Source organism: Bacillus sp. 22475 (assembly GCF_052044835.1).
Taxonomy (GTDB): Bacteria; Bacillota; Bacilli; order Bacillales; family Bacillaceae_G; genus Bacillus_A; species Bacillus_A cereus.
The window spans coordinates 1-49,136 of record NZ_JBQENW010000033.1 but is presented as its reverse complement, the minus strand read 5'-3'; the positions used below and the strand labels follow the sequence as shown (position 1 = coordinate 49,136).

The window sequence follows — 49,136 nt, the reverse complement described above, 5'->3', positions numbered from 1 at the left end:
CAAGGACTGCGGGGTTAGCCTAATCAATTAGAGTTCGATAGAACTCTTTACTTAGGAATCCCTCACTTCTAAACGAAGTGAAAGTGGGGGTAGTTCAAAAGTTAGTGAGCAGTTAGCTTTGGCTAGCTGCTTTTTTGTATATATTGGAATCGATTCTACATTTTACTGCTTTTTGATGATTCATATATAGATTTTATGGCTTTTAAAAACTCTGTAAGTGTTTTGTAATATTTACGAGAGACTTTTTTAACAGTTATGAGAGAGAAAAGAAAGATTTGTTATATATGATGAAATTAATCTTACTAGTAGGTGTTCTAATTGACCTAGAAACCAAGGAGGAAAAATAACAATGAAACAATTAAAGCCAGCAATTAGTGTATTAGGTAGTGTATCGATGGCACTGACTCTAGCATCTCCAGCTTTAGCAGATGTAAAACAACCGAATCCAGGAGGTACAGTTGAAATATTCAAAGAGAATGCAAATGCAAAAAAAGAAGATAAGAATTTCACGCTCGGATCCGATGGGGAGATAGGCTCGCTCATTACACAAAACATTGAAATGGCAAACAATGATTGGGATAAAGATGGTATTTCTAACGACTTAGAAATTAATGGATATAAAATTGAATTCAATTCACAAACTGGAAAAAATGAAGCGAAAGCATGGGATCCTGAGAAGGATAAAGGAAAACCAAAATTTATATCGAATCCTATGAATGCAAATACGGATGGTGATCCTTTTACCGATATGTATGAGGTTGAGAATTATAACAACGATTCTGATACTAATTTCAATCCGATAATTGCCAACATACCGAATTTGCAAATTGGTGTCAAACGTATTGAAGTAATTCCTATTGCAACCATTACGGATAATAATGGCGGATCCGTTAGCAGAGGATGGGAAAAAAGCGTATCCACACAACATTCATTTAATGTAGGTCTAAGTGGTTCAGGTGGTGTAGAAGGCTCAGCAGCCGGTCCTGTTCCTTCCGGAAGTGTTTCAGCAAATGTGGGATACGGATATTCAAAAACAACTACGGAAACGGAGAGTTATACAAATAATTTTGATTGGTCTACTGCAACAACTGTGGACACAGCGAACGCAGCAAAATTACGGGTACATTTGGAATATAAGAATGTAGGAACAGCATCCGCTGAAAATGTTTCGCCACATTTTAATATTCGTTTAGGAAACAAAATTATTAATACTGTAAAGGCAACACAAGATCGTTATAAAGCAAACTATTTAAGTACAGAAAAAGGTGGACGCAATAAAACAGAAGTAGTTATTGACAGTTTAGAAGGACAAGCAGATGCAAATATTGTCTTATCTTTGGATGAATTGAAAGCTGTTGAACAAGGGGAACTTCTTTCGATTGAAGTTTTACCTACAAGTACAATGGATTTATCTATTGAAAAAGGTGAAGAAATTATGCATTTGGGGGATTCAGGAAGATATGAGTCTAGAGTGCATGCAGCTACTGAACAATTAGAAACAGATATAGGAAATATACCAAAGTTTAGAGTATATACTCCTAAAGACAAATCCCTTGCTGATAAGCCAGTTTTATCCTATAACGAAGTTTTTCAACATGTAAATATAGATACGAAAAAAGTAAATCATATTGTAAACAAGGCTAAAAGTACTAATAACGTATCAGTGGTTTCAGCTAATAATGGAACTGATGCATTAAACGATTTAAAAGCGGGACAGGGAGATCGCGGTTATTTACATAAAGACTCTGTACACGGTGCTTTTGCAAAACTACAGCAACCAACATTAGTAGAAGGTAGTTATGATTCTGTGACGCAAAAGATTAGGGCAACAATTTTACCTGGTTTATTTGGGGTGAGTAAAGAGATTCCTACTACTTATAGCAAGAAATGGAATGCTCCGTCACAAACAGTAAAACTAGTTAAACGTGAGAATGGATTTACATATGAATCTAGAGAAAATATACACCCTATTAAATCTGAAATTGCTGCGCACAGAAAAGTTACATTTGAAATCAATGACGCACACAATCTAACGCCTACACAAAAGATTGATACTGAAGTTAAAGCTAATAAAGAATTTGAAGATTATGTAGTAGATAATTCAGGTGAATTTGTTACAGAAGGAGTTCCTTATACTGTGGCCTCATATGGAAATACAGCTTATTGGGGAAGTCATCATGCCGGGAATAAATGGGAGTATCTTTGGTCTGAAAAATCTAGTGATGAAAAAGCGAATGTAATTATTGAAAGAGTAGGTCAACCTAAACCTGGAAAACCAATTAAAAAGGATGAAGAGGTATTAATTAAATTTCAAAATCCTATTTATTCAGATTATGCATATTTAAAACTTCAAGATAGTTATATCCATTTAGATCAAAAACAGAACGCAAGTACTTTTAAATTTAATCATGCATATCCAAAGAATTTCACTGGACACCATAAGCAATGGAACATACTATCTAATGGTAACAAGTTAAAGGTAGGATATTTAATCGATTATATGAAATATGGTAATGGAGAGAATGGGACTGATACTATAGCATGGAATCTATCAAGAGTTCAGTAATAGGTAATAGTTCTGTTGCTAAGTTTGGAAAGAGAAACGGAAATGAATTGAATCCGAAAAGTTAGATACAATAATTTAGGTTACTAATAAGGAATGAGTTCGATGTTGAATCGGACTCATTTCTTTTAATTTATATGATTTAGTAACTACTATTTTAAATGCTTATCTAGTCATATAAGTAATCAAATGTTAAGATTACTATCTAAATTACATAATTTATTTTCCGAATTTTTATTTGTTTCGAGTCTGAAATGTGGAATTCTGATTTATTTATGTGATTAGTTTCTATATCTTTACCTATAAAGATATTTTTATTGGATAATAGAAAAAATAAATTTTGTGTTATTGATGAAAAAGAAGTGAGGATAGTATATGAAGAAAAGAATTTTAATCGTAGAAGATGAAGAAAATATTCGAGAAGTATGCAAACGGTATTTAGAAAGAGAAGAATATGAAGTTTATACAGCTGTAAATGGTAAAGAAGGTTGGGATTTATTTCTTACACATCAACCAGATTTAATTATATTAGATTTGATGATGCCAAAAAAAGATGGATGGGAATTATGTGAGGAAATTCGTCAACAGTCAAATGTCCCTATTATTATGTTAACTGCTAAGGGAGAGGAAAGGGATCGAATTTTAGGCTTAACAATGGGGGCAGATGATTATTTAACAAAGCCATTTTCCCCTCGTGAATTAGTATTAAGGGTTCAAATTATACTAAGAAGAGGAAGTCATGTACCAATACAAGCGAAAGAATCCCTATTGGAAGTGATAGAGTTTCCAGATTTAAAAATATATCCAAAGACAAGATATGTACTTGTTTGTGATAAGGAAGTGGAGTTAACGGTGAAAGAGTTTGAGGTACTTTATCTCATGGCAAAGCATCCAAAACAGGTATTTTCTCGCTCGCAGCTTCTTGAATTAATTTGGGATTTTGGACATGAAGGGGCATCAAACACAGTTACCGTATTAGTGAGTCGTTTACGTGAAAAGCTCGAGAAGCATACGATAAAGAATCGTTGGATTCATACGGTTTGGGGTATAGGATATCGCTTTGAGCCAAATGGAGGAAATGAAACATGAGATTACGTATTCAATTGTTACTCATGAATCTATTAAGTACCAGTATTATGGTAATTGCTATATGGTATAGTGAGACCAAAATGTTACTTGAACCGGAACAAACGCGGTTATTAACAGTAATTGCATTTGTGGCATTCATTATTTCAACGTTTATTTATTGGTTAATGACACGTCCTATCATGAGATCTATACAAAATTTAATAAAATTGACGAAACAATTTAGTGATAGACACTTTGAAACAATGTATATAATTGGGCAAGAACCACGTGAGTTTAAAGAATTAGCAACAGCCTTTCAACAGATGGCAAAAAAATTAGAAGAAGGGTTTACTAAGTTAGAGGAACAGGAAAACTCTCGTAAGGAGCTAATTACCAATATCTCACACGACTTACGAACACCTATGGCTAGCATGCAAATGATGATAGAAGCATTACAAGATAACCTGATTGAAGATCCTGAAATGAAAAAGCAATACTTAGCAACGGTTTTAAAAGAAATAGAAAGATTAAATGGATTAATTAACGACTTATTTGATCTTTCAAAGTTAGAGTTTGAGCAAGTAGATTTTCACCCAAGTTTCACACATTTAGATAAAGTTCTATTAGATGTATTAGAGTCACATTCTGTCTTATTAGGGGACAAACAAATCCATGTGCAATTGGATGTCCCTGATACATTACCTCGACTTTTGATTATGCCTTGTAAAATAGAAAGGGTCATAGGTAATTTATTACATAATGCAATTCGATATTCTCCTATCTCTGGAACAATTGAGTTGACTGTAGTGGAAAATAAACTAACTCAAAAGGTCCAATTCACTTTGCGGGATGAAGGAATAGGAATTTCTCCAAATGATCAATTACGTGTATTTGAACGTTTTTTTAGAACAGACCGATCAAGAAGTTCACAATCTGGAGGTTCCGGACTTGGATTAGCCATTGCAAAATCATTAATTGAAATGCACAAAGGGGAAATTGGTGTAAGGAATCGCGCAGATGGTAAGCAGGGAAGTGAATTTTGGTTCACTCTTCCCATCACATCAGTAAAAAAATAAGATGGCTGAAAGACTTTTGTAACATTTACGTTAGAAAAATGAAAGACCTTCTTGTTAACATACTACTACACAGTATGTTACAGGAGGTTTTTTACTTTATGAAAAGAAGATATGTATGGCTTATAGGTGGTTTGATAATTGTATTGGGGATTTTATGGTCATTGTTCCGACCAGAGAAATTATTTATTGATAAGCACGTAAATGAATCATTGCCACAAGCAGAGATACAATCAACTGAAGTAAAGCAGCAAAGTGATCGAGTAATAAGGGAAGGTCAGTTTCAAAAAGGTGTCCATGAAACAGCCGGAATGGCAAAAATTCACCAATTAGCGGATGGAAAACGTGTTTTACGACTTTCTAATTTTGCAACATCTAATGGGCCAGATGTACGAGTTGTATTAGTTCCTACAAATCGTTTGAAAAATAATGAAGACGTGAAAAACTATCAGTATATTGAATTGGGAAAATTAAAGGGAAATAAAGGAGACCAAAACTACGAAATTCCTGAAGGGATAGATGTAAATGAATATGGGTCGGTTTCTGTTTGGTGTAAAAGATTTAATGAAAACTTTGGTGCGGCTTATTTTAATAATTAAATATGAACTTAAAATATCCTCTTACAGGAGAAATTCATATGGGTTATGGTAGTAGCTGCAACGGACTTAGTTGCTAATAAGGGCACTCATAAGAGTGTGTTTTTCATATTTCTTAATTTTTGTATATTTTAGAGCTATTGGACGTTTACGGGGTACCGCCACATCACTATCAAGCTACCAAAATAAAATCCTAGATAGAAAAAACGGTATTTTTTCTATCTAGGATTTAGATGTATCTTTTGAATAAAGTTTGATAAAAATGCTTTTTCTCCCATCCATAAGGAATAGTTTATTGTGAATGGAGAAAAAATGATTACAGAAGGAGACGGTGGTTGGAGTTCGGCTCCACGAAGTATTATGACCCAAAAAGAAGACGGCACAATAATGTTTCTAGAGATAGATGGTAGGCAAACACATAGCATAGGGGCTACGTTAAAAGAGTGTCAAGATATCCTATATGAAAAAGGAGCTATAAATGCGTTGGCAATGGATGGAGGTTCTTCTGCTACGCTATATTTAGGGGGAAAGGTTATAAATTCGCCTTCCACATTATCTCATGAAGATCGTTATTTACCGAATGCTTGGGTGGTAACAGCAAATTCTAAGCAAAAAATACAGATGACAATAGATGAGGAAAAGGTAAATCCAAAAAGATTAGATGAAATTGATACAAAAATTTAAGCCCATGTATGAATTACTTATATAGATCAAAATTATGGTTAAAACCGTAGAATGTATAATGCATAAAATCCGTGAAATGAAATCCTTACACAACAAAGAGAAATGAAAATAACACTAAACTTTTTGATGAAATTCACAAAAAGTTTAGTGTTATATTTAATACAGTTACACTTTCAAGGTCTATTAACTTGTAAGGTCATCTAACTTTAACCATTGAGATTTTCAAGAGCGTTCAATAAATTAGTTCCATCCGGACTACCTAATCCTGTACAAGCATCCCATCCGGAAGATGCTTTATAAGCACCATTTCCATTATTTACATTATTATTTCCGACTGTAATATCATGAAATATACCAGTTTGAGTCGATAACTTATATAAAACTGGATTGATAAATCCGATTGAGTGACCCAATTGTTGATTGATATTTGCAATTAAACCAGCCCAAAGAGGAGCTACAGCGCTAGTTCCACCAGTAACAGTTTGTTGCCCATTTACTTCAATTTGATACCCTGTTTCTGGATCAGCATTACCTGCCACGTCTGGAACACCACGCCCACTTTTTCCCCCTGGATTAGCTGAAGACGGAACATGTGCATTTATCTGCCAGCTTGGAAGAGGGAATACATCACTCACTCCGCCACCAGTAGCAATTTGCCTTGCAGGACTATTGTTCCAAACAACCTCATTAGTTATTATGTGATCGTTCCCTTCTAAACGTGTACCACCACATGCTAAAGCAAAAGGACTAGATGCAGGGAAATCAGTGTGAAGTAATTGGTCTGGTGCAGAACCATCTTGGTTAAAATCTGATGAACCATTATCCCCCGCGGCACAACATACTGTTATGCCAAGTGTTGCAGCATCTTGGAAAGCTCGATCTAAAGCTATTCTAGCTTGATTTGTCCAGCTATCTTCAGATGCACCCCAACTTATAGAAATTACAGAAGGTTTGTTAATTTGATCATGGATGGCTTTATTGATACTATGAAGAAATCCAGCGTCCGTATTTGGTGCAAAATACATAGCAATTTTCACCCCAGGAGCAACTGCAGCGGCTACCTCAATGTCTAACTGTACTTCACCATCTGCAGCATCCCCTGTTTGATTATGTGCTCCATCTACAAGTACATCAACTAGTTTTGGTTGAGAAACTCCTAAGCGATTAAAGTATTGTACCATATCATTAGGATTGTATCCCCCGCCAAATTCTGCAATAGCGATGCATTGGTCCTTACAATTTAAAGATGGAAAATTATAAAGCTTTGCTACTTCGGGTGGTGTAAATGTTTTTCTTGCAGCTGCACTTACAACCTTATCTTCTTCCAACATACAAATATGTGGAGACACTTGTGGCCTGTTATCTAATCCTAAAACGGCTTCAACAATATCAGAAATTTCTTCTGGAACATGTACATGCCCTGTACGTCCGCGATATGTAAAGTCAGGATGCTCATATTGAGCAAGCTCCACACCAAATGCTGTACTGAATCTATCTACAGTTCCCGCTAACCTAACTGTTCCAGCAGCAACATTTATGTCTTTTACCTCTAGCCCTTGTTCATTTGCAAATGCTTCTATCTTTTTCAAATCATTAGGATTAGCGCCATGCTTGGACTCAAACTCTTCATGGCTAAGGTGACCACGTTCTGAAAGCGGACTAGTAGTTGCCTTTTCAATCATAGATTTCAACTTTTCAGTATTAGAAGGACGTTTAACAACAATGGTTACTAACATCTTTTCATTTGGGTCAGCTGGAGCCACCTTCTTTGCGTTAGATGGGACATTACGTTCACTACCTGAAACCCTAACCAGATTCTTGTTCATTTTTTTACACCTTACTTTCATTATTTTTAATATTGTTAATTTGCTATATTATATTGCTACTAAAAAATTAAAAGCAAACATAGCAACCTTATTATGTACTTATTAAATATTTTTATACTCTATTAAAGAAACATGCATTTAACATATATATTGATTTAAAAAGATAGATAGGGAAAATATATTATATCTATATGTTTATAAAGTGTTTTTGAATTTATAAAACTCATATTAATATATGGAATTATAATATTTACTAGTTGTTATAATGTAAATAATCCAGTTCTATTCCTACAAATTCCAGCTGTTAAAGCAGAGTTTGCTAGTGAGAATACAGAATTTATAAAAAAGTTATGGTTATAGTAGAAGGTAAATAGTCTGTTTAATTTTAAAGGAAACATTATAGGTACGTTTTATTTTTTAGAGCAAGGAAAATATTGCTTACTTGATCGTTACGCATAAAGCAGGATCTCCTTAAAGATATTACCATTTTAAACCTGGTGTTTTTCTTAAGCAGAATTAGTGTTTATTCATTATTTCATATTATTTTTGTCTGGAATTTTTCATTTGGATTAGCTAGGGATGATATATTTGGATTTTTTGATGTTAATTATGTAATTAGTTCGCTCACTTTGTAGACTGGACAATTCAAGCATCCAGGTGGATGATTCTTTCTTTAGGAATAAAAAATTCTTGAAGTGATTTAGGTTTTATGAAAAGCTAAATCACTTCAAGAGGAGGAGTAATACCGTTAAGGAGATCCCAAGTACTTAATCCAAAAGAATACTCGAAATGCGGATAATCAACTAGGGTAGTAAAACGCCCACCCCAATTTAAACCAAGTTTTTCTCCTATATACCCCATTTGCTTGAATTTTTTGATGTTACCCCAAGGTATAGAGTTATTTTCGTAAGGTGCAGCATCAAATGCCAATCCCCAATTGTGATATGATTCCCCGCCCCGAGCATTTGTAACCTTTTTACCTGGTTGCCATCTTCCTAAAGAAAATAAACGGTCTTGTTCACTCCAGCTCCTAAATGCGGAATATATTCGAACATCTAAGCCATTAGCTTTTGTTACTTGAAGAAACTCTTTAGCCAACATCTCAACATATGGGTGTAAGGAGTGTAAGTGATTAGAGCTAGTATAAAATTCAGATTGAGAATTGGGATTAAACAATTTGTGGCGTGTTCTAGGTGTAATATCTCCAGAAGGGTATAAATTTTGATTTTTTTGGTATTCTTGTATGGCTTGGGTAGTCGATACATTGAATAGCCCATCAAGTTCTCCAAAATAAGTCCCCATAGATTGCAGCTTCTTTTGTATTAATATTCCGTTCTCAAACAATGATCTCCATGTGTTAACTTCTACTATTCCATTTGAATTTAATTTATTTTTTTCTTGAAAAATTTTTGTGCATTTATTTGTTTTTTCGTCAAAAAAACCGGTAATAGCAAGCTTCTCGTAGTTTACTCCCAAACCGTTTAAATTTAATTGGAGGACTGTTACATAATATCCTGTAGAGCCTAATTTTAAAGTGGGTAAATTATCCATATTTCACCCCTTGATTTTAGAATACTGTTATTTATTATAGCTGAATTGAACTTTAATATGACCGGTATTAATCGTAGAAGAAATAGCGGTTAATATATTCAGTTTTATTCACTCAACTTGCTAAAAGTAAAGTTACTTTATTTAAATATTTGTAAGTATTTTTTCTATTCCTTAAATATAGATTTTAAAGAAGTAATTTAAAACAAGTGCTTTATAAATCAACTGAAATCTTTAATTCATAACTTTCTTTGTTATAAGCAAGTATAAATTTGAATTACTTAAAATTATCTTTGTAAATAAGGTTATTTAACTTTTATAGTATGTAACAAAAGTGTAACTAGATTAACCTTTTGGATTGAAGAGTTATTTCGGTTAGATTAACAGAAGATAGTGAAAAAATAGAGTTGTTCAAACGTGTGTTACGATGATTTTAGAGAGGATTTGAGCAAGTATAAAATTGAGTTATATAAAATTATCTTTGTAAATAAGGTTATTTAACTTTTATAGTATGTAACAAAAGTGTAACTAGATTAACCTTTTGGATTGAAGGAGTTTTTCGGATAGATTAGCAGGAAGTGGTCAAGTATTAATAGAGTAGTCCATACTTATTTTTTTAAAAATCTATAGAATCTTTAAAGAAAATAGGCAATTATATGATTTCAAAAAAATAGAGTTGAGCATAATATCATGGATAAAGGGCCTTTTTATTTTGTTTATATACGAGAGTTTTAATATAAATAGGATTTGATGAGAGGAGAGATGAATTTGTATAATTATCCACCATATTCTTCAGGAAATTCTAAACCACCACATTCTATAGCAGGAGTGAGTGATGAAGGTCAGGAAGCTTTTTATCGGCAACCAAGTGGCAAGATATTTGCAAAAATATATGAAATAGGTACAGAAAGACCGATTAAGGGTGTCAAATTATCAATTTATAAAATGACAAATGAAGGGCGTATTTTAGCTTCCCGACAAAGTGAGGTTATTACTTTATATACGAATGAATTCGGTGAAACAAATACAGTTGCCTTACCTACGCCTCCTAAAGAAAATGCGGCCGATCCATTAGGGCCTAAACCATATTCAGAGTATGCAATTTCCATTGAAGCTACAGGTTATGCACCTGTAGTACTACGTGGTACACAAATTTTTGAAGGTGTTACTGCAGTTCAAAAAATGGAACTTATACCTATTAGTGGCGCGGAAGGACGGGATTCTGTTGAAATAATTGATATTCCGGAACATACATTAATCGGACAATATCCTCAGCAGGAATCGCAGCAGGAACTACAAAAAGAAATCAAGACACAACAAGAGACAAGAGAAGATAGCGATAGAGATATTGTGATACCTGAATTTGTTATCGTTCACGATGGTCATCCAAATACGCCCGCACGAAATTATAAGTTAAGATTTAAAGATTATATAAAAAATGTGGCCGCTTCCGAGGTTTATCCGACTTGGAAAAAAGAAGCATTGTTAGCCAATGCTCTTTGCATATTGACTTTTACATTAAACCGCATTTATGTAAATCCTTATAAAGGAAAAGGATTCACCATCACAAGTAGTACACAGTTTGATCAACAGTATGTTCATGGGAGAAATACCTTTGAATCTACTGATGATGCAGTGGAGGAGGTATTTAAGCAATATCTTGCAAAGCATGGAGAAAACACACCATTCTTCACGCAATATCGTGCTGGTAAAAAGCAACCATGCCCATTTGCAAGTCGACCAGGAATGCTTTATCAATGGGGGACAGCATGCCTTGCAGAACAAGGAATGAGTTACATGGATATTTTGAAATACTACTATAAAAATATAGAAATCCGTTTAGCTGATTTTATAAAAGTAATTAAGTCATTCCCAGGATATAATTTAAAGGAAGGAGATCAAAATACTGCTGTTGAAACCATTCAAAAATATTTATTCCATATAAGAAAAAGATATACAGATATTCCTGAAGTAAGAGTAAACGGTACATTCAATTCAAGTACTGCAAACGCAGTTAAGGCTTTTCAAAGACAGTTCCAAATTTCTGAAAATGGGACTGTAGATGAGGTAACTTGGAATAAAATGAATGATGTATATGTGTATGTTACTAATCTCCCTGGCATGTATCCTATTTTGCAAAATGGTAGTCAAGGAGAAAAAGTAAGGGAATTACAAAATTTATTAAAGGATTATGGTTTTTACGAGGGTCAATTAGATGGATTTTTTGGCCTTGGAACTGAAAAATCAGTGAAAGAGTTTCAGAAGATAAAAAGTTTTACTGTTACAGGAGTAGTGCGTAAAGAACTATGGATAATCCTTGAAGCAATACAATATACTCTGGGAACTTCCCGAACGTCTTTAACAAGTAATTCAATTCCACAGCAAACGAATACAGGTTTAAATCTTAAAACACAAGCCCCTTCTCAAAATCAAAACCCAGTATCTATTTATCCCCCTTCTATGACAAATGTGTCCAATTATCAGCAAGCTCAATCATTCTACAATAATAATAGATATTATCCCTTTTCTTAAATAGTGATGTATGTAAAAGTGACAAGGAGTAATTAAATGAACAGACATAGAGGGAGGACGAATAGATTTGAATGAAAATTATTCTTATCCATTGGATTTAGGACAGCAAATTTATTATCAACCACATCTATTTTTTAATGAAAATCAAATTTATTATGATACACGGCATTCTTATCGGGCATCAACTGGTAAATTAATTGTATCTGTTTATGAAATGAATACAGATAAACCTATTAAGGGTGCAAAGGTATTCATTCGTAAGCAAGAGGATAGTAGTCAAGTTATTGCTACACTCCAAACAAATGACATTGGTTTCACAAGTCCCATTTCTCTATCAGCGCCTCCTAAAGAGTATTCTCAGAATCCTTCAGGACCTAAACCTTATACAGAATATGTCCTTACAATCGAAGCACCTAACTATGGAGTTAAAATAATTAGAGGTGTACAAATCTTTCCGGAAACTACAGCGAAACAAAGAGTGGAAATGGTTCCTGTTAATCGAACAGGAGAACGCCAATTAATTGAAACAATTAATATTCCTCAACATGCATTAACTGAATATTATTTAGAGAGACAACTTCGATCAAACTATCCCCGTTTTTCTCACTTTCCTCAACATGCAAATAGCGTAAACATCCCTCAATACATTATCGTTCATGATGGAAATCCTAATGAATTAGCTCCAAGGTATAAAGTGGAATTTAAGGAATATGTAAAAAACGTAGCTGCTTCAGAACTTTATCCAACATGGCCTAAAGAAGCAATTAAGGCTAATATAATTTGTATAACATCTTTTGTATTAAATCGTATATATAATGAGCATTATTTGGAAAGAGGGTTTACTATTAGTAGCACTCCTTTGTTTGATCAATCTTATAATTATGGTAGAAGTACTTTTTCTGAAATAGATGATATAGTTGATGAGCTGTTTAATCAATATATTGCAAAACCGTATAGTATCGAACCAATGTTAATTGCATATAGTAGTGGTATAAGAAATTATTCAAATGAATACTTTTGTAGATGGAGCAGTAAATATCTTGCTGATCAAGGTATGGATTATGTAGGTATTTTAAAGAGCTATTATCCATTAGCTCAAATTTATTTTTTATAATTTAGTAAAAAGGTATTATGTAATTTAGGGGTAAGATGAATTACAAATGGTATATGGATTCAAGTTTATTATTAAAATATAGATAAATCAAAAACCGTAGAAGTAGTTAGGTTCTATGGTTTTTCTGTATATAATTATTAAAAGGTTTATTTTGTTAAAATAAAGAAAACTCCCTCCTAAAAAAGGTAAGGGAGTAAGTATTAAGCTTTTTTAACTTATATTTATTTGAATTATAAAAACTCAAGAAGAACTCAATGAAAAATCAATTTTACGAGCATAGTTAGGAAAATCAACAAGGGGTTTTCTATTCCTTTGAGTGTCTTGAATACTTTGATTTCGATGTCGTTCATATATACTTACTGGAAATTTTCTAAACTTTATTATTAACAATCGCTTTTGTAATTACAATCTTCAACAGGTTTAATTGCATGGCCAGAGTCATCTGTACACCATGACTGTGACTGGAACGCTAAAAAGACAGCTTCCCATTTATCAGTGTCTTTATAATGGAAAAGTACTCCACCATCTTGCCAAATGCCGTCATCTTTTTTAAAACTTCCTACATTTCCTTGGTTCATGTGGACATCATGAATTCCAGGAGGGATTTCTTCACCATATGCATAAATATCAACTTTTGGATTATTTTCAGATGTTTTCATGTAATTTAAAAACTTATCTTGCAAATCGTTATCCTCACCAGGTGCAGTTACTGGAAGTGGGACTAATTTACAACGGTCAAGTAAATTACCTCGAATATAATCAAGCGCAATTTCTCTATTATTACTAGTAATGTTTGTGAAGCCGTAATTTAAGTTAGGTAGGTTTGTAATTTGCTCAGAATGAAAATTTTTACCTGCATAATATAATAACTCTGATGGTTTTTCTTTTGATTTGACATTAATAATAATTTCGTATTCACGGTTATTATTATCTGAGATATTAACTGTAAAATGAGGTGTGCTATCCTGATTGTCAGGAGGGGTATATCCTACAACTTGACCTTTTAAAACTCCATAATTTTTTAACGGCATTGCTAACAGCTCCTAAAAATTTATTTAAACAGAATATAGTATTATCTGTGTTTTGTTTTTTATTCTAAAGTTATATTAATAAAATGGGAGGGAATATTTTTTCTATTAAGAAATTATAATCAATTTATGATTTTCACTTTTCAATATCAGCGGATAGTAGTAATCTTAAGCTGTACGAATATTTTCTAATGACTATTACAGGAACATCAATTACAACAGTAACTGGATCTATCCCCGGTTTGCATGGAGCTTGTATATTAGAAAACGTAACAAGTCTTTTTGGGGGTACTTCTAGTGCCACGCCCTTAGTAGCGGGAATGGCTGCTTAAACTATTTCAGCGAATCCAGAATTAACAGCTATAAATATAATTTCTATCTTAAAAAGCACCGTTTCTAAATTAAAGACGCCACCAAGTCCATTTGATAAAGGAGCATTTATTGATATTGGAAGTAGTGATGGAACATGAAGTCCCTTGGTTTGGGCATGGTAGAGTGGATGTATTCAATGCGGTGAACGAAGCTTTATAAATTAAATAATGTTTGTAAAATATCCTTTTAATAAGTATTGGTACAAAAAGTGGTAGAAAAAAATAGATTTGCTGCTATAAGTAGAAGATATAGTGAAGGGTAAAAATTTAGGTGCGATGCTGAAAAAAACTATAAGATTTTATTTTTATTATTAATATCAAGTCAGGAATAAAGTGAGTGTTTATAGTTAGTTGCATAATTAAAATCCACCTCAAAAATGACTCTTTTTTTAAGAACGTTTTTAATTTATTCACCATAATTTTATAATAGCATATACAATTACAAAACCGGAATAATTGCTATATAATAATATCCGTTTCTAGTTTGTTACAGCTTTCTACAAAGGCAGGGGAACTAACTTATAACCTTCAAGTGCATGTTGAATTTCTCTTTAAGGTAATAAAGGTATATTAAATTTTAATCATATAATAATAGATGAATTGAAAAAGATATGGGGATGCTAACTTATTTTAAGCATTTTTAAAATTTAGATCTTGATAATCTCAAAGCATATAAATTGTATGAATTTCAAACATAAAGAACAAATTAATAGAGATGTTATAAACTACTATCACGAAAGGGTGTAATTTATGCATACAAAACGTTGTTCGCATAAGAAATGTCAATGCTTTATTGTTCCAACCTATATTCTGGAGAATTTAGCACAAAACGATATAGAAGCCGCACGAATTAGTTTAGCAAAAAGTCGCCAAATTCGAAAACGTAGAAGCTTGAAAGAATATGATATTAATGGGGTTGTCGCTTTAACTGATGCTGGAGCAGGACCTAAAGGTGAATCTGCACGCCATGTATATGATTGTAATGGTGGAAGAGACCTTCGAGTTAAAGAGGTTAGAAAAGAAGGCGATAGATCAATTGGGGATAACGCAGTTAACCATGCGTATGATTATGCTGGTATAGTACGTGATTATTACAAAAATGTGTTCCACCGTAATTCTATTGATAACAATGGTCTTGATCTCATTTTGAATGTTCATTTTGGTCATAACTATCAAAATGCTTTTTGGGACGGGGATGAAATGGTGTTTGGTGATGGGGATGGAACTATTTTTACTAGTTTTACAGATTCACTTGATGTTATAGGGCACGAACTAACACATGGAATTACTCAATTTACTAATGGTTTAGAATACGATGGACAGTCTGGAGCTTTGAATGAACATATTTCGGACGTGTTCGGAATTGCAATTAAGCAATCTTATTTAAAGCAAACGGCAAAAGATGCGGATTGGTTAATTGGTGCTGATATAATGGGACCAACATTAAAAGGACAAGCACTTCGTTCAATGAAAGCACCTGGCACTGCATTTGACAATAAACTAATGGGTAAGGATATGCAACCAGATCATATGAAAAATTATTATCAAGGATCTCAGGATAACCACGGAGTTCATATAAATAGTGGTATACCAAATAAAGTGTTTTATCTTGTATCTATGGAAATTGGAACAGATAAAGCAGCTTTAATATGGTATAATGCAATGCACAACTTATTTGCAACTACTAATTTCAATCAATTTGCGCAAATTGTAACTAAAGCAGCACAAAAACTTGTAGATAGTGGCGAAGTTCCGCAAACAGCTGCAAAAACAGTAGTATCAGCTTTTAAATCGGTCGGTTTACCTTCTTAATCAGATTTTGTATCATGAAGGGAGGGCTAATATGCATATTAAATTTAGTTGTACCGGGGGGCTTGCTAACCTCCACATAACCTTTCAGACGGATACGACGGATTTACCAGAGGAACAAGCTAAGGAATTAATTAATTTAATTCAACAATCTAATCTTTTATATCTTAAACCAAGTGAAGTAAATGGGGCTGCTATCCAAGGAGCGGATGCTTTTTCTTATGAGTTAGGAATAACAGACGATGAGAAGAATGTATCCTTTTCAGTAAACGATTTGACAGCTCCAAAAGATATGCTCCCCGTTTTAGATTATTTACGCAATTTAGCTATTAAAGAAAAGATGAAAAAATAATAAAAAAACCAAATTCTCAATTAGAATTTGGTTTTTTTATTATTAACAACATCTATGTAATTTTAAAATTTATCTACTAAGCATACGTGGTGAAAAAATGTGTTATCATGTATTTTTTACATGATAACATAAAGGTGGAATCGAATAATATACCTTATTTAAATGTCGTAGTCGTAATAAAAGTCCAGCAAAATAAAATTGCTGAACTTTTATTCTTTATTCTTTCCTATTCTTCCTAAACTATCTTTAATAGTTGTTTCCCCAAGTTGAGTATATAACAATGCTGTATCTTGACTAGTATGTCCAAGTTGCTGCATCACTTGTAAAGAGTCTTTCTCCTCCATGTATAACTTATTTGCCAATGTATGTCTTAATTTATGAGGAGACATTCTTTTTCCATAGGCCTTAGTATATTTTTCTACTATATCTTGGATGGCCCTAACTGATAGAGGCTGTGCAGTATGTTTATACTTCGATAAAAAAACATTTTTTAATTCTTTTCCTGGAGCATATTTGTTATCTCTGATTTCCATATACTTTTCAAGATCATTCAATGCAATTGGGGTAATCCATACAGAATCTTCTTTGTTTCCTTTTCGGATTACATCAATTAGTCTTTCTTTTAAGTTTATATCTTCTATACGTAGATCGGCTAATTCGCTTACTCGAATACCACTACCAAGAAAGAGGGAGAGAATAGCTACATCACGATCTTTATCTCTTAGGAAATAGAATAACTGATGTTTTGTTAAAGATTTTTCATGTTCATATTTAACGTAATTTAAAAATTCTTGATCGTCATCATTATGGAATATTTTAGATCTCATACGTTTTGCACGAGCATTTAATGTTTCTTTATCTTTATGTATTTCAATTTTGGCCATTACATTTCTATAAAAATAACATTCTCCTTCATCATTCTCTGATAGGGAAGTAAGGTACTTGAATAAAGACTTTAAGGCTGAAATTTTTCTATTAACAGAGGAATTCTGCATGTTTTGTTGTAGTTTTAGAAACCTCATGAAGTTCTCAACATCTTTTTTCTTTAAATTCTCCAAATCAGAGAAGGATATGTCTTTAATGGGCTTAAATTCAATAATTTGCTCGGATAATAGCCAGTTAAAGAAGACTCTAAAATCATATACATAATTCAGTAGGGTGGAGGGAGAGGCATCATGCAATTCTTTGTACTCCACAAATTCTTCTATGTAAAAGGGCATTTCATTTAGATTTTCGTATAATTTTTTACGATGTACGGATTTTTGACGTTGCTTACTGTAATCCATAAAAATCACCTCATATATACTATAACAGAAAAGAATAGCGAACACAAGTTCGCATTAAATTCAATTTTTACACAAACTTATTTACATAATTAAATTATGAAATACTAAAATATGTTCAAAACTGAATGGTATAGTGTAGTTAGTCAAATGAAAATTATAGCTAACTAAGTGATAAATTTGTATAAGACCATAAAATTCAGTGAAAAAACTACATATAAATGTATGTAAAATAAAAAAAATTTTATATATAAATTCATACAAAAAATCAATATATGAAAACAGTTTAAAATTCGTTATCTAACATGAATTGGTTAATTTAATCATGATTATAAGGAGTTAAATAGATCAACATAAGAAAAACTTTTATAAATTTAAGTGTAATTTACTATAAAATTTTGCAATGAGTAATTTAGTATTTGCTAATTTCTATATAAAATATGAATTATATAGACACATACCAATATACGGAGATTCATGCTAACGAGCTCGAAATCCCTAAATACTGTATTAGATTTTTATTTATATATCTTATTGTTCGTAAAATTGGTATTTCGTGCGAAGTTGTGAGTGTTTATTTTTTCACCTCTTTATAAAGGTATCATCTACCTTACCTTTCATCAGTCTAAATATCTTTTAGTTTCAGATACATTCAGCTATACATTATTAATATTGATTAAATGGTCGCTTATAGCGATATAGCCAGTGTATAACATTTTAATACAAATCAGTTAACTTTAACTCCTTAAGACTAAATAGATGGTGTATTTTACAAAATATAATTGTTGTGATGTCGAAATAGAGCATTTCCTTTAATTCTTTTTATTGTACTTGATTTAGCTGAGCATTCCGCTAAATATTATTTAAATGCAGATTTCAAAATATAACTACTAAATTTCTCTTTTCATCTCAATGACATAAGTATTCTTTTTATTTTGAGATTTATTCACTTGTTTTTTACAAATACCTATGAGATGTGTTATGTAAACTGATTAAAGTAAGTTATTGTAATGTATGCTTTTGGCTTCATGTAAGTGCGAATCCGTACATCCGCATTCGCACTTACATGATATATTCCAATTTGACTTATATAACTGTGCTCCAGTATATATCGTTTAATCTTTTGATCATCAACTGGGATTGTAATGGCGTTTGCGCCAGATGCGTATATATCCTATCCTTTAACACTCTCACTACTAATACTAACTAGATCAATTCTTTATTTTTTCAGATTCATATATTCTTCTAAAGTTAGTTTTTCTTTATATATATTTTCAGCAATATCACCTACGTAACGTACATGCCAAGGCTCATAAGCATATCCAGTAATATTCTCCTTACCTTTTGGGTAACGAATGATAAATCCTGCACGATGTGCGTTATCTTTTAGCCATTTGCCTTCCTTCGTATTTGCAAAGGATAGCTCTAGTTCATTGTTCGCACTTTTAGATGAAACATCCATTGTTAGCCCTGTTTGATGTTCACTATGCCCTGGCTTTGCAGAGAAGCGATCCGTATGCTCTTGCCCATTCTTTTTAACATTGCTGGCATACAGACCTTTTTGATACTCATAGGAACGAAATCTTGAAACAGCATTCAACTGAATCCCATCTTGCTTAGCTAAAAGAAATAGTTTTTCTAACCCTTCCGCTGCTTCTTTACGAAGATGACTCTTTTCTACCGTTCCACTAAATGAGAACGGTACATTTGGTACAACTAAATCTTCTGGCTTATAGTTTTCGGGTAAACCATATTCCTTATTTACTACAGCCTGTATACTAGCAAAAGAGCTTGCTATCTTTCTTGAAGTCCCAATTTGCTTTCTATTTTTTTCATTATTTATGGAGTTTTCATTAGTTTCATGGTTTGTCTTATATGGTTCTTTACCAATAGATACATTAGTGTAAACGATAAAGATACCTAATATTACTACTAAACAAGTTAAGGTTCCTACTAATTTAAATCTCATCATTCATTTCCTTCCTGCAACGCCTACTGTTATTCATTCATCATACTGTAACCATGTCAAATCCATATTAATTCCCTTTGAATTTTTCTTCATAGCGTATTTCTTAATAGATTGATAGTATATCTTCCCGTACTTTTGACATCCTTAAAATATCAGTTCTATTCATACGTGTAGAAAAATAATCTAAAAATTTGTATAATAAGATAAAAAGTGTAGCATTCTATTATAGAAAGGTCTTGGTATAATGCTAGGTATTGATGTAAAAAAAACAAAAGAAGAGTTAATAATTTCATGGCAATTGGCGGAGGTTACAATCCCATTACGTGAAGTGCTTGAGGTTACCGAAGATGCTACCTATGCGGGAGTTGAAGAACCAACTGCAATCCGTATTGGAACTGCATATGGGACAACTGACCGTATATTAATTAGAACTGTAAAACAAAATTATGTATTATTTACTACAAACAAAGTGTCGATTTTAAAAGCTATTCTTTCTTAAATATGGTCATATAAATAGACTCAAACAAAGTTCGAATAAAGCAAAGGAGAGAAGTCATAGAATAGACTCCTCTCCTTTATTTAATTGAAATGAATATTATAATCCATACTCATTTCAGTATAGCTTTTATAACCTAAGAACATCTTTCTTTTTTGATTCTGATATTACTAATCAAATTAAGACCAAATCCACACATCATCATTATTTTGAGTGCTATTGTTTACCTCATACACTTTTTCGATGTGATCAACTGTGTTGTAATTAATAGAAATGCCGCCCCAGCCTACATACTTCATATCAATTTTCACTTTCTCACCTGTTTTAAATGATTGTCCCTTTGTTAAGAACACGTCAATAACGTCTTTCTCCCCATTTTGTGTTGGATACTCACTACGACATATTTAGTAGCACTGTCTTCCATCGTACCTACTTCTGATACTTCACCAATCACATAATCAGGTGAGCCATTTTCTTTCAAATGCATACCTAGTTTATTTGTAGATTTCATAGGAACTAGTATATTATATAACTCTTATTATAGTCCGCTGCTTGGTATACAATAAAAATATCCACATACTAGGAGTGATAAGTAGGTTGTGTATACTCTCCGGTGTTATCTCAAAAATATGGTTAACCATATATACAGACGATTCTTTACTATGTTCACATAAACTATCTAATGTTGTAGCGACGTATGACGCTCCGGATTTCTCCTAAGATATTGACATATAGAATTTCTTTACGTATTCCCTTTCCGTTCATATCACCCACCACTCTCTGTACTAATAGGAAGTAATTTGTTTAAATGCTCCTTATGTTAACTAAAATACTTATTGTTTATATTTTTTTATTGTTATATAATATTTTATGTCTTTATTTATATGCGATTAAGATATATCGGAATTAGAAAAAGGGATCTTTCGAGATTCCTTTTTCTATTTAAAATAAAAAAGAAGCGGATTCGCTACCTATCCATATTCCTCGCCTCACAGTGATTCCTTTATATTTTTTTATTATATCCTAGCCTTTTAAATCTATTTATTAAAATGTATAATTATAAATGACCACTAACATTTTGAATCGAGGTGACAATCATGAGGAGTTTTAGTTCATTATTGATCTCTACTATCTGTTCAACAATCCTTTTAGTTTGGAATTGCTTTTCTTTCTATACTGGATTCACAACAGGACATACATACTACTGGGTTAACGGAATCATAGCCTTGCTCTTCCTTCTATTCTTTATCCTAAACATGCGAGATATTATCAAGAAAAACTACAGAACATAAGAAAAATAGGAGTGGATACATATGTGGAAAAAGATTAATAATTATAAATTTCATCTAAAAGATTTGAAATTTATGACTTGGCTATTCCCAATTGTCGGTTTATTATACGCTTATGAATTCTTCTCTGGTCTAATATTCCAACAGGAGGTTCGTTGGCTCAAGTTAATATGCATGACAATAATGATTATAGGATTTATAGATATTAGAAAGAAGCTTAAAAACAAAGATTATAGAGCGGCATGAATCAACAAAACTCTTGAACTTATTTTCAAGTCTTTTCATTATATTTTCGGGACTTACTCAATTAAAAACATTATCAAGAGAATCTGCAGTTCTGCAGGTTTTTTTGTAAGGTAAAAAAGCATCCTATTTAGATGCTTGCCATTATCTTTTTTCTACATAATAATACTACCAAACACGATGCAGCCTACCCCTAATAATATGAACAGTTACGGAAAATTAAAATCTAAGGAAATAAGGTCGACAAGATGTTCAAAAGCCAAACTAACTTTTTCTTTCCAATTGTCACCTTCTACTTCCTTAATTTCATAAATCAAGGTCAAACAAATAATTAATATCCCTAAATCAATTAAGTATATAACCAAAATTCATACATCCTTTTTTAAATATAAAATAGCAGTGGAATCACTATTTTAATTTCTACATAACCCCTTTTACTTTTACCCGCTTATAAAGAACTTTACGACTTACACCAGTAACTTCACATATCTTCTTAACCGTATATCCATTTTCTTCACTATTAGCAAGCAGCTCTAAGGCGTGCTCCATTCTAGGGTTTTTATCCCGCATTTTTTAGTTCTTCCCTTATATACGCCACATTGTTTAGCAAAGTCTATCCATTCTCGCTGGTGCATCTTAATTTTGTGCTCGTTTGTTATGTAATATTAACAACAAACAAGACGCTCCCCAGATAAAGGAAGCGTCTCCGATAATTGCTATAAACTTTATCAAACTTATTTATCCTCACATTATTTATTTCTTTGCTTCCATACCCCATTATCTTTACGATAAGTATTCTTGCCATCCATGAAGTCAGCCGTATTACCCGGAATACTATATTTCTTATTCTTTTTCTTAGCCTTCTTCTTCAGCCTTTTCTCTTCTTGAATAGCTTGCAAATCCGCCTTCCATTGTTTCAACAAATCCTTTTCATGTCGCATCGAATTTGTACCCCTTGGATTAAAATGTGAACCAAATAATTAGATTCTACCTATTTATATAGATATCCTCCAATCCAATGTACCAAATTATGTTTTTTGTTTTAAATAGACCGAAAATATGTTAAAATACCCCATATATCCAAGGAGGGTTGTCATGCTCAACTTCCATAAAGAATTATCCCTATTAGGATTCTTTTTATTTTTATACAGTTTCATCAGTACCGTCTTTTTATTACTATTTCTTAGCGTGTAGTAACAATGCAATGCGTATAAATATATGTTTAATGTCTTAATTCTATAAAAGAAGTAAAAAAGCACTTCTGTTGGATGATTAATATATACTAGCTGAAGCCAATCTATACCCGATATTCTTTCCTATAGCAATAATAGGAATCTCCACTAAATGAAGTTGCACATCATCTTTTTCAAAAATTCTCACCTTTATAATCCCTGTTTTTAACCATAAATTATATTAACATTAATATAATTTATGCACTTTATTCTTTCCACCCACTTTATGAAACATCAAGTGTTTCAAATAAAACATTTTTTAAAGCTCTCCTACCTTTCCGTAAGCGAGCTTTGTTTAATAACTATTTTGCTTAAATTCACATCTAGTTTTCTTAACATTCGAATTAATAACTGTATAATATAATTAATCTATTTGTATAAGAGGTGATTATTATGAAATGGAAATGGAAACAAAAATACAATCCGAAGTATCTCTTTTACCGCATGTATAGTTATGTTTATAAGGCCCTTGATAATATATCATGGTCTTTAAAATAAATTACACATTTGTAGTATGCTCTTTTCCAATCGCTATAAAATTAGGAAGAATAAAGATGCTTTATTATATATGTTTTCTCCAAACCGTCTTAAGAATAATGCAGTTTTTTATTTTTTCAATAGTACTTACTAAGTATTTCTGTTAATATTTAATTACCGATATGTGTATCAACCGGCCTGTGCTTCTGTACGGGCTTTTTTCGATGCTTTCACGCTTCGTAATCCCCAGGAACCTGCCTATTAGGTGGGGAATTCTACTAGATTCCCGAATATTAATACAAACAAAAGCCTGCCCTATTATCTCTATAAAGACATCATTGCAAACATAATCCCTTATAGCTTCAATGGATTATCAACTTTTTCATAATATTTTTCAGAGTTTTTATATTCATATTTCTGTAACATCTTTATATAACATTTTAATATATTACGTGTTAAACTTAAAACATTCCAAGAAGTCCTTTACTTTTAGAATCGACAATTCTTCAATACCCTTAGTCTTGCCCTGCATCCCCTGCAGGGCTTTTATCATTTAGCTAAAGGCTGATATAGGTAAACCTTTTGTGCGTTTCTTCAACCTTATCTGTGCTGTTATTTACACCCCTAGCTCTTGAATTCTTTATCATCCACAAGATTTTCTTTCGTTCGTATTCATTTCTCTGCTATTTACCCATTATTCCCCATCCTTAATAACCCGTTTATTGATGTGTTCCATAACTTTATCCTTAGTTAGATTTTCAATAACAACCTCTATTTTCCTAAAATTCAATCAAATCTTTATAAATTTTTAACGAGTATTAATTGATAGGAATCCCACAGCATAAAATGGAATTTATTCTCAAAAGTTATTAATTATTCTATCTGTCAAACTATTAGTTTATCTCTGCTTCATATTTTAATTGTCTTTTAACCACGATCAAACAAATAAAATACACAAATAGGTAAGGAGCATTAGTATGATTATACAAGAAAAATTATCTTTTTCAGATCTAGATTCATTAGATTCAACTACCGACTCCATAATGGATGCGTTTAAAGATCTTTATGGAATACTTCCTGATGAAATTGCAGTAAATAATGAGACGTTTCCAATTCATAATAAGCCTGCTATTACTGAACGTTATGATCATGCTTGTTATAAAATGCTGGGACCTTTTATATTTCGAGATCCTGAAAAACCTTCAATAAATGAAATAACCCTAAAGGAACAATTTGTATGTAATCCTAATAATGAAGAAAAAGAGATTGTAGTGACCATAGAAGAACAATGGGTAAATATACAATCTTGGACTTCGAAATCTATTACAGGTTTAACTTTAAAATCAGATCTCATCATTGCAGGTAAATTTCAATCGGGTAATGAATTTAATATTTCAACTTTTGTAGGCGAAAGTAATTCAAAATCAATTCATATCTCTCCTTCAATTGAACATTCTATTAAAGTGCCTCCAAATAGTAAAATCAAAATAGCAATGATAGGAACATTAATTACTGAGGTTCTACATTTCCAATCAATTATAACAGTACAAGGCATGTTAGGTGCATGTTTTCCACGTATGGTTCGTGGACATTATGTTGGGTTTAAAAGTGCCGGTCACATCCTAAATAAAACATTTGGAGTAATTGAAGGATCGATTAACAATACAGTACTTCAGGATATTGAAATGGATATTAAAGGGATAGAACCTTATTCCTATAAACAAAAAGTGATCAAGTAGTAAAGTTGAAAAACAAAAAAAATATACTGTTTTTTGATTCTATATCATATATAGATCAATAGAATAAGAAAACGGAAAAATCTATGGCTAATCGTACTTCAAAATCACTGAATGGGGGAAAATCAATTGTCAAACAAAAATGATTTAAGTTTTTTCATTATTAGATTAGTATTAGGGTTAACTTTTTTTGCTCATGGACTCACAAAATTTCAAGATGGCATTCATAATACGGAAAATTTCTTCAACAGCCTAGGAATATTCGATTGGCTTGCATATCCAGTAGCAATTCTTGAACTAGTGGGTGGAATTTTAGTTATTCTGGGGCTTGGTACACGAATTATTTCAACCTTATTTTCTTTCCTTATAGCCGGAGCTATTATTACTGTGAAATTTGATCAAGGATTTATAGGAGGGTATGAATTTGATTTATTATTATTGGCTGTTTCTTTATTTTTTGTAGTAAATAACAGCCAACCTATATCATTAGATAAACTCCTATCGAATCGTAATAATAAACAACAACAAACTCTATAAACATAAAGTTTCTCCTTAACACGTAAATTTTTATTTTGCGAAGAAGCTTATTTATATGAATTACTCAATTTAGATCCGAAAAAAATAAAAAGAATCCCTTATATTTTGAAAAAGTTTTTTCAAAATATAAGGGATTTATAATTTACTTTTAAATTATTGTATAAAAGGACTTCAACTTTTGGTTACATAAATACCTTCTTATCTTTTTTAAAACGCTCTGTATGCATTTTCTCAGTTGTTAATACCACTTTCTGTGGAATCTTATATAATGGTAGTTTATCTTTACAGAACTCTCTTAATCGCTTTCTAAATTCACTTACACTTTCATTTGTACTTAATTTAACCACAGCCTTAACCATTTGCCCTGTGATTGCATTTTTTTCACCAACAACAGCAACCTCCTCTACTCCATCCATTACCTGTATTACATTTTCAACTTCAGCTGGAAATACTTTTTCTCCGCCAATATTTATAATCTCTGATTTTCTTCCTAAAATTTTAATATAATCTTCATCTACTTCCACCATATCTCCTGTCATAAGCCAGCCATCTTGAGTAAATGGACTTGGAGCATTAATATAGCCAATCATTGTAGACATTGATTTGATCTGCAACATTCCATCCACTACTCTTGACTCAATATTCTTATCGCTTAGTTTGATCCACAAAGAATCATTCGATTTAGATTGTGAATATAAAACTCCATATTCTGACAACCCATACATTTGTGTAATTTTAACATGAGGGAATATTTCGTTTATTTTACTTAGTGTAGCCTCAGGCATAACTTCTGATCCATAAGAAATAGTCTGCAAACTATTTAAATTATACTTTTTATAAACCTCACTCAGTATAAGTAAATTTATAAAAGTTGGTGATGCGGGTAGAGCTTGTACTTGATGTTTCTCAATCATGTTACATACTCGATTAGGGGTACGATCATCAATAATTACCAAACACCCTGAGCTGGAAATAATTTGGAAGATAGTATTAACTCCCCCAATGTGATCAAATAACATAAATGGTATAACACGTTTTGCACTCCTTGCGACACTGTACTTCTTTTGAAGTAATGTAAAATCATGTACAATTGCTTTACTACGTCCGGTTGTACCAGATGAAAACAATACTAATCCTGGATGTTTTAACTTTTTCAGTTGTAATAATAATTCATTTTGAATGTAATCCCTTTGTATATTGATTATTTCAAAGCTTGCCCTTTCAACTTTAATTACATTTTCTAATTCAACTATTTCATAGTATTCTTTCTTCTTACTGTCAACCAATGAATTTAATATCGGTACTACAGTACATCCTAATTCAATAAGTGCTAAAAACATTGCTATAGAGTATGGAGAATAATCCGCTTCCAAAGAGACTATTGTATAATCCATCTTTCTATGTTCATTTAACTCCCTTGTATAAATCTTTATTTGATTTAGAAACCACTCATATGTGTAAGTTTTATCCTCCCAAACAATAGCTTCGCATTCTTTATTCATTTCAAATCTTTCAAATAAAAAATCAATATGCATACCTAACCTCCTTTTAAATTTTCTCCTTTAATATTTTGTCATGTCAGTGATTTTAATTGTTCCTGGCATTCTAAAATATACGCAACTAATGTTTCTATTGTTTTGAATGGGCTATTATGTTGCGACATTGTATCTAAATTAACCAAATCAACCGATAAACCCAATTCGTCTTCCAAGCCTTGTTCAATACTTACCAGTAAAGATACCAATCCTAACGAATCTAAATACCCTTCCCAATCATAAAGATGTGCTTTCACTCCTTTTTCAAGATCAATTTTATTTTCAAGATTTTCATTCACTTCTTCAACACAGCACAATACGATTTGAATAATTTTTTCTTTATTTGTATCTTCCAAGTAAATACACTCCTTTTTATGAATCATCTTTTTACTATGAAGAGTTCCTTTCAGCAACTGTAGTACTGTATAACATGAACATTGAATACACTTATTCAACTACTGGTAAGGTTCGTAAGTGTACATAGTAGCCTTACTCTACTTCTCTCAATTATCTTTTCCCTATCAAGACTGAAGGCTATAATTATGTTGCAGAAGAAATAAAATATTCTCATGTAAGACACACTCTCTATTAATAATATCCATCATTATCAAATTAAAAGATTCGAGATCATTTAAGTTACTATCTTTTTTTAATAATTTAATATGTGCAATCTTATACAGTCTTTCCCATGATTGTTTTATATCCATTAACTCACTAGTAACATGAATAAATTTATCTTCAAATAACTCATTCATGTCTATAAGTAAGTCATATAAAAAATATCTACTCCATCTCATATCAAATAAACATTTCAAATACAAAGGAAACATATTTCTTTGTTTATGAAAATCTTCATTTATATTTTCTTTAAGTTCCAGGGCTGCAATCTTACCAAAATAATATATCTTATTGTTTTTTTGCATAACTAAACCTCGAACATACTCACTTGATATTTTTTTTAGTGTTCTTAAAAAAATATCTCTAAGATTTTCCATGCTTATTTTTTCTTGTATAATTACATCAATTGATGAGTAAGGTGAAATCCTTTCTATACCTTTTGCTTGAGCCAATTCAGGTATAGCTTTTCCTCCTTTCCAAAAAGAATGGAACTCCTCCATTGATATCTCACCCATAAATTTATTAGGAACTGGATCTTGAACAAATACTTTATCTTCTGTAAGTTTGTTAATTGCGAGGTAATGGTCTGTAACATATTTATCCGTATGGACATCTATATGACTTTTTATAAATTTGGGGTTCAAATAATCATTACTATATGGTAGAAAAAAGGTGCTTCCTAAGGCAATAAATACTTCTTGACGATTCAAACATTCTTTTATATATTGAAGCCCCTTTTCGAAATTAGAATATACATGTTTCTCCATACGAAATGTTTGATTATATTCTAACAACTGTGTATATCTTGCTACAGAAGGTATCGATGTGATAGTATCCATACGATATGATGGTATACTATATAACTCTTCATTCGCTATTAAACTCATGTAACTAACGCTACCCATACTTTTTAATTTATCGTGAAGAATTGGTATATAGCATGAATAATAATAAGGGACATCAAAAGTTGGAATTAATTCTTTCATTTTCACTACAGCACTCACCCCATATTTATTTTTTTACAGCCCTATCCAGTTCTCAACAGTATAATTCAACTGTAAGTCCTTAGTAGCTTTAAATTTTCTATTTGGAATAGGTTGTCCTAATTTATCCACTTCAAAGAGTCTAAAGCCTCTTGAAAACTTAAACCTGCATTCAAGGTCCCTTGGCACTTTAAAATTCCCTGCAAAACGATTTTTTTCTATTCTATCTAGTATCATGCCTACACTCATATAAATTCGTTCACCAACTGGTGTATTTTCAGGTACTTCGACTGTTACAGAAACATCTACAAATTCTGATAATGTTTCTATTACCTTATATTTTTTAGGTATTCCTTTTACACCTTGTGTCACAAAGGTAACTTCGGCTTCTCCTATTTTCTTAGGTATAATTGTTCCATCCCCCATAACCTCTAGCACGTCTGGGTTATCAACTAAAAATACACCATCTAAAACACTCATTTCAAAACCACTATCGTACGTAACAATTGGATTAATTTTCACTTTCATTCCAGTTAATCCAACTACATCTCGACCATCTAATATAACATTAACTATATTGCCAACATCTCCAAAGAAATATATTAATGGTAGATGCATACGTTCTCCCCAGTCTTTCTCAAAATGTGCACCATTTGGATCCTGATAAAAAATTAAATCATCTCTATATTTGTAACCATTTTCCAATAAGGTTTCTGCAATATCTCTCACATGTTTTACCAAGAAAAAACCTTCCGCACTACCTATATCCATCCATATTTTTAAGTCTTTTTTTCCTTCATACATTTCATATAATTTTAATTCCGAATGATCATCTTCAACTTTCACAAAGAATGGAGATAACATCCCAATTTTCCCAAACACTTCAGGATTGCGGAAACCAATATTATAAGTTGATAAACCACCTGCTGATGACCCTATTAGAGCTGTATTTTCAGCATTAGTCAATGTTCTAAAATTTTCATCAATGTAAGGTTTCACCTCATTGATTATAAATTTTTCATATAATAACCCTGAGCATTCTATATGTTTATCTGGTGAAATGAAATGACAAAACTCATTATTTTCTATGATTCTTTTATGTGCTATACCTACTATTATTATCTCTTGAATTTTCCCTTCATAGATTAGCATATCAGTCGTCTTGTGGACATTCCATGATTCATCATTTTTTATTACTGGCTCAAACAAGCGCTGCCCAGCATGCATATATAATACAGGATACTTTTGGTACGAATTGCTTTCATAACCAGGTGGTAAATATATAAATAGTTTCCTACTATTCTCAAGTATTTCAGAATGAAAATTTTCAATCGTAATCACTTTAGAAGTTCGTTCCATAGTAACCTCCAATTTTCTATTTTTCACTATCATTAATACAGTTCTTTTCTAGTTTTTTCTTTAAAATCGTATCCTTTATTAACTTTTAAGAGAATTTTTCTGTATAAGCTTTTGTTTTAGCTACCAGAATGAACCCCCCGATTTTAATTACAATTGTAAAAAAGTAGACCCATATAGTTAAGACTCCACCAAGATAGTTTTTTCTGCAGTTTGCCACTTTACAACCACTTCTCCAGTTCCAAAACTTGGGGTCCGATACTTATGATTCTCTCCGCCTTCAATCAATAGTGTTTTATTGATCTTTCTAATAAATTTAAATTCAAGCAAGGTATCAGCCGGAACACTTATATCAAGATAACCCGTAGGAAATTGATACATTATTTGATTAAAAAATGGCCCTACTGCCTTGCAAGGATTCATATTCCCTAATGAATATGTGTTCCCCATTATAAAAACTTCACTCTCTGGTATTTCATATCCATTTTCAATAACAAATCGAATACAAACTTGCTTTGTATTGAAGACCTCTACATGTTTATAGATATTACTCCTAGTTCCTGTATCTGTTACAACAGTAATTTCATATTTACCATCGTTCACTGCTGGAACTTTTACTTTTATACTAGTATGTGACCATGAAACAACTTCCGCCTCTTTTTCCTCAAATAATACTGATCCTTTTTTAGAAGTAAAGCCACATCCTTCAATACAAATTATTTGACCCACTGTTGTCATTTTATGTCCCACAGTTCCTATTAAAGGTATACTATTTACTCCTTTATGGTGCCAAACATGTACTGACCCAGGTCCAAGCCATAATGAATCTATATTATTATTTTCAACTCTAATTGCTTCACCATCTAAAAGGCCATCCAATATGTCCTTATACTTTCTAGAAGGAAGAATTGTTTTAACATCTTTTATTTCATATCCTTCTGTTAAATTTCGATTCAACGCTATTAATACCACATCACTTCCAAAGTACCTTTCATATACATAAATATCATCCGTTATATATCTTTCTTTGGTATTTCCATATGGAAGTGCATAATTTAAACTACGAAGCGAAGATAAAGATTGTATTATCTTAAAGTTATCTGTATTCACATCAAAAGATTTCATTTGACCACGATTGTTCGGATCTCCATTTCCAACCATATACTGCTCTGTACCATAGTATACAGAAGGTATTCCCCTTGAAGTTAACAAGAATGCTAATGATTGTTCTATTCTACGTTTACTTTGTCCATTAATGTGAAAACGGTCCATATCATGATTATCAATAAAAGTAACAAGATTATTTACATCATTATAAATTTGATATGTTTCTTCAACCATTTTGTGTAACCCATGCATGGAATCCATTCCATCTCGAAAAACTTCACGTACTTTATGAGCAAAACTAAAGTCTAATAAACTCATACCACTATTATTTGCAAAATGAACATTTCTATGGTCATACTCATTCGGATTGATATACCATTCACCAAAAATAAATACTGGTCTATAATTATAGATTGAATTTAGCCAACTTTTTTGCCAGCCATATGACATGTGTTTTACTGCGTCAACTCGTATACCATCTATTCCTTGGTCTAACCATAGTTTAATAGCTTCTTTAAAATACAAATCAATAGCTATATTTTGGTGATTTAGATCTGCAAGATCAAATAAATTACGATACACTCCATCTTCATATTCTTCAAAATCCGTCCCACCATTATGATGAAAATAATGATTGTAATCATTATCGTATCCACCAAGTAATAATCCATTATCATATAATCTACCATTTTCAGCATAGGTCGCATCATCATGTAATGCAGGCGAAGTGTGATTAGGTGCAAAATCCATAATAATTTTTATATCTTTTGCATGAGCGGTTGTTATTAAGGTTTGAAAGTCTTCAAATGTCCCAAAAAAAGGATTTGTTCTTTTAAAATCACGAGCCCAATATCCATGATATGAAGTACTTCCTACCAAATCATTTATTGGAGTAAAGATATTTTCTACTGGTTGAGATATCCATAATGACGTCACACCTAGTTCAGTAAAATAATTTGTATTTAATTTTTCAATAATCCCTATCCAATCTCCACCAAAGTATTTCTTTTTATTTTTCCTAGATTCATCGTATAATCCCCCTTTGGGATTATATGATGGGCATCCATTATGGAATCTGTCCGTTACAATTTGATATATTATATCTTTAGAAAAATTAACGTTGTTCCTATTCACCTTAAGCTTATCTTTTTCTTTCAAATGACAACCTCCATCCCATAGAAGCATTTACCAGCTATTTTCAAACGTTTAGCACTCTACCCTTAAGTACTATTTGAAAAATAGTTAAAATATATTTCGCCCCCTAACTAGTAACTCATGTTTCGACTCAGTTTTTCATACAAAATAATGTCTACAAGTGGGTTCTATATTTGTCCTATAAACTGTACCATTTGATTTATGTCGAAGTAAGGGAAAAAATGTCATTATATGGGGAGGATAAATATAGAAAATTCTTACATAGAATTATGCTTACAAAATATAGCCCCAATAAAATACATAGACAAAACATTTTTTATTTGGTAATATTCACCTGAAAATATTTGGTAAAACTTTATGCGGAGAGGAGTATTAAAAATAAATACTAGATTATTAATAAAAATACTATTTATACTACTAATACCAATCTTATATTCCAAAATAAACTATAAAATATAAATATAGCTTCCGCTCTTACAAATATTAAAAACCTAGGGAAAAGCTGTAAAGAAATTTCAAAATAATCTGGAGAAATATTTTATTTGTAAAAATCTTATATAAAAATTAAAACATTATTGTACAGTTAAAATATTCCTTCCTAAATGCTAATTAAAATTTTCTTTATAAATTAAAGATTTACTTCTACAAATTTGATAATGCCATTAGTAGATATTTTCTAGTAATTTAATTTCATAACAATGTAAATCCACTTACATTCTAAGATTTCTATGGTTAATTTATATTGTTTTTTATTTTTCAAACATTTATGTACTTAAATCCATTTCATACCTACCATTTTTACCTCAAAATAACAATATCTTATATTAATATAGTTCTTTTACAATGAGATTCCATTTCATTAATCGTCTAATTAACTCGATTACTAAAGTTCATCACCATTAGTTTGCAAACAAATTTTTATAAATGAGTTACTTAAATTTGTGAGGTGACAATACTATGCAACAACAGGTCGAATTAGATTCCGCTCTTGCTGCTTCTTCGAAAAAGACATTATGGAAAAATCGTACATTTACTTTTGTATTTACAGGTTATACCTTATCAATGTTCGGAAATTCATTTCACAGTATTGCTTTAAACCTTTGGGTACTACAAGCAACAGGAAGTGCCAAATTAATGTCTACAATTGCCATAACTCATATGGTCATGAGCATGTTGTTTTCTTCCATTGCAGGTACTGTTGCAGATAGGGTAGATCGCAGAAAACTAATGTGGATAACAGATATAATAAGAAGTCTTTTAATACTAAGTATCGCATTTTGTATTGCAATACCCGGTACCCCCTTTATACTTATTATTATCTTAACCGCTCTTACTTCTTGTGCAGGATTATTTCAGTCTCCTGCATTCCATGCTTCCTTAGTTGATATTGTAGGAAAAGACAAAGTTCAACAAGCTACTGGAGTATTAAATGTAGCAGATAATGTATCTCGTATTTCGGGGCTAGCTATAGGGGGCGTTGTAGTTGCAGCATTTGGTGGTAGCATTGCTATCTCAGTTGACGCAGTTACTTTTATGTTATCCGCTATTTTAGTGTTGTTAAGTGGAAAGTTTCCTAATTCTACAAAAAAAACAGGAATCAAAAATTCATTTCAAGAGGACCTTGTTGCAGGCTTCAAGTATATATGGCAGAACCCTTTTGCTAAATCTGTTATTATACTCTCGCCTACTTTAATCACATTTTTCACTGCTTCATTAATGCTTATTCAAGTAATGTCTGTAAAAGTGTGGAAGGCAAATCCGATTGAATTTGGGATAATTGAATCTAGCATTCCAATAGGTTATATGTTAGGCGCAGGCATTATTATCTTTTTTGATAATAAGTTACATCGACGGGGTTGGTGGATAATCCTTAGTATGGTTTTACTAGCTCCAATCTTTGTAGGGCTATCTTTTGCTCCATCTGTTCTTTATGCAGTACCATTAATTCTCCTCTTAGGAATACTTTTTTCATTTTGTACATTGCTTGTCAATGTGATTATTAAAGTTGAGGTAGATCCTGAGTTACAGGGAAGGACTTTTGGAACACTTGGTTCTCTTACGAGTATTGCATCACCAGTCGCTTTAGCAATTTCCTCATTTTTCGCTGACATTTATGGTCCACCATTAATCTTATTAATAAATGGGGTCTTATTATTTATTTCAGGACTAATTGTACTGTTCTTTCTTAAATCAATTAGATCATATAAGTGATTCTTTTTCGTTATAAAAAAATTTAATTATCGAAACTTGAAAAATGCCGAAATTGTTAAGGATATCAACTCTTTCGGCATTTTTCCCATATCACTTAAGGAGAGATTTTTATGCCGAAGAAAATACTTATACTAGGAACCTTTCTGATAGCGGCTAGCCTTTTAGGTTGCACAGATATAGAACACAAAGATACTCTCAACAAAATAGAAGCACCCGAAAAAGAACCAGTGGATGTAAAAGAAAAAGTTGCACTTAAACATATGACAGCAGAAGAATATTTAAAAAACTATAATAAAATTAAGAGTACTGTATCTACACAAGGTATTGAAATTCTTCCATTTAATCTTGAACTAGAAAAGCAATCCAATACATATAGGTTTTATTACCCTAAAGAAGTAGATAAATCAGATCAAGATATGAAATGGGTAAGTGTCATGTTAGGAGAAAACGGAAAAGTAATTGATGGGATTATGTATACTGGCTGCGCAGATATACCTACGATTAAGGCAATGATTCAAGCTGCTAACATTACATGGACTAATGAATTAGATCAGTTAATTGGTTCAATAGGAAATGAAGATTTTTCAAAAACATTGGAAATTGAAAAAGTCAAACTATCTGTTAAAGGTAATTCGAAAAATATTAAAGTTATGATAGATTCAATGAAATTAGATCCACCTCAATCCCTTTAAAACAACTATAGTCCCCAATTCCTATTTAATTTCTTTAATTTTACACTATATAGAAATTTATTTAGCTTTTAATAATTAAGTCTAGCTATGAGACTATACAAAAAATCGTCAGCGCTTTTAAAAAGCAACTGACGATTTTTTTATTCTCTTACATTTTTATTTAAATTGGCATCAACAATATGACTCTGTCTATTTATTTAATTCTAACTTCCAAAACATTATTCTATAATTTCAAAAAGGTTATTGCCATTATTACCATCTGGTAATATAAATTTCACATGTTGATCTGCTGGAATAGTTATATAATGATATTGATCAGGTTTAGTTAATTTGGTTGTACTTTTCCAAGTTCCTGAAGTCCAGTACGTTACTTGTGAAAAAAATGCTAGTGGCGGGAATTTCTCTGGATCGGTTGACTTATCATTATCTGATATAATTCCAGGCTTAATTCTAATTTTCTTTCCTGCCGCATTTTTAAATTGAAAATCATAAACAATTCCATAGTTTCCTTCAAGCGTCGGGTTAGAATTTTCTAGATACCATATAGGTGCTTCGTATTCATTAATACCAACACGAGGTTGAGGATAGGCTTTACTTGTCTTTGAACCTACATAAAAGGTACTTGTTGTTACATTATCAATAACAGCATACCGTTCATCGTAATTATAATTAGCAGTTGAAGTAGTTTTATTAAAATCCCCTATTGCTTAAATTTAGTTTTTATCTCTATATTCGGTACGTGAAATTTCATCATCTCATTATTGAATAAGAGAAACTTGAATAGCTAGTATTCCCCCAATTTACTCTGCATGGTTCCATTATCCATTAAGCCTTTAATAATTTACGTGTCTTATCTATTTGATTAAGTCTGTTTTTTCAGGCGACATATCAGAGATATTTTATATCTGTTTCGTATGTGTGTTAGCCAGTTGTTTGCAAACTTGTTAGCAAATTTTTTATATTTCTTCTATTATATTTTCCTTCACAAACATATCATACTTTCCCGCTAACTCTTCAAGTTTCTTTGTATTTGGTATGTATGAAAAAATGAAGTACTATTATTTTTCTATGTTTTTTTATTCTAAAAATACCTTTTCATTTCATGAGGCTTCATTTTATACATCGTATTAATAGGAGAAAACATACATGCTACCATTTGAATCCACATTCAAGAAACAGAATGATTAAAAAGACTACCATAAAAACCCACTCATCACTAGAAAAAATACATAATATAATTGCGAACGTATAAAATTCAGATTTATTTTAAGGGGGAAAATTATCAAATGTCAAATGAACCGTGTCCAATTATTGCTCCGTGTCCAATTTTCAGTCAAACACAAACACCTTTATCTAATGCACCAGCAGAACCTATTGTTACGGTAAATCCTATAATAAAAGTTCCAGTAGTTTTAGCGGAGAGAACACTTCAAATTGTTGTAGAAGCAGATGTTCCATTAGATCCACCAGCATCTGAAATTAAACGTGTTTTAAAAAATGTATATTTAACACAAGGTAAATTAGTTCCTGTAGCATTTACTCCAGTAGAAGGTACGCCTTATCGTCGTGTTACAAGAGCAAAATTATTTGTATCAGGTTATATTCGTAAAAATATTGAATATGCATCTGGTGAATGTAATGCAGCTTTATATGATCGTATTGCTAATGTTCCTTTTTCTGGATTTGCAGATTTAACAGAAGGTGATTTTTTCACTTTACCTTTAATTGCAGCTTCTTCAGATACAGCCTCTCATTTTATTAATCCTAAGGATGGCGATTTACCTCGTTTGGATAAATATTTCTTCGAAAATCATGTAGTTTATAATGAGCAACCTACTGTTGAGATAATCAGTGCTAATTTTTATGAATTAGATTTTTCTCCATGCCCAACAACGTTAGAGGCAACATTTGATGCTTTACGTGAAAAGATTGTGTTAGATCTTACACTAAAAGTATTACAAGTACAACAAGTACGAGCTGGTATTGTTTAATAAATAGAAAAAGACATTATCTTCTTTATAGAAGATAATGTCTTTTCTGTTTTGATAAAACATACATAATATTAACAATGAGTGTATATAACTGATATGGATTTATTTATAAATTCATCGGATGGGATGTGTTTTACTGATGAATCAGCCATGGTCTGGTAATAATATGGGACATAAAATTTATAAGATTAATAATTTAAATGAGCAATTAATTTCAAAGAAAAAACAAAAAAAAGAAACAGAAAAAGAGAAAGAGAAAGAGAAAGTATTTTCTGAAACGAGGCAAAGTAATAGAATAAATTCCATGGTGGTAAAAACGCCGTTTTCTGTTGTGTCAGAAGTAACGAATTTTTTGACAAATCCTATTTTGAGTGAAAGAAGGCAAGAAGTGTTTCAATTTGAAAATAACAATATTAATAATGAATTTCGTGAATTAGAGACACAATTGATAGCTACCTCAAATTATTATTATGAAGAGCCGTATTGTAAAATGGTTTCTTCTAAGGTTTTTGAAAATAGAATTCTTTTCGAATTGAATATAAAGAAAAATACGAGTGATATTCCAAGAATAAATAAAGTAAAATCATCGTGGGTTCCTATACACAATTTCATAGTAAAGAAAAAAGAAATAGAATATGAGAACTATATAACAGGTGAATTACCAATTGAATTGGGTAGATATAAAACAGAAATTAGCTTACAAGAAGTGATAGATTTTAAGAAGAGGATTATAGGTTTTCAAAACATTTCACAAGATGTTATTTTAACTGAAAGTAAATTATTGTTACTAAAAAGAACAGAGAGAGCAAATTCGAATTCAAAAGAAATTGTAATAGACAAAGGTACCTTATTTGTGAAGGGACATATTCTTCAAACAATTGAATGTCTTATAGATAATAAACAATCTGGTGATAATTTTTATTGTTTAATGCAGAATATAGAGTTAGAAATAGTTATTAAAATTTTACAAAATCAAGAACTGTCAAATTGATTAAGGACGGCTCTTGTTTTTTCACTTCACAAACACATAAGCTTCATTTGCTGTTATATAGTAGAGGGTCCATTATCCTTTTACTGATAATCCAAGATCACGAAGAATTTTAGCTAATAACTCAAAGTATTTATCATAGCTACGTTTGAATTTCTCGCAATCTCTCGTTTCCCATAATTCTGCATGAACAAATTGTTTATTTGCTTCTGATCCTGCACCATATGCAATGTATATGAGAATTGTAAACTTGTCTTGGGTATAGGATAAGAAAAGAATTGATGATGCAAAATTACATATTTCATTTATATATATTTATTTATAATAAAATGGAATTGATCAACATTTTCGTTAAAGATAGTCTATCAACCCCTAACTACCTAATAAACTCAAGTAAACGCATCTTAAGTCATTTTAAGAGGTACAAAAGGCACCCTTTTGGGTGCTTTTGTATAAAATTTGAACTGATTTTTTATATTCGCTACCAACCACGAACCTTTTTAGAACAATAGTATCATTATGTCTCCTTTTTAGAAATTATTCTTAATTACCTTTAAGTTTTTGCACCAGAACTGGAAAATCCCTGACTACTCGAAACATCAACTATCAGGTACTAATATTCAATAACGCGTACTGAAAATGATTAAACATTTTTATAAACCAGCGGAACGTTTAAGAAATCAATTTTTCTCTTATCGAAATTTAATTAGCTTACAGTAATACAGTGATCATATATTTTTAAGAATAAAGGAAGAATATATAGAAATTGCTACAGAAATGTGAAGTTTAATTAATTTAGGAGGAACAAACTTGTTTAATCAGCTTGTAAAAGTTATACCAAATTTAATTTTATATAGAAAATAATCAAAAACGTCCATTTATTAACACCATAGCATTTCGCAAATTTAAATTTTCGATTCAAGATATTATTAAAGTTTCACAACATAGTTTAAATCAATTTTTAGATGGATCACCTATTTATCCGAATATATCTAATCACACGATCCTACCGGAAGGAAAAGTATTTATCTATCATCACAATTATTTCATAATGACAGATTCCATGCTTCATCCTATAGATAAAGACATATTGCAAAAACTGTATTTATTAAAGAACTGTATACCAATTTCAAAAAAATAATTTATCCTACTTTAAAATGGGCCCCCCTATTTCATCATATCCCTCTCACTTTGTGGAAAAGTACTTAGAATAGTACCATTCTTATATTTAAAAGCATTTCTCAGTGGAATTTTCCTCATCAATAATTATTACCTAAAAGATACTAATTCAAAGAAAACTCTACTGGTTAAATACTAACCAATAGAGTTTTCTTTTTTTATCTAAGGATTCTTTTTTTCTTAAATCTTCATTCATAGTTTCTTGGTTCACCTGATAGTACGTATGAAGACTCATATCATATTTTGGTAATTTTCGAATGTTTTATTCTAAGTACATTCGACATAAATTGATTTTTTTTTATGAATTTTCTTGAAAAATATTGTAAAATCACTCCATTTTTTCTTCTATTTTGCTATGATAGTTACAATTAAATAAGATTAGGATATTTCTATAGGATGGGGGCGTATATTATGAGTGTCTCAGTAAAAGGAAATGAGCAGTTAACCGCTCTATTGAACGACTGGTATCGATCTATGCTATCTCAACAAGTTATAAAAGCTACTAATCTAAAAAAGAAAATTGATGAAAAAATCAGTAAATTAAGCACTGAGCCAAATCAAGAACATCAAGATCAAAATTTGTTATTATATTACTCACTACTTGAATTCCGTTACAATGTCTTAACAGATAGCCTAGGTATTCAACAAAATAGCTTTGATGCCATTAGCGACTATGATATGCCTGCAGACCATTTTCTACGCTTCTATTATCACTTTTTTAAATCCATTCATTCCACTTTTATATCAAATTATACTGAGGCAGAGGAACATTATAAACTGGCAGAAAAGATATTAGTAGACATACCAGATGAACTTGAACAGGCTGAATTCTACTATAGAATTGCTACTTTTTATCATCATACCTATAACATGCTTGCTTCTATCGAATACGCAAATAAATCAAGAGCAATCTTTTCAAAGTATGAAGGCTATGAAGTAAAAACAGCATTTTGTAATAGTTTGTTAGGTGGTTGCTGCATCTATTTAAAACAGTACGAACAAGCTGAAGAATATTTACAAAGTGCAATTGATTTACTACAAAAGAATAAGGAAGAAGATTCTTTGTTATACGTAAAAAGTACTATGGGATGGCTGTACTCTGATCAAAGTATGTCTACTTTAGCTATTCGTCACCTTTCAGAAGTAACAGAGAAAATCCCTACACACTTCAAGGCTATCTTCCTACAAGCTAAGGAACATTATAAATTAGGAGAACAATCAACGGCTAGCAAACTCATTGTTAAGGGATTAAAGATCTGCAGAGAAATCCATAACGAAGAATATCTACATCACTTCTTTATTTTAAAAAGATTAAACGAAAACATTCCATTGGAAGAATTAGAAAAAATCATTCAAGAAGGAATCTTATACTTTGAGAAAGAAGAGTTATGGGAATATGTTGTCGAATACGCTGAATTATTTGCCACAAAATGTAGACAATTAGAGAACCACAAAAAAGTAAGTGACTATTTCCATATTTGTTATCAAGCAAGACGAAAATTAATCGAAAAAGGAGTATTAAAATAATGAAAAAAATCAATTTATTATTATCGGGCATTGCTTTCATTGGGACGTTAATGGTGGGAATTTCTCAGTTTTCTAAAACAGATCAGCTTGCTACTCATGGGCATTATCCTACTCCTTCATATAGTGTTGGCGATTATGGTGGTGCACCACCACAAATTTAATATAAATGTATTTAAAAACCCTCCAAATGGAGGGTTTTTAAATGGCTTATCTGCCTGTTCAATACGCATAGAGAGTATATATTCTACTTATTTACTATGTTATAAGATTTTTCATTTCCACTCTGTAACAAGATTCTAGCATTCTCTCCTATAATCTCAACTTAAATCTTAAATCCACCAATTAACTCTTGAAGTTCTTCCGCCATCTGTGCTAATTGTATTGCTGAAGAATTTATCTCTTCCATAGAAGCATGTTGTTCCTCAGATGAACCAGCTATCGTTTGCATACTTGACGAATTCTCTTTTACAGCCATAGCTATTTGATCAATCGATGTATCGACTTTCATTGCATCAGTTGTCATTTTATTTGATAGTTCTACCATACCATGCACTTTTGATACAATATCTTTTGCAGATTTTGAAATTTCATAAAAACTTAGTTTTGTATCATTCGCAACCTTAATTCCCGACTGTACTTCTACTCCTACTTCATTCATAGCTTTTACAGTCTCATGTACGTCTGCTTGTATTTCCTTAATTAAACTTCCAATTTCCATCGAAGATTCGGATGATTGCTCTGCTAGCTTCCTAACTTCATCCGCAACAATTGCAAACCCTCGTCCCTGTTCTCCTGCTCTAGCTGCTTCAATCGCTGCATTTAATGCTAATAAATTTGTTTGTTCCGCAATATTTTGAATCGCTTCTAATATACTGCCAATTTGCTGTGATTTCTTATCTAATAATTTTATGACATTATCTGATTGAGAAACAGAGTGATGGATAGACTGCATTTGTGTTACAGTTTGTTCTACTAATTTTTCTCCTTCATTGGCTTTTTGTTTAGTGTATATGGAGGAAGTCGATACTTCAGAAGCATTCTCAGCTACATATTGAATATTACGTGTTACCTCACCAATTAATTCAGCTCCAGACTCAACTTCATTATTTTGAACCTCTGCACTGTTCGAGATTTCTTCCATCTCTTTTGTAATTTGCTCTGTCGCAACACTTGCTTGCTCTACACTAGCAGTTAGTTCCTCAGAAGACGCCGCTACATGTCCTGCAGATGTGTTAATTCGAGAAATAATAGTACGTAACGACTCTGCCATTGTATTGAAACTACCACCTAATTGACCAAGTTCATCTTTTGAACGAATATCTATTTTCTCGGTTAAATCTCCCTGACTAATTTTTTGAGCTGAAATAACTAATTGTCTTAATGGATTAATAATAGATCTAAGTATGAATAAAATTACAATTCCACCTAACAATAATGAAGCCCCTATTATAGTGAGCGTTTTATAAAAAATAGGATTGGTAGCTTCTTCAATTTCTTTCATAGGCATTACGCCTGCTATTTTCCAACCTGTTTTTTTGTTTGTCTTAAAGCTTATGTTTCTATCTTCGCCATTGAGGCTATAAGTAATTACTCCATCTTCTGTCTTGTACAATTCATCCGCTAAAGTTTTCTCTAATTTCTCTCCAGGCTTTAGTGATGGATGAACAACTATAGTTTTATCTTGACTAACTATTGATACAAATCCTTGCTTTCCAATTTTTATCATTTTGGATGTTTTTACGATATCTGTAATATTCAAATCTAAGCCAATGACACCACTTTTATCTGCATTTTGCTTTGCAATTGCAATTACCATATTTCCTGTAGCCTTTGATTTATATGGAGATGAAACAATAATCTCTCCATTTGCTTTTACTGCATCCTTATACCAACTACTTTCTAATGGATTAAACCCTTCTGGTATCTTGCCAACAGGTGCATGAATAAATTGATTGTTACTGGATGCCGTATAAATCGTTTCTATCTCTGGATGTAACTGTATATATTGATCAAATTTACTCTGTACATTTTGCGATTGTTCAGGATTATAATCACCTTGTGTAAGTATCTTTGCAAAATGGGTTACATCTGTATGCTTATTTTCTAATTCATCATCTACAATCTTATCTAAGATACTTACGTTATCTTTTGCTGATTGTAGGATTGTTTCATTAAGATCTGTTTTTGCCTTATTATAAGATGATACTCCTACGATAAGACTAGGTATAATTAATATGGCGATAAATGCCATAGACAACTTCGTTTTAAGCTTTATTTGTCCAATTCTTTCTTTTATATTTAACACTAGATACTTCTCCTTTTCACTTTTACTACTGATATAGTTTATTTGAATTTTTCTCCTTTATTTTTCCACATTCATTTATGGTACCATTCGAAACGGAACTATAATTACATCCCATTATTGAAACTTTATAATTTAGCGATTTAAATTTCACAGGTAGAGTTTTATCTATCCTCCTTTTGAATATGTTATTTTTCTAGATTTAGCAATTATTAGACTACGAATTATTCCATATAAACTGGATGAAACATATACTTCATTTTGAAAATAATTATTGGATTCGTTTGGATAAAAATTTAGTTTAGCGCTATTCCAATCAGATGAAATCCTTACCATAATAAATTCACAAAACATAACTAAGTAAATTTATTCCTTTAATAATTATATTTAACTGCCTTTTAACCATTCTAACTGTATTACTTCATTGATTTATCTACTTATTACAACCACTTTTGTATTATTGAATCACTAAACCATAAATTCTAAATAGGAGAATAAAATAAATTAGAGAATTACATTGTAACATGTATATATAAGTTTTTAATATTAAAATTTAAAACTTTACTATTTCTTATATGCAATATTACATGCGAAAAACCTTAATTTTTTTGTTATACTATGCATGTGGATTTTTCATCCGAAAATCTACCCAGACGCATATTTATGTATATGCCGCCCTAATTGATGAAAGTGAGAAGAATGTTTATCATTTTTCTCACTTTTTTATATTTTAAATGTTTGCTGGTTCAAAAAATCTTTAGACATTTTATATTTAAATCTTAATTATCCACACATGTAAATAATATTATAAAAATAAACTTAAAAAGGGAATTGAAACTCCAAATTTAACCTTTTGAATCATTTATTTTCTAAAAAACAATTCCACATCTTTATCAACTCATTTTAGAATATTTAAACAATAATTTTATATACATTCCCTGCATAAATTATTCATTTTCTTTTATATAACATCTACTTTTTTACTTCTGATAAATTATTAAACATTGGATTATTATACACACCCCAAAAAACATGAGGTATTTTGTAGAATTTTGTCTATCAATATGTATGTACACCCTTTTGTAGTGGATATAGACTGTGAGGTGTAAGGAGATACCTTACAAAATAATAAGAAGGAGATTATAAAATGAGTAGATTAACAAAATTCTCAAAGTTAGCATTTGCAACTTTAATCGCGGGAAGTAGTTTAAGTACCTTTGTTTCGTCGCACAGTGTACAAGCTGACACCTTAGATCCTAAATACCAAGACACTGTAAAATTCATACCACCTTCTAGTGCTAGGCCAACATTGGAACAAAAAAACACTATTGTTCCCGAATCAAAAGTTATTAAAAACCATTATGTAAAGTACTCTAAAGCACATTTCCAAACTAAAGAAAGTATACCAAAAGAGATTTATTATTCTTCAGAAGGCTTTAAGGGCTATATACAGGCAAGTACCGTTTGGGATATGGGAGATCATTTCGCAACACTATATTCCGGAACCGTTATTCGATGTTAGACTTTTAATCCCTTCTCTCCTAATGCTTATAATGATCAATAGCTCACTGCCAATACTGTAATATCTATTGTTCATAAAATAAACCACAAAATCTTTCGATTTCATGGTTTATCAAATATAAAGATAATGCTAAACGAATACTCTAACATTACCTTCCCCAAAGTTAATTATAGAGTATTTTCAAAAAAAAGATACTCTTGTAGTGTCTTTTTTATATTATTTTTTAAAAATTCCGTCTACTAATACGTTATGTTTGCGGCTATTCATTTATTTCACTACGATACTTTTCCATCTCGTATATGCAATAGACAATGATAGCTAAACTCCAACTGACACCATAATAATCATGTGTGTAGAAGTCATATCCCGCCTTAATACCTTTCTCTATTACAACAAATGTAAATCCTAAAGCCACCCATTTGTTAATTTTCATCTTAATATACGTTAAAGAGATAATTATTAAAAATAAAATATTTGTAAGATGATTTATCATTAGCTCATATTTTTGAATGTATACTGCCATCATACAAGCAACGATATTAGTCGCAATGCCAAAGGCAATCACTGCTCCCCAAATCCTGTCCGAAAGTCCCACTCCTGAGTCAGTCCCTTCCTAAACAAAAATCCTTTTCTTTAATTCGTTCCTTCACCCTATTCAAGGTATGCTAAATTATCCTTGTCTGATGAATATCTATTTATCTTTTCATATAGAGCAAACAAAATCTCTACTCATAATTTTTTCTTTATTAGGCAAACTATGTCTAAGCCGTTTGAACTAGCGGCTTCACTCTTCTGGTAATGGGGTAGCACAATTTATTGAATTGACTAACTCATTCAACCCACTGGCACCGGCAGGCAACAAAATAGTTGTCTGCCATTTTCATGTATCCTTTTTGAAAATGTAAAAAAGATAAGATCCTGTCTACTTTTGGTATAGGACTTTTTCTTTTCACATATACTATTTTTGAACCTGTTTACCAATACGTGTCCTTATGGTGTCTTGAATTCCTCCTAATAAGGGCTGCAGATACGACTGCATGCCCTTATATTTATGTTGCTTCTCTATATTGAATAAAATAATTAAAAACTAAAAATGTAATATTACATTTTTTTCTGTTCAGATTATGTTAGGATTTGCTTCGTAGTCGAATTATGGTTTCGTATCTAATTCAGCAATATGTGAACTGTTTATCTAAAGAAAAGACACCCAAAAGGTGCCTTTTCTTCTTTTCATCTAAAAAACATTTTTCCTTTTCAGTAAGATCCACTTACCCCTCTAATCTAAACCTCATCTTTAAAGGCAATTTAATCACAGTACTTAAGCATTTTCACCTATTTCGATATGCCTATAGTTTAATTTGAAATCAAATTTCCAGCACTATATTTGCTTTCTTACAGATTTTCTGTCTTGTTCTTAATTCTGTCAAAATCCTCATGCAGCTATACAAAGAATATATGCTATTATGATTCTAAGAAACTATGTGTTCCCTTAACCCTGTATCCGGCCCTGTATTTTTTACAGGGTCTTTGTTTATTTTATTTACTTTTACTGGCTTATCAGAGGTAATACACAACCAATTTCAATTTAAATCGTTTAAATGTTAGTTAGAATTTGAAATAATATATCTATTACCTTTTTTAACAAATGAAATCTACTATTAGATTTCTAAATGTATACTGTACTAAGCGCCATTTAACACTATATACATAGTGTTAAATGTTTTAATTGAATATTAGTAATAGTAAGTATAAACATTATCAATTTACTATATATTACATTTATATGAAAATAGATATATGTTAAGCTTTTTCAAAATCTTTCCCCTAATAAAGATTTGAAGTAGCATTTCATGATTCTCCTTACTGTTAATATGCCTTGAAAAAGAACCCTATAGGGTTCTTTTTCTTCTCATTATAACCTCAGTAAGTCCTTATTTAACATGCAAAAAGGACTGCTGATTACCTGCAGCCCTTTAAACATTAATATACACTTGTATTAAATACTTAACACTTTATTGTATTAGGAATTCATACATACTAAACATGCCATTATCATTTAGACATATAACACTTTAAAGTTTAGAAGTATACAATAACAAATCTTTCCCAGCTTCCAGCTGCATAACTAGTAGCTGTTAATTCTCTACCACCATTTGCTGATATATACCTGCCATTACTGAGTGCTTGTAATACATATATCCTATTGTCTCCACCATTATATAAGATAAACTTTTCCCATGCCCCAATTGATGTACGATCCGCTACTACTCTACCATTTGGCTCAAACGAAACATACTTCCCATTACTTTTGGCTTTTAAAGCGTACGTATATAATTCTCCAGTCGGAATTAATTCGAATTTCTCCCATTCATTAACTGCATTACGATTAGCTGTTACATTTCCTAAAGGCTCAGCAGAAACATATTGTAAATTTGCTGCCTGTATAGCAACTGTCCAACTTCCATTAAATAAATTCACGCCTTTTAATGTAGCTGCTTTTGATAGGTTGGCTGCAGATACATCATTGGATGGTGTAATCATCAATATCATTAAAACCATCGACAACACCATTAAAACTAAATTTTTTGAGATTGTATTACCTCTTGCACGTGTTATAAACCTTTTCATTCCCATTCCTCCCTTAATATATATAGAACTCATATACATCATACCAAATATGTAAAACATTGTAATATTTGAGAGGATTTATCAACAAATACCCTACTATTCTGTTTCTTTTTTCTCAAATCTATTGCACTTAAACATTTATTAAATAAAAAGCATCTAATTCTATTTGAATTAGATGCTTACATTTAGTCCTTAAGCCTAACATTCTAAACTATTTATGTATTTGTAAATCTTTTTTTATTACATCCCAGAGTGAATTATCTTGACGCATCGGTTTACCCTCTTCATCCCATTTTAATTTTCCTGTTCCCAATTCATAATTCATCCCTGTCCATGTGTCTTCACGGAATGCATAGAATGATTTATGCCATCCTTTTTGGTTAAAGATAGAAATAAGATCTTGCATGTATTGGGTAGCACCTGGAACAGTACGGTTAATTCCAAACTCCTCTGCAATAATTCGATTAGATGGTACATGATTTTTCTTAGACCATTGTTGGATTGGCTTCAAAAACTTCTCTAATCCCTGCTTATTCCACATTACAGGTTTCTCTAAGTCTCCTACTTTTACTAATCCTGGATATTGATATTCTTTATTTTTCTTTTCACCTTGACTCGTTAATTCATATGGTTCATACATATGAAATGCGTAAAGCGTTTTTTTATCCTTTACTGGCTTTAAGTATTTAAAGGCCCATGGAGTAGCATATAAACCTGAATCTAAAATAACTGGTGTTTCTTGGTCTACTTCACGAATGGAATTGATCACCTTTTGATAAAATCTGTTTAAATCCGCTGTCGTTCCCTCCACTTTTGCATACCATTTCTCGTAATCTTCCGTCCAAAAATCATTATATCTATTATTTTTAGCTGTTTCTGGATGTGGTTCATTTATAATATTATAACCAACCAACGCGGGGTGATCTTTTAGTTCCAGAGCGAGGTCCTTCCAAAATTGACTTGCTTGTTCTTGATACTTCTCTTCTTCCCATATTCTGTCGTCATTCTTATTATTATTAAATTGGCGCCATCGATCACCAGGTAAGGATAACATTGTAAGAACGACTTTCATTCCTTGTGATTGTGCGGCATCTAAATCCGCCTTTAATTTTTCTAGATCTTCCTTTACTAATCCCTGATAGTTATCTGAATTACCTATCAGAAAATCCTTTCCAGAAGTATCTGGTTTATCTTCAAATAGAAAATCTTTATCTTTCGCCCATTTATCAGGTGCTAAACGAACATATTCAATATTAGCTTCTTTTGCACTTTTATAGTTTTCAGGTAATGACGTACTATTCATGAAATTAGTACCCTTTCTTTTCGAATCCCAAAAACTAATTTTTGAATCGCTCTTATGATAAGTATCAGCTCTTACATTCATTTCCTGTACTCCAAAACTCATCATGCCTAATAACGCAACAATTGGCAAAATTTTTTTCACAACTTTTCCTTCTTTCTCTTTATATTTTACACACATAACATACCTTTGTTTTGTTACAGGAATATGGCAATT

The 49,136-nt window shown here is 31.5% G+C and carries 36 protein-coding genes and 6 pseudogenes; 23 read left to right on the top strand and 19 right to left on the bottom strand.

Annotated elements, in window-relative coordinates; genetic code table 11:
* The first annotated feature begins 349 nt into the window (after window positions 1-349).
* From ACTJJY_RS28090 to ACTJJY_RS28070, 5 genes and pseudogenes are all read left to right on the top strand, one after another.
* Window positions 350-2,566: a binary toxin-like calcium binding domain-containing protein gene (locus ACTJJY_RS28090; protein WP_098563815.1), complete on the top strand. Its 2,217-nt coding sequence runs from the start codon at window positions 350-352 to the stop codon at window positions 2,564-2,566.
* A 372-nt stretch (window positions 2,567-2,938) separates the two neighbouring features.
* Window positions 2,939-3,652, top strand: a complete 714-nt coding sequence (locus ACTJJY_RS28085; RefSeq protein WP_000746049.1) for a response regulator transcription factor — start codon at window positions 2,939-2,941, stop codon at window positions 3,650-3,652.
* A complete protein-coding gene (locus tag ACTJJY_RS28080; RefSeq protein WP_153593008.1) occupies window positions 3,649-4,707 on the top strand; it encodes a sensor histidine kinase in 1,059 nt (352 codons plus the stop codon). Before ACTJJY_RS28085 ends, ACTJJY_RS28080 begins: the two co-directional genes overlap by 4 nt.
* A gap of 98 nt (window positions 4,708-4,805) precedes the next feature.
* Window positions 4,806-5,303, top strand: coding sequence for a DM13 domain-containing protein (locus tag ACTJJY_RS28075; RefSeq protein WP_440607118.1), 498 nt, complete (start codon window positions 4,806-4,808; stop codon window positions 5,301-5,303).
* A gap of 291 nt (window positions 5,304-5,594) precedes the next feature.
* Window positions 5,595-5,984, top strand: a pseudogene (locus tag ACTJJY_RS28070) (phosphodiester glycosidase family protein); the annotation flags it as partial.
* 206 nt (window positions 5,985-6,190) lie between these two features.
* Here ACTJJY_RS28070 and ACTJJY_RS28065 read toward each other — a convergent pair.
* Window positions 6,191-7,810 carry a S53 family peptidase gene (locus tag ACTJJY_RS28065; protein ID WP_440607117.1) on the bottom strand — a complete coding sequence of 540 codons (1,620 nt, stop codon included), beginning with the start codon at window positions 7,808-7,810 and terminating at the stop codon, window positions 6,191-6,193.
* 717 nt (window positions 7,811-8,527) lie between these two features.
* A complete protein-coding gene (locus ACTJJY_RS28060) occupies window positions 8,528-9,361 on the bottom strand; it encodes a peptidoglycan-binding protein (RefSeq protein WP_440607116.1) in 834 nt (277 codons plus the stop codon).
* Window positions 9,362-10,126: 765 nt separating this feature from the next.
* Here ACTJJY_RS28060 and ACTJJY_RS28055 point away from each other — a divergent pair.
* Together ACTJJY_RS28055 and ACTJJY_RS28050 are read left to right on the top strand one after the other, a co-directional pair.
* Window positions 10,127-11,890 (top strand): peptidoglycan-binding protein, encoded by a 1,764-nt coding sequence (locus ACTJJY_RS28055; protein ID WP_440607115.1) that lies wholly within the window; start codon window positions 10,127-10,129, stop codon window positions 11,888-11,890.
* Between the two features lie 67 nt (window positions 11,891-11,957).
* Entirely contained in the window at window positions 11,958-13,004 is a 1,047-nt protein-coding gene (locus tag ACTJJY_RS28050) for a SpoIID/LytB domain-containing protein (RefSeq protein ID WP_440607114.1), read from the top strand.
* Window positions 13,005-13,244: 240 nt separating this feature from the next.
* Here ACTJJY_RS28050 and ACTJJY_RS28045 read toward each other — a convergent pair.
* Window positions 13,245-13,373: pseudogene (locus ACTJJY_RS28045) on the bottom strand (endonuclease I); the annotation flags it as partial.
* A gap of 14 nt (window positions 13,374-13,387) precedes the next feature.
* Window positions 13,388-14,035, bottom strand: coding sequence for a YukJ family protein (locus ACTJJY_RS28040; protein WP_025118722.1), 648 nt, complete (start codon window positions 14,033-14,035; stop codon window positions 13,388-13,390).
* Window positions 14,036-14,223: 188 nt separating this feature from the next.
* Between ACTJJY_RS28040 and ACTJJY_RS28035 the strand changes: the two genes are divergently transcribed.
* The 3 genes from ACTJJY_RS28035 to ACTJJY_RS28025 all read left to right on the top strand — a co-directional run bounded on the left by ACTJJY_RS28035 (window position 14,224) and on the right by ACTJJY_RS28025 (window position 16,564).
* Window positions 14,224-14,364, top strand: coding sequence for a hypothetical protein (locus ACTJJY_RS28035; RefSeq protein ID WP_440607113.1), 141 nt, complete (start codon window positions 14,224-14,226; stop codon window positions 14,362-14,364).
* A gap of 789 nt (window positions 14,365-15,153) precedes the next feature.
* The gene (locus ACTJJY_RS28030) at window positions 15,154-16,215 is read left to right on the top strand and encodes a M4 family metallopeptidase (protein ID WP_440607112.1); all 1,062 of its coding nucleotides are present in this window, start codon (window positions 15,154-15,156) and stop codon (window positions 16,213-16,215) included.
* Window positions 16,216-16,246: 31 nt separating this feature from the next.
* Window positions 16,247-16,564 carry a protealysin inhibitor emfourin gene (locus ACTJJY_RS28025; protein WP_440607111.1) on the top strand — a complete coding sequence of 106 codons (318 nt, stop codon included), beginning with the start codon at window positions 16,247-16,249 and terminating at the stop codon, window positions 16,562-16,564.
* Between the two features lie 209 nt (window positions 16,565-16,773).
* Here ACTJJY_RS28025 and xerS read toward each other — a convergent pair whose 3' ends face one another.
* Window positions 16,774-17,850 carry a tyrosine recombinase XerS gene (xerS, locus tag ACTJJY_RS28020; protein WP_088045664.1) on the bottom strand — a complete coding sequence of 359 codons (1,077 nt, stop codon included), beginning with the start codon at window positions 17,848-17,850 and terminating at the stop codon, window positions 16,774-16,776.
* A gap of 1,216 nt (window positions 17,851-19,066) precedes the next feature.
* Window positions 19,067-19,816: a M15 family metallopeptidase gene (locus ACTJJY_RS28015; RefSeq protein WP_440607120.1), complete on the bottom strand. Its 750-nt coding sequence runs from the start codon at window positions 19,814-19,816 to the stop codon at window positions 19,067-19,069.
* A gap of 244 nt (window positions 19,817-20,060) precedes the next feature.
* Here ACTJJY_RS28015 and ACTJJY_RS28010 point away from each other — a divergent pair, with 244 nt between their 5' ends.
* Window positions 20,061-20,315 carry a SunI/YnzG family protein gene (locus tag ACTJJY_RS28010; protein ID WP_440607110.1) on the top strand — a complete coding sequence of 85 codons (255 nt, stop codon included), beginning with the start codon at window positions 20,061-20,063 and terminating at the stop codon, window positions 20,313-20,315.
* A gap of 176 nt (window positions 20,316-20,491) precedes the next feature.
* Here ACTJJY_RS28010 and ACTJJY_RS28005 read toward each other — a convergent pair.
* Window positions 20,492-20,817, bottom strand: a pseudogene (locus ACTJJY_RS28005) (hypothetical protein); the annotation flags it as partial.
* A 592-nt stretch (window positions 20,818-21,409) separates the two neighbouring features.
* On the opposite strand from ACTJJY_RS28005, the gene ACTJJY_RS28000 reads away from it, so the two are divergent.
* Both ACTJJY_RS28000 and ACTJJY_RS27995 read left to right on the top strand, forming a co-directional pair.
* On the top strand, window positions 21,410-21,604 hold the full coding sequence (locus ACTJJY_RS28000) for a hypothetical protein (protein ID WP_440607109.1): 195 nt from the start codon (window positions 21,410-21,412) through the stop codon (window positions 21,602-21,604).
* A gap of 21 nt (window positions 21,605-21,625) precedes the next feature.
* Entirely contained in the window at window positions 21,626-21,847 is a 222-nt protein-coding gene (locus ACTJJY_RS27995; RefSeq protein WP_440607108.1) for a hypothetical protein, read from the top strand.
* A gap of 417 nt (window positions 21,848-22,264) precedes the next feature.
* On the opposite strand, the pseudogene ACTJJY_RS27990 reads toward ACTJJY_RS27995, so the two are convergent.
* Together ACTJJY_RS27990 and ACTJJY_RS27985 are read right to left on the bottom strand one after the other, a co-directional pair.
* Window positions 22,265-22,485 (bottom strand): annotated as a pseudogene (locus ACTJJY_RS27990) (recombinase family protein); the annotation flags it as partial.
* A 108-nt stretch (window positions 22,486-22,593) separates the two neighbouring features.
* Complete coding sequence (locus tag ACTJJY_RS27985) at window positions 22,594-22,785, bottom strand: hypothetical protein (protein WP_001215520.1); 192 nt, start codon at window positions 22,783-22,785, stop codon at window positions 22,594-22,596.
* A gap of 1,745 nt (window positions 22,786-24,530) precedes the next feature.
* Here ACTJJY_RS27985 and ACTJJY_RS27980 point away from each other — a divergent pair.
* Window positions 24,531-25,292, top strand: a complete 762-nt coding sequence (locus ACTJJY_RS27980) for a hydralysin-2 (RefSeq protein WP_078994697.1) — start codon at window positions 24,531-24,533, stop codon at window positions 25,290-25,292.
* A gap of 111 nt (window positions 25,293-25,403) precedes the next feature.
* Complete coding sequence (locus ACTJJY_RS27975) at window positions 25,404-25,826, top strand: DoxX family protein (protein ID WP_440607107.1); 423 nt, start codon at window positions 25,404-25,406, stop codon at window positions 25,824-25,826.
* 182 nt (window positions 25,827-26,008) lie between these two features.
* Here ACTJJY_RS27975 and ACTJJY_RS27970 read toward each other — a convergent pair whose 3' ends face one another.
* The 5 genes from ACTJJY_RS27970 to ACTJJY_RS27950 all read right to left on the bottom strand — a co-directional run bounded on the left by ACTJJY_RS27970 (window position 26,009) and on the right by ACTJJY_RS27950 (window position 32,583).
* Complete coding sequence (locus ACTJJY_RS27970) at window positions 26,009-27,361, bottom strand: ANL family adenylate-forming protein (protein WP_440607106.1); 1,353 nt, start codon at window positions 27,359-27,361, stop codon at window positions 26,009-26,011.
* A 38-nt stretch (window positions 27,362-27,399) separates the two neighbouring features.
* A complete protein-coding gene (locus tag ACTJJY_RS27965; RefSeq protein ID WP_000390268.1) occupies window positions 27,400-27,717 on the bottom strand; it encodes a hypothetical protein in 318 nt (105 codons plus the stop codon).
* A 165-nt stretch (window positions 27,718-27,882) separates the two neighbouring features.
* Window positions 27,883-28,971, bottom strand: a complete 1,089-nt coding sequence (locus ACTJJY_RS27960) for a hypothetical protein (protein WP_086407499.1) — start codon at window positions 28,969-28,971, stop codon at window positions 27,883-27,885.
* A 27-nt stretch (window positions 28,972-28,998) separates the two neighbouring features.
* Window positions 28,999-30,321 (bottom strand): alpha/beta hydrolase, encoded by a 1,323-nt coding sequence (locus ACTJJY_RS27955; protein WP_440607105.1) that lies wholly within the window; start codon window positions 30,319-30,321, stop codon window positions 28,999-29,001.
* Window positions 30,322-30,498: 177 nt separating this feature from the next.
* Window positions 30,499-32,583 (bottom strand): alpha-amylase family glycosyl hydrolase, encoded by a 2,085-nt coding sequence (locus ACTJJY_RS27950; RefSeq protein WP_440607104.1) that lies wholly within the window; start codon window positions 32,581-32,583, stop codon window positions 30,499-30,501.
* A 954-nt stretch (window positions 32,584-33,537) separates the two neighbouring features.
* Here ACTJJY_RS27950 and ACTJJY_RS27945 point away from each other — a divergent pair.
* The 4 genes from ACTJJY_RS27945 (at window position 33,538) to ACTJJY_RS27930 (ending at window position 38,465) form a co-directional block, all read left to right on the top strand.
* Window positions 33,538-34,791, top strand: a complete 1,254-nt coding sequence (locus ACTJJY_RS27945) for an MFS transporter (RefSeq protein ID WP_267379845.1) — start codon at window positions 33,538-33,540, stop codon at window positions 34,789-34,791.
* A gap of 110 nt (window positions 34,792-34,901) precedes the next feature.
* On the top strand, window positions 34,902-35,483 hold the full coding sequence (locus tag ACTJJY_RS27940) for a hypothetical protein (RefSeq protein ID WP_440607103.1): 582 nt from the start codon (window positions 34,902-34,904) through the stop codon (window positions 35,481-35,483).
* 1,286 nt (window positions 35,484-36,769) lie between these two features.
* Window positions 36,770-37,474 carry a CsxC family protein gene (locus ACTJJY_RS27935; protein ID WP_440607102.1) on the top strand — a complete coding sequence of 235 codons (705 nt, stop codon included), beginning with the start codon at window positions 36,770-36,772 and terminating at the stop codon, window positions 37,472-37,474.
* A 139-nt stretch (window positions 37,475-37,613) separates the two neighbouring features.
* Complete coding sequence (locus tag ACTJJY_RS27930) at window positions 37,614-38,465, top strand: DUF7852 domain-containing protein (protein WP_440607101.1); 852 nt, start codon at window positions 37,614-37,616, stop codon at window positions 38,463-38,465.
* Between the two features lie 78 nt (window positions 38,466-38,543).
* Here ACTJJY_RS27930 and ACTJJY_RS27925 read toward each other — a convergent pair.
* Window positions 38,544-38,696: pseudogene (locus ACTJJY_RS27925) on the bottom strand (N-acetylmuramoyl-L-alanine amidase); the annotation flags it as partial.
* A 613-nt stretch (window positions 38,697-39,309) separates the two neighbouring features.
* On the opposite strand from ACTJJY_RS27925, the pseudogene ACTJJY_RS27920 reads away from it, so the two are divergent.
* The 3 genes and pseudogenes from ACTJJY_RS27920 to ACTJJY_RS27910 form a co-directional block, all read left to right on the top strand.
* Window positions 39,310-39,676: pseudogene (locus ACTJJY_RS27920) on the top strand (glycosyltransferase family 2 protein); the annotation flags it as partial.
* Between the two features lie 376 nt (window positions 39,677-40,052).
* Complete coding sequence (locus ACTJJY_RS27915) at window positions 40,053-41,168, top strand: tetratricopeptide repeat protein (RefSeq protein WP_440607100.1); 1,116 nt, start codon at window positions 40,053-40,055, stop codon at window positions 41,166-41,168.
* On the top strand, window positions 41,168-41,329 hold the full coding sequence (locus ACTJJY_RS27910; protein ID WP_440607099.1) for a Phr family secreted Rap phosphatase inhibitor: 162 nt from the start codon (window positions 41,168-41,170) through the stop codon (window positions 41,327-41,329). The genes ACTJJY_RS27915 and ACTJJY_RS27910 overlap by 1 nt, the downstream gene beginning before the upstream one ends.
* 161 nt (window positions 41,330-41,490) lie before the next feature.
* Here ACTJJY_RS27910 and ACTJJY_RS27905 read toward each other — a convergent pair whose 3' ends face one another.
* Window positions 41,491-43,473, bottom strand: coding sequence for a methyl-accepting chemotaxis protein (locus ACTJJY_RS27905; protein WP_440607098.1), 1,983 nt, complete (start codon window positions 43,471-43,473; stop codon window positions 41,491-41,493).
* Window positions 43,474-44,617: 1,144 nt separating this feature from the next.
* On the opposite strand from ACTJJY_RS27905, the gene ACTJJY_RS27900 reads away from it, so the two are divergent.
* A complete protein-coding gene (locus ACTJJY_RS27900) occupies window positions 44,618-44,992 on the top strand; it encodes a hypothetical protein (RefSeq protein ID WP_440607097.1) in 375 nt (124 codons plus the stop codon).
* A gap of 259 nt (window positions 44,993-45,251) precedes the next feature.
* On the opposite strand, the gene ACTJJY_RS27895 is transcribed toward ACTJJY_RS27900, so the two are convergent.
* The 3 genes from ACTJJY_RS27895 to ACTJJY_RS27885 all read right to left on the bottom strand — a co-directional run bounded on the left by ACTJJY_RS27895 (window position 45,252) and on the right by ACTJJY_RS27885 (window position 49,100).
* A complete protein-coding gene (locus ACTJJY_RS27895; RefSeq protein WP_440607096.1) occupies window positions 45,252-45,587 on the bottom strand; it encodes a hypothetical protein in 336 nt (111 codons plus the stop codon).
* Between the two features lie 1,484 nt (window positions 45,588-47,071).
* Complete coding sequence (locus ACTJJY_RS27890) at window positions 47,072-47,620, bottom strand: fascin domain-containing protein (protein ID WP_440607095.1); 549 nt, start codon at window positions 47,618-47,620, stop codon at window positions 47,072-47,074.
* A 211-nt stretch (window positions 47,621-47,831) separates the two neighbouring features.
* Window positions 47,832-49,100: a glycoside hydrolase family 5 protein gene (locus ACTJJY_RS27885; RefSeq protein WP_440607119.1), complete on the bottom strand. Its 1,269-nt coding sequence runs from the start codon at window positions 49,098-49,100 to the stop codon at window positions 47,832-47,834.
* Between the last annotated feature and the right edge of the window lie 36 nt (window positions 49,101-49,136).

Bases quoted from the DNA above. Each gene is read 5' to 3' on its own strand.
- ACTJJY_RS28090 (WP_098563815.1), top strand. From the start codon at position 350: ATGAAACAATTAAAGCCAGCAATTAGTGTATTAGGTAGTGTATCGATG.
- ACTJJY_RS28075 (WP_440607118.1), top strand. From the start codon at position 4,806: ATGAAAAGAAGATATGTATGGCTTATAGGTGGTTTGATAATTGTATTG.
- ACTJJY_RS27995 (WP_440607108.1), top strand. From the start codon at position 21,626: ATGTGGAAAAAGATTAATAATTATAAATTTCATCTAAAAGATTTGAAA.
- ACTJJY_RS27945 (WP_267379845.1), top strand. From the start codon at position 33,538: ATGCAACAACAGGTCGAATTAGATTCCGCTCTTGCTGCTTCTTCGAAA.
- ACTJJY_RS28080 (WP_153593008.1), top strand. From the start codon at position 3,649: ATGAGATTACGTATTCAATTGTTACTCATGAATCTATTAAGTACCAGT.
- ACTJJY_RS28015 (WP_440607120.1), bottom strand. From the start codon at position 19,816: ATGAGATTTAAATTAGTAGGAACCTTAACTTGTTTAGTAGTAATATTA.
- ACTJJY_RS27930 (WP_440607101.1), top strand. From the start codon at position 37,614: ATGAATCAGCCATGGTCTGGTAATAATATGGGACATAAAATTTATAAG.
- ACTJJY_RS27885 (WP_440607119.1), bottom strand. From the start codon at position 49,100: ATGTGTGTAAAATATAAAGAGAAAGAAGGAAAAGTTGTGAAAAAAATT.
- ACTJJY_RS28035 (WP_440607113.1), top strand. From the start codon at position 14,224: ATGACTATTACAGGAACATCAATTACAACAGTAACTGGATCTATCCCC.
- ACTJJY_RS27910 (WP_440607099.1), top strand. From the start codon at position 41,168: ATGAAAAAAATCAATTTATTATTATCGGGCATTGCTTTCATTGGGACG.
- ACTJJY_RS28060 (WP_440607116.1), bottom strand. From the start codon at position 9,361: ATGGATAATTTACCCACTTTAAAATTAGGCTCTACAGGATATTATGTA.
- ACTJJY_RS27970 (WP_440607106.1), bottom strand. From the start codon at position 27,361: ATGCATATTGATTTTTTATTTGAAAGATTTGAAATGAATAAAGAATGC.
- ACTJJY_RS28010 (WP_440607110.1), top strand. From the start codon at position 20,061: ATGCTAGGTATTGATGTAAAAAAAACAAAAGAAGAGTTAATAATTTCA.
- ACTJJY_RS27980 (WP_078994697.1), top strand. From the start codon at position 24,531: ATGATTATACAAGAAAAATTATCTTTTTCAGATCTAGATTCATTAGAT.
- ACTJJY_RS27890 (WP_440607095.1), bottom strand. From the start codon at position 47,620: ATGAAAAGGTTTATAACACGTGCAAGAGGTAATACAATCTCAAAAAAT.
- ACTJJY_RS27900 (WP_440607097.1), top strand. From the start codon at position 44,618: ATGAGTAGATTAACAAAATTCTCAAAGTTAGCATTTGCAACTTTAATC.
- ACTJJY_RS27985 (WP_001215520.1), bottom strand. From the start codon at position 22,785: ATGCGACATGAAAAGGATTTGTTGAAACAATGGAAGGCGGATTTGCAA.
- ACTJJY_RS27975 (WP_440607107.1), top strand. From the start codon at position 25,404: ATGGGGGAAAATCAATTGTCAAACAAAAATGATTTAAGTTTTTTCATT.
- ACTJJY_RS28025 (WP_440607111.1), top strand. From the start codon at position 16,247: ATGCATATTAAATTTAGTTGTACCGGGGGGCTTGCTAACCTCCACATA.
- ACTJJY_RS27940 (WP_440607103.1), top strand. From the start codon at position 34,902: ATGCCGAAGAAAATACTTATACTAGGAACCTTTCTGATAGCGGCTAGC.
- ACTJJY_RS28030 (WP_440607112.1), top strand. From the start codon at position 15,154: ATGCATACAAAACGTTGTTCGCATAAGAAATGTCAATGCTTTATTGTT.
- ACTJJY_RS27915 (WP_440607100.1), top strand. From the start codon at position 40,053: ATGAGTGTCTCAGTAAAAGGAAATGAGCAGTTAACCGCTCTATTGAAC.
- ACTJJY_RS28000 (WP_440607109.1), top strand. From the start codon at position 21,410: ATGAGGAGTTTTAGTTCATTATTGATCTCTACTATCTGTTCAACAATC.
- ACTJJY_RS28040 (WP_025118722.1), bottom strand. From the start codon at position 14,035: ATGCCGTTAAAAAATTATGGAGTTTTAAAAGGTCAAGTTGTAGGATAT.
- ACTJJY_RS27935 (WP_440607102.1), top strand. From the start codon at position 36,770: ATGTCAAATGAACCGTGTCCAATTATTGCTCCGTGTCCAATTTTCAGT.
- ACTJJY_RS28065 (WP_440607117.1), bottom strand. From the start codon at position 7,810: ATGAACAAGAATCTGGTTAGGGTTTCAGGTAGTGAACGTAATGTCCCA.
- ACTJJY_RS28085 (WP_000746049.1), top strand. From the start codon at position 2,939: ATGAAGAAAAGAATTTTAATCGTAGAAGATGAAGAAAATATTCGAGAA.
- xerS (WP_088045664.1), bottom strand. From the start codon at position 17,850: ATGGATTACAGTAAGCAACGTCAAAAATCCGTACATCGTAAAAAATTA.
- ACTJJY_RS27955 (WP_440607105.1), bottom strand. From the start codon at position 30,321: ATGGAACGAACTTCTAAAGTGATTACGATTGAAAATTTTCATTCTGAA.